This is a genomic window from Bacillus sp. z50, from assembly GCF_058313585.1.
In genome coordinates this window covers 115,344-173,014 of record NZ_JBZFQL010000006.1, presented here as the reverse complement: position 1 = coordinate 173,014, position 57,671 = coordinate 115,344, and the positions used below count along the sequence as shown (strand labels likewise).

General features: G+C 37.6%; 56 protein-coding genes and 1 other annotated feature (2 of these 57 cut by a window edge). Of the genes, 42 read left to right on the top strand and 14 right to left on the bottom strand.

Going from position 1 to position 57,671, the window contains the following annotated elements:
- From acsA to AC4G3N_RS16280, 5 genes are all read left to right on the top strand, one after another.
- Positions 1–312, top strand: partial view of an acetate--CoA ligase gene (gene acsA, locus AC4G3N_RS16300; protein WP_066109033.1) — the final stretch only. 1,407 nt of this gene lie to the left of the window's left edge; the window shows 312 of its 1,719 coding nt (coding positions 1,408–1,719); its start codon lies beyond the left edge, outside the window; its stop codon occupies positions 310–312.
- Between the two features lie 116 nt (positions 313–428).
- Positions 429–914, top strand: a complete 486-nt coding sequence (locus AC4G3N_RS16295; RefSeq protein WP_139892788.1) for a GNAT family N-acetyltransferase — start codon at positions 429–431, stop codon at positions 912–914.
- Positions 915–1,162: 248 nt separating this feature from the next.
- Entirely contained in the window at positions 1,163–1,633 is a 471-nt protein-coding gene (locus AC4G3N_RS16290) for a DUF3267 domain-containing protein (RefSeq protein WP_491090653.1), read from the top strand.
- A gap of 103 nt (positions 1,634–1,736) precedes the next feature.
- Entirely contained in the window at positions 1,737–1,859 is a 123-nt protein-coding gene (locus tag AC4G3N_RS16285; protein ID WP_257469196.1) for a hypothetical protein, read from the top strand.
- On the top strand, positions 1,835–2,137 hold the full coding sequence (locus AC4G3N_RS16280) for an NUDIX domain-containing protein (RefSeq protein ID WP_490558479.1): 303 nt from the start codon (positions 1,835–1,837) through the stop codon (positions 2,135–2,137). Before AC4G3N_RS16285 ends, AC4G3N_RS16280 begins: the two co-directional genes overlap by 25 nt.
- A 115-nt stretch (positions 2,138–2,252) precedes the next feature.
- Here AC4G3N_RS16280 and AC4G3N_RS16275 read toward each other — a convergent pair whose 3' ends face one another.
- A complete protein-coding gene (locus AC4G3N_RS16275; RefSeq protein ID WP_491090651.1) occupies positions 2,253–5,138 on the bottom strand; it encodes a transglycosylase domain-containing protein in 2,886 nt (961 codons plus the stop codon).
- Between the two features lie 150 nt (positions 5,139–5,288).
- Positions 5,289–5,519 (top strand) — a binding site (T-box leader).
- 59 nt (positions 5,520–5,578) lie between these two features.
- Here AC4G3N_RS16275 and tyrS point away from each other — a divergent pair.
- Positions 5,579–6,841: a tyrosine--tRNA ligase gene (tyrS, locus tag AC4G3N_RS16270; RefSeq protein ID WP_139892790.1), complete on the top strand. Its 1,263-nt coding sequence runs from the start codon at positions 5,579–5,581 to the stop codon at positions 6,839–6,841.
- Positions 6,842–6,967: 126 nt separating this feature from the next.
- Here tyrS and AC4G3N_RS16265 read toward each other — a convergent pair whose 3' ends face one another.
- On the bottom strand, positions 6,968–8,062 hold the full coding sequence (locus tag AC4G3N_RS16265) for a CAP domain-containing protein (RefSeq protein ID WP_139892791.1): 1,095 nt from the start codon (positions 8,060–8,062) through the stop codon (positions 6,968–6,970).
- A gap of 768 nt (positions 8,063–8,830) precedes the next feature.
- Positions 8,831–9,433: a 30S ribosomal protein S4 gene (gene rpsD, locus AC4G3N_RS16260; protein ID WP_066109019.1), complete on the bottom strand. Its 603-nt coding sequence runs from the start codon at positions 9,431–9,433 to the stop codon at positions 8,831–8,833.
- Between the two features lie 418 nt (positions 9,434–9,851).
- Between rpsD and AC4G3N_RS16255 the strand changes: the two genes are divergently transcribed.
- Complete coding sequence (locus AC4G3N_RS16255; protein WP_491090718.1) at positions 9,852–11,723, top strand: sensor domain-containing diguanylate cyclase; 1,872 nt, start codon at positions 9,852–9,854, stop codon at positions 11,721–11,723.
- Positions 11,724–11,765: 42 nt separating this feature from the next.
- Here the strand turns inward: AC4G3N_RS16255 and AC4G3N_RS16250 are convergent, their stop codons facing one another.
- Positions 11,766–12,245, bottom strand: coding sequence for a GAF domain-containing protein (locus AC4G3N_RS16250; RefSeq protein WP_066109018.1), 480 nt, complete (start codon positions 12,243–12,245; stop codon positions 11,766–11,768).
- 352 nt (positions 12,246–12,597) lie between these two features.
- On the opposite strand from AC4G3N_RS16250, the gene refZ reads away from it, so the two are divergent.
- Positions 12,598–13,230, top strand: coding sequence for a forespore capture DNA-binding protein RefZ (gene refZ / locus AC4G3N_RS16245; RefSeq protein ID WP_066109013.1), 633 nt, complete (start codon positions 12,598–12,600; stop codon positions 13,228–13,230).
- 15 nt (positions 13,231–13,245) lie between these two features.
- Here the strand turns inward: refZ and hisJ are convergent, their stop codons facing one another.
- A complete protein-coding gene (gene hisJ, locus AC4G3N_RS16240; protein ID WP_139892792.1) occupies positions 13,246–14,058 on the bottom strand; it encodes a histidinol-phosphatase HisJ in 813 nt (270 codons plus the stop codon).
- Between the two features lie 195 nt (positions 14,059–14,253).
- Between hisJ and ezrA the strand changes: the two genes are divergently transcribed.
- The 5 genes from ezrA to mbcS all read left to right on the top strand — a co-directional run bounded on the left by ezrA (position 14,254) and on the right by mbcS (position 20,467).
- Positions 14,254–15,948, top strand: coding sequence for a septation ring formation regulator EzrA (ezrA, locus tag AC4G3N_RS16235; protein WP_066109008.1), 1,695 nt, complete (start codon positions 14,254–14,256; stop codon positions 15,946–15,948).
- Positions 15,949–16,079: 131 nt separating this feature from the next.
- Positions 16,080–17,225, top strand: a complete 1,146-nt coding sequence (locus tag AC4G3N_RS16230) for a cysteine desulfurase family protein (RefSeq protein ID WP_066109005.1) — start codon at positions 16,080–16,082, stop codon at positions 17,223–17,225.
- Positions 17,225–18,427, top strand: a complete 1,203-nt coding sequence (thiI, locus tag AC4G3N_RS16225; protein ID WP_066109256.1) for a tRNA uracil 4-sulfurtransferase ThiI — start codon at positions 17,225–17,227, stop codon at positions 18,425–18,427. The genes AC4G3N_RS16230 and thiI overlap by 1 nt, the downstream gene beginning before the upstream one ends.
- Positions 18,428–18,514: 87 nt before the next feature.
- Positions 18,515–18,715: an alpha/beta-type small acid-soluble spore protein gene (locus AC4G3N_RS16220; protein ID WP_066109002.1), complete on the top strand. Its 201-nt coding sequence runs from the start codon at positions 18,515–18,517 to the stop codon at positions 18,713–18,715.
- Positions 18,716–18,883: 168 nt separating this feature from the next.
- Positions 18,884–20,467, top strand: a complete 1,584-nt coding sequence (mbcS, locus tag AC4G3N_RS16215; protein WP_066108997.1) for an acyl-CoA synthetase MbcS — start codon at positions 18,884–18,886, stop codon at positions 20,465–20,467.
- Positions 20,468–20,542: 75 nt separating this feature from the next.
- Here the strand turns inward: mbcS and AC4G3N_RS16210 are convergent, their stop codons facing one another.
- The gene (locus tag AC4G3N_RS16210) at positions 20,543–21,343 is read right to left on the bottom strand and encodes an NAD kinase (protein WP_491090649.1); all 801 of its coding nucleotides are present in this window, start codon (positions 21,341–21,343) and stop codon (positions 20,543–20,545) included.
- Positions 21,344–21,474: 131 nt separating this feature from the next.
- Here AC4G3N_RS16210 and sppA point away from each other — a divergent pair, with 131 nt between their 5' ends.
- The 9 genes from sppA (at position 21,475) to AC4G3N_RS16165 (ending at position 28,733) form a co-directional block, all read left to right on the top strand.
- A complete protein-coding gene (gene sppA / locus AC4G3N_RS16205; RefSeq protein WP_066108993.1) occupies positions 21,475–22,476 on the top strand; it encodes a signal peptide peptidase SppA in 1,002 nt (333 codons plus the stop codon).
- A gap of 12 nt (positions 22,477–22,488) precedes the next feature.
- The gene (locus AC4G3N_RS16200; protein ID WP_077248180.1) at positions 22,489–22,974 is read left to right on the top strand and encodes an RDD family protein; all 486 of its coding nucleotides are present in this window, start codon (positions 22,489–22,491) and stop codon (positions 22,972–22,974) included.
- 138 nt (positions 22,975–23,112) lie between these two features.
- Positions 23,113–23,751, top strand: coding sequence for a DUF2953 domain-containing protein (locus AC4G3N_RS16195; RefSeq protein ID WP_066108988.1), 639 nt, complete (start codon positions 23,113–23,115; stop codon positions 23,749–23,751).
- Between the two features lie 45 nt (positions 23,752–23,796).
- Positions 23,797–24,270, top strand: a complete 474-nt coding sequence (gene ytfJ / locus AC4G3N_RS16190; protein ID WP_066108985.1) for a GerW family sporulation protein — start codon at positions 23,797–23,799, stop codon at positions 24,268–24,270.
- Between the two features lie 122 nt (positions 24,271–24,392).
- Positions 24,393–24,893, top strand: coding sequence for a thiol peroxidase (gene tpx, locus AC4G3N_RS16185; protein WP_066108980.1), 501 nt, complete (start codon positions 24,393–24,395; stop codon positions 24,891–24,893).
- Between the two features lie 164 nt (positions 24,894–25,057).
- Positions 25,058–26,044, top strand: coding sequence for a class I SAM-dependent methyltransferase (locus tag AC4G3N_RS16180; RefSeq protein WP_139892796.1), 987 nt, complete (start codon positions 25,058–25,060; stop codon positions 26,042–26,044).
- A 203-nt stretch (positions 26,045–26,247) separates the two neighbouring features.
- Positions 26,248–27,435: an acetate kinase gene (locus AC4G3N_RS16175; protein WP_066108974.1), complete on the top strand. Its 1,188-nt coding sequence runs from the start codon at positions 26,248–26,250 to the stop codon at positions 27,433–27,435.
- Between the two features lie 250 nt (positions 27,436–27,685).
- Complete coding sequence (locus AC4G3N_RS16170; protein WP_066108971.1) at positions 27,686–28,519, top strand: EcsC family protein; 834 nt, start codon at positions 27,686–27,688, stop codon at positions 28,517–28,519.
- Between the two features lie 46 nt (positions 28,520–28,565).
- Positions 28,566–28,733: a hypothetical protein gene (locus tag AC4G3N_RS16165; RefSeq protein WP_175354317.1), complete on the top strand. Its 168-nt coding sequence runs from the start codon at positions 28,566–28,568 to the stop codon at positions 28,731–28,733.
- Between the two features lie 54 nt (positions 28,734–28,787).
- On the opposite strand, the gene AC4G3N_RS16160 is transcribed toward AC4G3N_RS16165, so the two are convergent.
- A complete protein-coding gene (locus tag AC4G3N_RS16160) occupies positions 28,788–29,102 on the bottom strand; it encodes a hypothetical protein (protein ID WP_066108968.1) in 315 nt (104 codons plus the stop codon).
- 227 nt (positions 29,103–29,329) lie between these two features.
- Between AC4G3N_RS16160 and AC4G3N_RS16155 the strand changes: the two genes are divergently transcribed.
- Together AC4G3N_RS16155 and argH are read left to right on the top strand one after the other, a co-directional pair.
- Positions 29,330–30,538: an argininosuccinate synthase gene (locus tag AC4G3N_RS16155; RefSeq protein WP_066108966.1), complete on the top strand. Its 1,209-nt coding sequence runs from the start codon at positions 29,330–29,332 to the stop codon at positions 30,536–30,538.
- Entirely contained in the window at positions 30,535–31,908 is a 1,374-nt protein-coding gene (argH, locus tag AC4G3N_RS16150; protein WP_066108964.1) for an argininosuccinate lyase, read from the top strand. The genes AC4G3N_RS16155 and argH overlap by 4 nt, the downstream gene beginning before the upstream one ends.
- A gap of 67 nt (positions 31,909–31,975) precedes the next feature.
- Here the strand turns inward: argH and AC4G3N_RS16145 are convergent, their stop codons facing one another.
- Together AC4G3N_RS16145 and AC4G3N_RS16140 are read right to left on the bottom strand one after the other, a co-directional pair.
- Positions 31,976–32,446 (bottom strand): universal stress protein, encoded by a 471-nt coding sequence (locus tag AC4G3N_RS16145; protein ID WP_066108961.1) that lies wholly within the window; start codon positions 32,444–32,446, stop codon positions 31,976–31,978.
- 260 nt (positions 32,447–32,706) lie between these two features.
- Positions 32,707–33,798 (bottom strand): M24 family metallopeptidase, encoded by a 1,092-nt coding sequence (locus AC4G3N_RS16140; RefSeq protein ID WP_066108958.1) that lies wholly within the window; start codon positions 33,796–33,798, stop codon positions 32,707–32,709.
- Positions 33,799–33,930: 132 nt separating this feature from the next.
- On the opposite strand from AC4G3N_RS16140, the gene AC4G3N_RS16135 reads away from it, so the two are divergent.
- A complete protein-coding gene (locus AC4G3N_RS16135; protein WP_066108955.1) occupies positions 33,931–34,608 on the top strand; it encodes a metal-dependent hydrolase in 678 nt (225 codons plus the stop codon).
- Positions 34,609–34,763: 155 nt separating this feature from the next.
- Here AC4G3N_RS16135 and AC4G3N_RS16130 read toward each other — a convergent pair whose 3' ends face one another.
- Positions 34,764–35,213 (bottom strand): hypothetical protein, encoded by a 450-nt coding sequence (locus AC4G3N_RS16130; RefSeq protein ID WP_066108952.1) that lies wholly within the window; start codon positions 35,211–35,213, stop codon positions 34,764–34,766.
- Positions 35,214–35,464: 251 nt separating this feature from the next.
- On the opposite strand from AC4G3N_RS16130, the gene AC4G3N_RS16125 reads away from it, so the two are divergent.
- Together AC4G3N_RS16125 and AC4G3N_RS16120 are read left to right on the top strand one after the other, a co-directional pair.
- A complete protein-coding gene (locus AC4G3N_RS16125; protein ID WP_066108949.1) occupies positions 35,465–35,713 on the top strand; it encodes a hypothetical protein in 249 nt (82 codons plus the stop codon).
- A gap of 59 nt (positions 35,714–35,772) precedes the next feature.
- Positions 35,773–37,080: a CBS domain-containing protein gene (locus AC4G3N_RS16120; protein WP_066108946.1), complete on the top strand. Its 1,308-nt coding sequence runs from the start codon at positions 35,773–35,775 to the stop codon at positions 37,078–37,080.
- 69 nt (positions 37,081–37,149) lie between these two features.
- Here the strand turns inward: AC4G3N_RS16120 and AC4G3N_RS16115 are convergent, their stop codons facing one another.
- Positions 37,150–37,452, bottom strand: coding sequence for a YtpI family protein (locus tag AC4G3N_RS16115; RefSeq protein ID WP_066108943.1), 303 nt, complete (start codon positions 37,450–37,452; stop codon positions 37,150–37,152).
- A gap of 148 nt (positions 37,453–37,600) precedes the next feature.
- Here AC4G3N_RS16115 and AC4G3N_RS16110 point away from each other — a divergent pair, with 148 nt between their 5' ends.
- Positions 37,601–38,548, top strand: a complete 948-nt coding sequence (locus AC4G3N_RS16110; RefSeq protein ID WP_066108940.1) for a DHH family phosphoesterase — start codon at positions 37,601–37,603, stop codon at positions 38,546–38,548.
- 43 nt (positions 38,549–38,591) lie between these two features.
- Here the strand turns inward: AC4G3N_RS16110 and ytrI are convergent, their stop codons facing one another.
- Both ytrI and ytrH read right to left on the bottom strand, forming a co-directional pair.
- Positions 38,592–39,092 (bottom strand): sporulation membrane protein YtrI, encoded by a 501-nt coding sequence (gene ytrI / locus AC4G3N_RS16105; protein ID WP_066108937.1) that lies wholly within the window; start codon positions 39,090–39,092, stop codon positions 38,592–38,594.
- Complete coding sequence (gene ytrH, locus AC4G3N_RS16100) at positions 39,089–39,424, bottom strand: sporulation membrane protein YtrH (RefSeq protein ID WP_066108934.1); 336 nt, start codon at positions 39,422–39,424, stop codon at positions 39,089–39,091. Before ytrH ends, ytrI begins: the two co-directional genes overlap by 4 nt.
- 182 nt (positions 39,425–39,606) lie before the next feature.
- Between ytrH and dnaE the strand changes: the two genes are divergently transcribed.
- From dnaE to AC4G3N_RS16060, 8 genes are all read left to right on the top strand, one after another.
- Positions 39,607–42,963: a DNA polymerase III subunit alpha gene (gene dnaE, locus AC4G3N_RS16095; protein ID WP_066108931.1), complete on the top strand. Its 3,357-nt coding sequence runs from the start codon at positions 39,607–39,609 to the stop codon at positions 42,961–42,963.
- A gap of 102 nt (positions 42,964–43,065) precedes the next feature.
- On the top strand, positions 43,066–44,304 hold the full coding sequence (ystJ, locus tag AC4G3N_RS16090; RefSeq protein ID WP_066108928.1) for an NADP-dependent malic enzyme: 1,239 nt from the start codon (positions 43,066–43,068) through the stop codon (positions 44,302–44,304).
- A gap of 6 nt (positions 44,305–44,310) precedes the next feature.
- Positions 44,311–44,949: a FadR/GntR family transcriptional regulator gene (locus tag AC4G3N_RS16085; protein WP_066108923.1), complete on the top strand. Its 639-nt coding sequence runs from the start codon at positions 44,311–44,313 to the stop codon at positions 44,947–44,949.
- 373 nt (positions 44,950–45,322) lie between these two features.
- Positions 45,323–46,186: an acetyl-CoA carboxylase, carboxyltransferase subunit beta gene (gene accD / locus AC4G3N_RS16080; RefSeq protein WP_491090638.1), complete on the top strand. Its 864-nt coding sequence runs from the start codon at positions 45,323–45,325 to the stop codon at positions 46,184–46,186.
- Positions 46,186–47,163: an acetyl-CoA carboxylase carboxyl transferase subunit alpha gene (gene accA, locus AC4G3N_RS16075; protein ID WP_066108919.1), complete on the top strand. Its 978-nt coding sequence runs from the start codon at positions 46,186–46,188 to the stop codon at positions 47,161–47,163. Before accD ends, accA begins: the two co-directional genes overlap by 1 nt.
- A gap of 293 nt (positions 47,164–47,456) precedes the next feature.
- Positions 47,457–48,416, top strand: coding sequence for a 6-phosphofructokinase (pfkA, locus tag AC4G3N_RS16070; protein WP_066108917.1), 960 nt, complete (start codon positions 47,457–47,459; stop codon positions 48,414–48,416).
- A 29-nt stretch (positions 48,417–48,445) separates the two neighbouring features.
- Positions 48,446–50,206 (top strand): pyruvate kinase, encoded by a 1,761-nt coding sequence (pyk, locus tag AC4G3N_RS16065; protein ID WP_491090635.1) that lies wholly within the window; start codon positions 48,446–48,448, stop codon positions 50,204–50,206.
- 124 nt (positions 50,207–50,330) lie between these two features.
- Complete coding sequence (locus AC4G3N_RS16060) at positions 50,331–50,723, top strand: FxsA family protein (RefSeq protein ID WP_139892802.1); 393 nt, start codon at positions 50,331–50,333, stop codon at positions 50,721–50,723.
- 52 nt (positions 50,724–50,775) lie between these two features.
- On the opposite strand, the gene ytvI is transcribed toward AC4G3N_RS16060, so the two are convergent.
- Entirely contained in the window at positions 50,776–51,903 is a 1,128-nt protein-coding gene (ytvI, locus tag AC4G3N_RS16055; protein ID WP_140462226.1) for a sporulation integral membrane protein YtvI, read from the bottom strand.
- A 149-nt stretch (positions 51,904–52,052) separates the two neighbouring features.
- Here ytvI and AC4G3N_RS16050 point away from each other — a divergent pair, with 149 nt between their 5' ends.
- From AC4G3N_RS16050 to pnpS, 6 genes are all read left to right on the top strand, one after another.
- Positions 52,053–52,511, top strand: coding sequence for a DUF441 domain-containing protein (locus AC4G3N_RS16050; protein WP_066108905.1), 459 nt, complete (start codon positions 52,053–52,055; stop codon positions 52,509–52,511).
- A 324-nt stretch (positions 52,512–52,835) separates the two neighbouring features.
- Entirely contained in the window at positions 52,836–53,951 is a 1,116-nt protein-coding gene (gene citZ, locus AC4G3N_RS16045) for a citrate synthase (RefSeq protein ID WP_066108903.1), read from the top strand.
- Positions 53,952–54,100: 149 nt separating this feature from the next.
- Positions 54,101–55,372: an NADP-dependent isocitrate dehydrogenase gene (gene icd, locus AC4G3N_RS16040; protein WP_066108900.1), complete on the top strand. Its 1,272-nt coding sequence runs from the start codon at positions 54,101–54,103 to the stop codon at positions 55,370–55,372.
- A 63-nt stretch (positions 55,373–55,435) separates the two neighbouring features.
- Entirely contained in the window at positions 55,436–56,374 is a 939-nt protein-coding gene (mdh, locus tag AC4G3N_RS16035; protein ID WP_066108897.1) for a malate dehydrogenase, read from the top strand.
- A 177-nt stretch (positions 56,375–56,551) separates the two neighbouring features.
- Positions 56,552–57,271, top strand: coding sequence for a response regulator transcription factor (locus AC4G3N_RS16030; RefSeq protein ID WP_491090631.1), 720 nt, complete (start codon positions 56,552–56,554; stop codon positions 57,269–57,271).
- Positions 57,268–57,671: the 5' portion of a two-component system histidine kinase PnpS gene (gene pnpS / locus AC4G3N_RS16025; protein WP_491090629.1), read on the top strand. 1,366 nt of this gene lie beyond the right edge of the window; the window shows 404 of its 1,770 coding nt (coding positions 1–404); the start codon lies at positions 57,268–57,270; its stop codon lies beyond the right edge, outside the window. Before AC4G3N_RS16030 ends, pnpS begins: the two co-directional genes overlap by 4 nt.

The following is a 57,671-nucleotide window of genomic DNA, read 5'->3' as shown; positions in this document are numbered from 1 at the left end:
TTTGAGGTTGAAAGCAAGCTGGTAGAACATCCGGCGGTTGCTGAAGCGGGTGTAATAGGCAAACCGGATCCTGTACGGGGTGAAATCATTAAAGCATTTATTGCCCTCAGGTCTGGATACGAGCCTTCGGATGAGCTGAAAGAGGATATCAGGCTATTTGTTAAACAAGGGCTTGCTGCACATGCTTCACCAAGAGAGATTGAGTTCAAGGATAAACTGCCGAAAACACGCAGTGGTAAAATTATGCGCAGGGTATTAAAAGCTTGGGAGCTTGAATTGCCAACAGGCGACTTATCAACGATGGAAGATTAAAACAGGGGTGTTTATAAGGTGATTTAACCCTTATAAACACCCCTTTTTTTGGTTTTTACAAAGGATATGAGCAAATGGAATACATATCATTCCATTTAGCAGGAAGAGTGGGGGAAATGAAGAATATTAACCTAATGAAGTTTCAAGAAACCGATTTTAAGGATTATTATAGTTTGGTAAGTAATGAGAAGGTTATGGCCCAAATAACAGAACGGGCTCTGCCTTTAGAGGAGGCAAGGTTGAACTATCAAAAGATATTGCAACGTAATAAGAAACATGAAAACTTTGGGACTTTTAAAATTTTTGATGCTTCCGTTCAGAGATTCATTGGACTCGGATCTTTAATTTTAAATGAAAAACTTACTGACGAAGCTGAAATTGGCTATATGATTCTACCTGAACATTGGGGGCAACGGTATGGGACAGATATTGCCGAAGTATTAATTGGAAAAGTGAGGAAATCGGAATTGAAGAAATTAGTGGCGATAATAGACCCTAATAATATTCCTTCGAGAAAAATATTAGCTAATCTTGGATTCAAATCTGAAAAGGTCTGTGCGATAGATGGGTTACCAGGGGAAATTATGAGTAAACTTTTATAAAAAATCATTTACCAATTACATAAGTTTTTTAATTTTAATAGGATAGTAAAAATAGATAAATTGATAATTGATTAGCCAGAAAAGAAATGGAGTGATGCCGATGAAACTATTGAACAAATTACCTAAATTTACATACGGAATTAACGAAGAATAACTGGATTCTTCTGAAAGAACCAAGGAATATAGTCAGTACAATTTTATTCTCTCTACCTTTTATGATTCTTGCAACACTCCTTTCTGGTGCAATTATGAATATCTTTTCAAGCTTTTCTTTTTACGATTTTGGACTGACACCTGATGGAATTAACATCACCATTAACGTAAGTATGAACATAGTTAATTTAGGTATGATTGTTTGTTTAGTCCTATTGGTAGTCATACACGAATTCATTCATTTGTTGTTCATATCCAATTTTATTAAATCAAAAAATACCTATATGGGATTCACATGGGTCGGCGCGTTTGTTATAACAGAAGATGAAATTCCTAAAGCTAGATATATCATCATTACACTTGCTCCTTTTATAATTATTTCAATCGTACTCCCTCTGTTATTAGGTGCATTGGGTATTTTAACCACACCAATAAAATTTTTAATACTATTAAATTCCATGTCATCCTCTGTTGATCTGCTTCTTTTTTTATTTATCCTTACACAGGTCCCAAGAAAAGCCTCTTTAAGAAGTAATGGGACAAATACATACCGGAAATGCATCTAATTGCATAGGAATTGTTGAGTTATTTTTATTAAATGATGAAGAAAAGTAACATCATTTTGCTATATAGAAATTAAAGATTGTAGTTTAAAAGGGGCTTGATAAAGTGAAAGAATGGTTTGGTTCTTCAGGTCTATGTATCAATGACAATGGTCAATTGTTAATGGTTCTGCAGGGGAAACCTGAAGAGAAAAATTATGGTCTATTCCATCGGGCGGTAAAGAAGTAGATGAAAGTTTTGAACAGTGCTGTATTAGAGAGATGGAAGAAGAAACGGGATATTTAACAGAAATTGTTGAAGAAGTTAAGGTAAAAAGGGTAATATATGAAACACACAATATTACTGCTGAAGTTCGCTACTATATAGTGAGGATTATGGGTGGTGAAAGAAATATTCGGGATCCGGACGGTCTTATTTATGATATTGCCTGGAAAGACCTTGAGGAATTAAAAACACTGAAGTTAACATATCCTGAGGACAGAGATTTTCTTATTCAATATATATGAAGGGATTCTAGTAATCCTATATATATCGGGGATTGCAAAAAATAGTTGATTGATAGATATAGAGAAAGGCTGTTCCGATAGTCGAGTGTGATGCCGACCTGGAACAGCCTCTTTTTTATTCCTCTGTATTTTCATCATGCTCTTGTTCTTCGGCATGAACTGGTTTTTCATCTTCTTTTGGATCTTTCTTCTCTTCTTTTGGATCTTTCTTCTCTTCTTTTTTATCTTCTGCCTTCTCTTTTTTTACTTCTTTAGGCTTAGGTTCCGGCTTAGGAACTGGTTTATATTCGATAATAGAGGATGGAGCAGATTCATTACCAGCTATATCCACTGCAGTAATGTAGTACTTTCCATTTCCATCTGTTTTATAGCTGAGTGTATTGTCAGCTTTGATACTGGCTACTTTAGCACCATTTCTATAAACACGATATCCAACTATGTCAGAGTCACCAGAAGATTTCCAGTTGATGACTTTCTCCTTTGAAGTAACTGCCGGTGCTCCAGGTACTTTCCCGTTATCATTCATTTTCGAAGCTCCGATAGCTGCCCCTTCAAATTCAGAGCCTTTTGGCGTAATAGATGATTTATCAATAAGGTATTTTGCTCCTGTAATGTTAGAAAAGTCGGCATTGATCACAAGACCGGTTTCTGTGAATTCCTCTGGAGTAGACCCCAGTGCCACATATTTCTTACCATTTATGAACACATATCTTTCGCTTGATGTTGCCAAATTGCCGTTCTCAGATGAAGGAAGATATTTGGCATTGAAATAATCGGATTTTGCGAGTCCTGCATCTATACATGATTTGGATGCCAGGGAACCGGTCAATGTGCAATAGGATCTGGATACAATTCCACCTGGCATTTGGTGTCGCTTCGAAGTCCCGACTAAGTTTGGTGCAACATCATAAGCTGAATTAATTAATTGTGCCCATAATGTTTGATTTCGCTGTGAATAACTCATTCCATATGTATCCACAGATGCATTTGAATCATATCCCATCCAAACTCCAAATGTGACATTTGGATTGGTCGCGACCATCCAGGCATCATGAAAGTTCTGGCTAGTGCCGGTTTTGCCGGCCCAGTCGGCTGAAAACTTCAATTTATTGTTTAAACCTGCTGCTGTTCCAGAGGTGATGACATCCCTCATCATGTCAATTGTTAAATAAGCTGTTTGTGGACTGAATACATCCGTCTTCGCTTTTTTATGTTGGTAAATGGTCTTTCCATTAGAATCTACTATTTTTTCGATCATATAGCTATCTACGAATTGTCCACCATTTGCAAATGTTGCATAGGCATTCGTATTCTCTTCTACGGTTACGCCTCTGGCTAATGCACCCAAAGACGTGGAAAGGTTTGTATAATCTTGCTTTTCTAAAGAGGTGAAGCCCATTTTTTCAAGATATTTTACTGGGTTGCGATTTATAATTTCCGCATATTGAACCGCTGCCGGTATATTATAGGATCTCTTTAATGCTTCACGTGCAGAGGTTATACCGGTAATTCCGCCGCCAGCATAGTTTCCTGGACTCCAACCGCGAATGTTCACAGGTGCATTGACCAAAGTTTTGCCTGGATAGGAAACTCCGTACTCCATTGCTGGTGCATATACAAGTAGTGGCTTCATTGTTGAACCATTTGAACGTACAGCTGATGTAGCATGATTAAGCTGCTCCCGTTTAAAATCACGGCCTCCAACGAAGCTGAGTATTTTTCCGGTAGAGTTTTCAATTAGCATGGCGCCAACTTCAATTGGTTCATTCTCTATATAGGTTTCTCCTGTATCCGGATTCTTTTTCTCCACCTGGCGGGTACCCTGATAATAAGGGTAATTTTTAGTGACTTTTTGCATATTGTCATACATTTTTTTGTTTATGGTTGTATGAATTTGATAGCCATTTTGTCGGATGGCCTGATCAGCCAGAGTATAGTATTGCTTATATAGGTCATCGTCTTTTTCTAAATCCTTGCTTGAAAGCCCATCGTTCTTTGCCAATATTGGCATCATGATTTCAATTGCTCTTTTTTCTACTTCATATGTTAAGTATGGATACTTTTCAGTAGGATATGTTTGTTTCTTTGCAAGGTCTTTCTTAATATCATATTTTAATGCTTTATCATATTCTTCCTTTGTAATGGCATCGTTGGTATACATTCTTTTAAGAACTGTTTTCATACGATTGATACCTGGGGAAAGGTCCTCCTTCACTTCACCGGATTGTGTAAATGGTGTATAAAGGTATGGATTCTTTGGTAATCCCGCAATAAAGGCAGCCTGTGGCAGAGTTAAATCTTTGGCATCTACCCCGAAAATGCCATCCGCTGCAGCCTGGACACCGGCAATATTACGGCCGGAGGAATTTCTGCCAAACGGTGAGACATTCAGATAAGCTTCTAAAATCTCATCTTTTTTCATGAATTTTTCAAGGCGTAATGCCAGCAGGATTTCCTTCGCCTTACGATCAAAGGAAACCTCATTCGTTAAGATTTGTTGTTTTATTAATTGTTGTGTCAGTGTGCTTCCTCCTGATTGGACAGAAGAATTTGTCACTTCCTGAAGTAAAGCTCGAATGATGGCTTTTGGTACAACACCCTTATGCTCATAAAAATAGGAATCTTCTGTGGAAATTAATGCTGTCTTAACGTAATCCGAAACATTTTCCAGTTTCACTGCTTTACGTTCAAGATCAGAACGCATTTTCCCCATATATACATTGCTTGCAAAATAAATCTCAGATGTTTCTTCATAACTGGACACACTTGATTTAAGCTGTTCCTTGCTCCTGATTGGTTCGTCTTTTACCATAGATGCAAAGTAACCAGCTCCAACTCCGCCAGCAAATGCCATCCCGATGACAGATACAATTAAGAAGATTAATAGATTATTCCAGATAACCTGATAGGAAATACGTGCTCTTCGCTGTACAACGGGTTTGTTTACAAAGTCCCACAATGGCGCAAGCCTTTCTTTAAGTTTTATAAAAATATCTTTCATTCATTCACTCCCCCAACAAATCACATACATTATAGCATAAGCAAGTGTTTCAGGTAGGTATAGTTTCTCTATATTAGCGAAACAATACAATTATTGGGTTTGACAAACAGTTTGTTATTATGGTAAAAAAAGCATAACCAATATTATATATTTGATGCGATAACAGGATTTCAGTAGTTAGTTCGCCAATGTTTAAGAGAGCCGGTGGGTGGTGTAAACCGGTACAAGCGAAATGATGAATTACCTCCTCGAGCAGCATTCGGGAATGCTTTATGTAAAGCTGTGTAGCGAATGCCGGAACCTTTCCGTTAAAAGGATAAGCGGCGAGACAGTTATATGTTTCGCAAGTTGGGTGGTACCGCGATAGTAATCGTCCCTTCATTTAGATGAAGGGGCGTTTTTTATTTTAATCTAATCTAAACAGTAAGAGGTGGAGAAGGATGAATATTTTAGATGATTTACGTTTTAGAGGTCTCGTGAATCAATTTACAGATGAAGAGGGATTGGAAAAATTATTACAGGAAGAAAGCGTGAAACTATATGCTGGCTTCGATCCGACTGCCGATAGCTTGCATATTGGTCACTTGTTACCTATTTTAATCCTGAAACGATTCCAGTTAGCAGGACATCAGCCAATCCCATTAGTCGGCGGAGCGACAGGTATGATAGGAGACCCAAGTGGTAAAAAAGCTGAGCGTACGTTAAATACAGAGGATGTTGTTCACCAATGGACTGCACGTATTAAAGATCAGCTTTCCCGTTTCCTCGACTTCGAAACTGGTGAGAATAAAGCAATCATGGCTAATAACTATGACTGGATTGGCAACATGAACTTAATTACGTTCCTTCGGGATATTGGGAAACATTTTGGACTCAACTACATGCTTGCTAAAGATTCTGTACAATCCCGTATTGAGTCTGGTATCTCGTTTACTGAATTCAGTTACATGATCATGCAATCTCTTGATTTCCTGAAGTTATACGAAACTCAAGGCTGCCGTTTACAAATCGGCGGAAGTGATCAATGGGGAAATATTACCGCAGGTCTGGAATTAATTCGTAAAACGAAGGAAGATGCAAAAGCCTTTGGTTTAACGGTTCCATTAGTTACAAAATCAGATGGAACTAAGTTTGGTAAAACAGAAGGCGGAGCGGTATGGTTAGATCGTGAAAAAACGTCTCCATATGAGTTCTACCAGTTCTGGATTAATACAGATGACCGTGATGTTATTAAATACATTAAATACTTTACATTCTTAAGCAAAGAAGAAATCGAAGCGCTTGAGAAAGAGGTTGCTGAAGCTCCGGAAAAACGGGCAGCTCAGAAGGCGCTTGCTGAGGAAGTAACGAAACTTGTTCATGGTAAAGAAGCTTTACAACAAGCAATCAATATTTCTAAAGCTTTATTTAGCGGTGATATTAAGCAATTATCTGTAGAAGAAATTCGCCAGGGCTTCAAGGATGTACCAAGCTTTGAAGTGGGCAGCAATGAGGAACTGCTCTTGGTAGATTTACTAGTAAATGCAAAAATTTCTCCTTCTAAACGTCAGGCGCGTGAGGATATCACAAATGGTGCGATCTACATCAACGGTGAAAGAGTCACAGACCTCGCTCATACGATGACAGAGGATGATAAGCTAGAAGGACAATTCACGGTAATTCGCCGCGGTAAAAAGAAATACACGCTTATTAAGTACGCATGATAGAAAGAAGAAAGGGCTGTCTCGGTTAGGCAGCCCTTTTAATGTATAGTAAGATATTTTTCTTATTGTGCTTTATTATAAATGGTTGAAAGAAATAAAATTGAAATGAATATTAAGTATTTTTACTTACTGTTTTAAAAATAATTGTGTCCAATAATGTTTCCATGAACCACCTTCGGCATACCCAATTCCGATATGGGTATAACGTGCATCGAGAATATTCGCTTTGTGCCCTGGGCTATTCATCCAACTGTTCACTACAGATGCAGGAGTAATTTGTCCAGCTGCAATATTTTCACCAAGCATCGTGAAAGAAATATTGAATTTTTTTACCATTTCTCCCGGAGACCCGTATGTGGGGCTTGTATGATTGAAATAATTGTTATCACGCATATCTTTTGATTTAACTTCGGCAACTTTCGAAAGACTATTTAAATTTTTCAAAGGTGCTATATTTACTTTTGCGCGTTCTTGGTTAACCAATCGAAGAACCTCGGTTGCATAATTAGATGCTTTAGTTTCTTTAGTACCTACTTTAATAATTTGATTCACTGCTTTTTTTGTTACTTTAGACGATATTTTTTTTGTGCTAATTAGCTTTCCATTTTTTAACGTTTTCTTGTATATGATCGTTTGATTTCCGTTGCTTCCTTTTTGGACGACTTTCGTAGTGCCTTTTGCTAAAGTATTGTCATTTTGTTTAATTGTTTTATATTTTATTGCTGCTTTTGAAGTTGTTGTAACTGTCTTCGAATCTTTCACTTTAGATTTTAAAATCCATCCCGTTTTTCCACCGTACTTTGCTTTGGCATATTTATCGGAAGTAGTTGAATAAACAATTATTGTTGCCTCTTTGTTAATCGTTTTCAGCGTGCCGGAGTTATTTTTTGCTAGCTTTTTCAGGGTTGTTTTTTCAGTAGTGTACATTGTTTTATTTGTTACGGGAGCCTTGGATGTTAAATAATTTATTGATACCCATCCATTTTTTTTGTTAACTTTGACATATCCCCAGTTACCGCTCTTTTTAGTTACAATCAATTTTGTATTTTTCTTTACGGCCGTAATAATTTTTGACGATGATGATGCTTTCTCCCTCACATTTAAATTGTCTGCAGTTACGTACATCGTTTTGGAAGCAGCCTCAACCTGATTACTATTCGTTAAAAATAGTACAGTAAAACTTAAGAAAACAGTTAAAATTCCAGCAATATATTTTTTCATCTTAGTTGTTGGTATTCCTCATTAAAATTAAGAAGCCAACAAATTCCCCTCCTCTTTGTTAGTAATAATTTACACAATTAACTATATTATCACAATTTTTGATTAGTTTGTTAATAAAATATTAAATAAACTATTATATTTTTTCTGATTTTTATTTTTTTCATTTTTCATTTTCTCGCCTACTACAATATGTATAGATTGGTATAAGTATCAGTTACTCTAATAGTTGGGATAGTCTTGAAATGAAGGAGGTAACAAACCGTTATTCTACTGTACTGTCTAATAAGTGAATGATAAATTTGATCCACAATATAGTTCTTTTATAATACATCTGAAGAGGTGACTAATTTCTATTTGTAGATAAAGTTAGAGGGGATTTAATTTCCGATTTTTAGTGAGTTTGATGCTGGCTTTTACTTTATGTGATTGAAAAGTATTCCAAAAGAAATTGATTTAATAGATATGTCCACACCTATGTTAAGTACACCAAAACAGATCTTGTTAGGACTCCAAACCTAAGATCTGTTTTAGGTTTGGAGTCCCGTTTAATGGTGTTTACAGATGATGTCATGGTAAATTTTTAAGGTATTGCCTGGTCTTCGTTTTTCCAAAAACAAAGAGAGAATTAAGTGTCATTTGCTTCATAATTCCTATAAATAATATTTCGAGTCTGATTATAAGTTTAGTAATTATATTTTCTACACAAATAAAAACCCTGGAAACAAGGTTTCCAGGGTTTTTGAATACGCTATTTACAAAGCGTATTAATTAACGAGAGTAGAACTCAACGATAAGAGCTTCGTTAATTTCAGCTGGTAATTCAGAACGCTCAGGTAAGCGAGTGAATGTACCTTCTAACTTGTCAGCATCGAAAGTTAGGTAGTCAGGTACGAAGTTGTTTACTTCCATAGCTTCCTTGATGATATCAAGGTTACGGGATTTTTCACGTACTCCGATTACTTGACCAGGAGCTAAACGGTAAGATGGGATGTCAACGCGACGTCCATCAACCAAGATGTGCCCGTGGTTTACAAGCTGACGAGCTTGACGACGAGTACGAGCTAAACCTAAACGGTAAACAATGTTATCAAGGCGAGAATCAAGAAGAATCATGAAGTTTTCACCTTGTTTACCAGGCATTTTAGCAGCACGATCGAACATTGTGCGGAATTGACGTTCGTTCACACCGTACATGTGACGAAGTTTTTGTTTTTCTTGCAATTGCAAACCGTATTCGGAAAGCTTTTTGCGTTGGTTAGGACCGTGTTGTCCTGGTGCGTAAGGACGCTTTTCTAATTCTTTACCTGTACCGCTTAGGGAAATTCCTAAACGACGGGATAGTTTCCAGCTTGGACCTGTATAACGAGCCATAAGAAGACTCCTCCTTGAATGTTTTTATTTTTGTAAAATAAAAACTGATGTTTACAAACATTACTGCCATTTCATTTTCATGTACCTTCGCCCTAGCAGCAGCGGGTTACAAGATACACCTCATGGTAGAGGAATGAAATGAACGAATAAAGATGTGAACATAAGCTGCGATATTTTACACAAAGAATATTGTATAATTTATTGTTACATAAGTCAAGGGATTCTCTTAAATGGAATCGTTACAATATGATGCTTCCTTCACAGGTTTAAATAAAAAATGTAATTATATTGAAAGAAAGTAATGATTATTTTAGCATATATTGGTAAAATGCAGGTATAAAGTATTATTTTTTTAAAAATCAATCTAAATTTATAAAAAATACGAAATAAAATATGACAACAGGTGTTGATTAATGTGATGGTAGATAATCAATTAAATCTGAGCTGGGAAACAAATTTAAAAAGTCTATTTGTTGAATGTATGATTAAAGATGATAATGAACTCTTTTTAGATAGATTTACAGATAAAATGGTCGACTTCTTATTGGAATTATTAAGGGTGGATGAGATTGCCTGTTATTATAATGATCCTTGGAAACAAAAGCTCTATCTGGAAAAAGCGGCTTCGAAAACAGAACTCCAAAATCAGTTTGCTAGCACCATTTCACTTGATGCTTTACTAAACTCCTCAATGAAAGATTTATGTACGGAAGCCTGTGTATCATTAACTGATACATTATACCCCTTGGGAATTCCTTTATATCATGAAGGAGAATTACTGGGACTATTTGTAGTTCTTTCTGAAAATAAAGAGTTGAAAAATGATAATAGAATTGATTTATCTGAATTGAGGACAGTGATAGGAGAATTACTGCACAAGGCAATTGCAATTTCAGAACGAAAAAAGGAAGAGAAACGATATAAACTATTGCAACGGATTACGACAGAGTTTCATTCCTCTATGAATATGCATTCCGTTTTGGCGGAGGTAATAGAAACCCTGCGTGAAGTATATCCGTCCTTTGTTTACTATTTGCTAATGTCTCAGGATAGCGATAACACATTAAATCTTCCAATTAAAAGTTTGGAAATGGATGGGGAAAATTTATCTGCCATGCAGGCATATGTTTCCGGTCGTGTTCAATTTGAGGATTCAATGGAAGTGAAAAATTCTGTGTTGTATGCGCCTTTATTAGGCAAGCAGGGTGTTTATGGGGTTTTACAAGTTATTGCACCTGAAGCAGTCATATTTCCTGATACGGAAATCGAATTCATCTCTCTCCTCGCGAATACGGCAGGCGGGGCACTGGAGAATGCCCAATTATATGAACAATCCAAACGCTTAATTGCGGATTTACGTCTGATTAATGAAACATCGCATCGTCTAAATTCTACCTTGAGGCTTAGTGAAACAGTTAGTTATATGAAGCAACAAATAAATAAATCATTCCTCGCAGACGAAGTAGGCTTTTTTATGATTAGGAATAGACAGACAAAACTTGTCCCGGGAAGTTCACCTTTTTTCACTGAAGAGACATCTAAACACTACATCCAATATGTCAAAGGCAGCTTAGAGCAGGATCGGGAGGCTTTATATATTGGGGATATGGATTCGGATAAAGTCGGGCAGGATGGCCCTTATAAATCCCTTATGGCTTTCCCTATGATACATAGTGGAAAGATGGATGGTTTTTGTATTGTTCTTCATCGAGTACCGTATCATTTTACATTTGATATGTTTAAATTAATGCAGTCTCTTATTCATCATTCTTCGATGGCATTTGTGAACTCAATATTAAGAGAAGAGCTTGAAAAGATGGTCATAACTGATTATTTAACAGGTCTATATTCGAGAAATTATCTTGAAGGAAGAATGCTTGAACTGATAAATTCTGAAACTGAGGGAACGTTTATATTAATAGATATAGATAATTTCAAGCTGACAAATGATACATATGGGCACCAAAAGGGAGACGAGGTCCTTATTCAGGTAGCTGATTTAATTAAAAATAGTATTAGAGACACCGATATAGGTACAAGGTGGGGCGGGGAAGAACTGGCTATTTTCCTTCCAAAGGCACCGATAGAGGCTGGTAAAGCAGTTGCGGAAAGACTTGTTGAAAAAGTAAGAAAAGAAACAAATCCTCCGGTTACCATTTCTTGCGGTGTATCGTATTGGGAATCCAATCAGAAAAATAACAATACGATTAAAAACCTTTTCAAGCGGGCAGATGATGCCCTGTATACAGCTAAGCGATCAGGTAAAAATCAGATGATTGTATCCTGTTAATACAAAAGGGCTAAGCTCATTTTTGGCTTAGCCTTTTGTTTTTTAAATTGATTGGACAAGTATATCAACAAATTGTTTTAATCCATGTTCATCTTCTTTGTCAAAACGATTCTTTGATGGACTGTCTATATCAAGTACACCAATCAGACGGCCATCCTTCAGAATCGGCAAAACGATTTCTGATTGAGTGGCAGCATCACAGGCGATGTGTCCAGGGAATTGATGTACGTCCATTACCCTGATTATTTCTCTTTTTTCTGCCGCTGTTCCGCATACTCCCTTGCCTAAAGGAATTCGAATGCAGGCTGGGAGACCTTGAAATGGTCCAAGTATCAGTTGCTCCTCTTCATATAGGTAGAATCCTACCCAGTTCACGTCGTCCAAAAATTGATTTAAAAGGGCAGAAGCATTGCTCAAATTGGCAATTAAATTTGTTTCACCATCTATTAGGGCTTCCAGCTGTTTGCTAACCATTTGATAGTTTTCTGGTTTCGTTTTTTTATATTTTCCGACTTGAAACATCATCATTCTCCTTTCATTGTTACCCTCAATAGAGAATAACCTCTAACCATAGTCAGTACTGTCTTTTTTGTCGAGAAGTTATAGAAGGATAAGTCTCTAAAAAGAAGAACTACTTCATGTATAAGAGAAAATCCATGTGAACGCACAGCTTATGCTAGAACGGCTTTTATTCCTTTCAAATTAGCACGAAGACTTCACTTCTATTACGGTTCTGTGTAGGTCTTAGCGCAATATCCCCGATTGGTTCAACGAATACTCGGTGTTGGATGAAAGAACTCCCCGCCGAGCAAGGTTTCACTTTGTCATCTGACATTCCTAGAGAATGTTAATCATAAAGGGGGAAGATAAATTTATGGATAAACTATCGAATAAAAAAGATGATATTTTTGAAGCTGCTGTCTATTTATTCTATATGAAAGGTTATTCAGCAACTTCAATCAGAGATATCGCTGGCCGTGCCGGAGGTAATTCAGCAAATATAGCTTATCACTTTCAGCATAAGCAAGGTCTCCTTGAATATTGTTTTACAGATTTCTTCGAAGGCTATATAAGCGGTATTGAAAATATCGCTGAACAACTCCCACTCATTGGTCCGAAAGAATGTGTCTTAAAGTATACCAAATTTTGCTTGCATTATTACAGAGAAAAGTTCCTATTAACACGTCTTGTATTAAGAGAAATATCAGTAGACTCAAGCCTGAACAGAGAAATCTATACAACCTATTTATCGAAAGAAAAATTTTATATTAATTTATTCCTTGATGCTGGTATGGATTGCGGTGAATTAAAAAAGATTAATCCATCTATGTTTGTCATGAAGCTAAAAGCATTACTGAATGAACCCTTTATTCAGGCCCAATACTTCAGTGAGGTTTGGCAATTATTTACGAACGAATTGTATTTTATAAACAAGTATCAGTTAGAGATTGAACGATTTCTTAATGACTGCTTATTTGAGGAGCGTGTTTGCCCTGTCCCCATCTGACTGGATGCTAAGCGATTATTCGTTTGTTAAGATTTTTGTTTTTAGTACATCTAATCCTCTTCCAAGATCTTCCGGATGGTGAGCGTCAGATCCATAACAGAGAGGGATCCCCATTTTTATGGCTGCCTGAATAAAGGGGATGGGAGGGTACGTCTCACCGCACAAGGGTTTAAAAAGGCCGGCCGTGTTTAAATCCAGTTCATACCCACGTTCTTTTATTAATGAAAGTATTGGTAGTAAATAGGATTCTAATGGGGCATTGCTTGGATACTTTTTCTGGAATTTTGTAATTAGAGAAATATGGCCTACCCGTTTGGGCTTAAATGTCCCCAAATCACTTATAATCGATTTTTGAAGGGTATGGTAATAAGCCTTATATAGTTGATCAACAGATTGGTATTGTTCTATCATATGACCGAATTCTGTTTCACTATAATCCAGGCAATACCAGTCGTTTTGATTCTTTAAAAAGTGAACCGACAGAATCGAGTCATCCAAATAAGGGCCAATTTCATTCAGGAATTCTGTTGTTTCCTGTTCCCAGCCATCTATATAATCCACTTCCAAACCAATATTAATAGCAACCTTCGCCTTATACTTCTCTTTACAACGCCTTATTTCCTCTATATATGTGAATAACTGATCCATTTGTATGGAACTATCCCGTGTTGGAGCCGGATCAATAAACCCTTTTGGTAAAGGAGCGTGTTCGGTAAAGGTGATTTCTTCGTACCCCAGCGCTATCGCTTTTTCAATATAAGCAAAAACGGGTTCATCTGTTCCGTGCGGACAATATGGGGTATGTACATGTCCGTCCTTAAATTTCATCGAGAAAGCCTCCTTTTCGACAAATATTTTAAATAAAATATATTTTCTGGACATTAAAAGAGGGCATTGAATAATTTTTTGTAGAAAAAGTAGATTTTATTAGTTAAAAATACTTTATACCATGTTATCATTAAATCATTGATATTGAACTTATTTATATATATTATCTGTCTCGTTTTGAATAGGAGGCTTCATATGGAGTATGTAATAGGGATATTGGTGATTATCTTTATTGCCTTTATTATTGGAATATTGGCAAGGAAGAAACACTACAAAGAAATAGATAGACTTGCAGAGAAAAAAATTGACATCATGAACAGGCCGATAGCAGAAGAATTAGCCAGGGTAAAAAGTTTGAATATGACTGGTCAAACAGAGAGAATGTTTGAAAGATGGCGTAACGAATGGGATACAATCCAAACGGATCGCCTTGCCGATGTTGAGACCCTGCTGTTTGATGCAGAAGAATATGCTGACAAGTACCGATTTAATAAATCAGTGCAGGTTCAAAAGAAGATTGAGCATATTATTGAAGAAATCGAAATTACACTTTCAGCAATGCTTCATGAATTAAATGAATTGGTGGGCAGCGAGGAGCAAAATAAAAAATTAGTTGAAGAGCTTTTATTAGCTTATCGTGAACAGAAGAAACGTTTATTGGCACACCGTCATTCATTTGGTGAAGCTGCGGGTAAATTGGAAGAGGAATTTGATAAGCTTGCTCTGGATTTTGACACATTCAATAACCAAACAGAATCAGGTGATTACTTAGAGGCTAGAGAGCAAGTACTGGGCATCCAGGCTAAATTGCAAAACCTGAAAGAAAAATTGGATTTGATTCCTGATTTAATTGGGCATTGCCAAATACATATACCGGGACTTTTGCATGAACTTAAAATGGGATATGCGGAAATGTGTGAGCAAGGATATCCGTTAAGTCATATGTTTTTTGAAAATGAAATTGAAAAAATGGAAGAAAATTTAGAAAAATATAAGGAATATATTGTTGAGATAAACACCGAAGAAGCTGCAAAAGGAATCGAGGAATTAAACGAATCCATTCAATCCTATTATGATTTGTTGGAAAAAGAGGTTGTGGCACGTCAGTATGTTTTATCAGTTAAGGATTTGTATCAGCAAAAGCTAGATAAATCAATTGATCAGCTTGAGAGACTTGATGAAGAGACAGAATTGGTGAAACAAATCTATCAAATGCCGGAGAAGGAACTTGATGCACGTTCTAATCTTGATAAAACACTGATTACATTGAAATCAAAATGGGAAATGCTTAAAGAGAAAATATACGAAAGAGAGACAGCTTATACGGTATTAAAAGAGGACATCGTTGAGCTTGAATCCAAATTGGATGAACTGAAAGACTTACAAAAAGAATTTGAAGAGAAATTAAATACTCTGCGTAAGGATGAATTGGAATCAAGAGAAACGATAAGGAAGTTGCATCAAAGCATGACGGAATCCTTACGAATCATCAAAGGAAGCAATTTACCGGGTCTTCCAACTTCTTATGAATTAATGGTTATACAAGCAAAAGAAAGCATTGAAGAAGTAAAAGAGAAATTGGAAGAAAAACCATTGAATATGAATGCAGTCATGCACCATCTGGATATTGCAAGTGTTGCGGTTAGTCGTGTTCAGGAGGCTACTGTTGAATTGACTGAACAAGTAATGATGGCCGAGAAGGTTATTCAATACGGCAATCGATATAGAAGCAAATTCCCTTCAGTTGCTATTGCCCTGACCGAAGCAGAAAAGCAATTCCGCAATTATCAATACCAAGATGCTTTAGAGCATGCAGCTGAGGCAATTGAAAAAGTTGAACCGGGTTCGTTAAAAAAAATCCAAGAGTATCTTGAACATAGCAATGTATAGACCAGTCTGGACTTACCAGTCTGGTTTTTTTCTTTGTTTAATCCAGCATAAGATAGAGGCATAAGAGAAAATTACTTTATAAACAGGACAGGATATGCTACATTTTCTTATTGATAGGAAGGGGAAAAAGCATGATTTATTTAGATAATAGCGCGACAACAAAACCCTATAAGGAAGTGATTGATTCCTTCGCAAAGGTTACTGCCGATTTCTGGGGGAATCCATCCTCTTTACATGGCTTCGGAGGGAAGTCAGAAAAACTGTTAGCACAGGCTAGAGAACAGGTCGCGGGTCTTCTGGGAGTAAAGGCTACAGAGATTATCTTTACTTCAGGAGGGTCTGAAAGCAATAATCTGGCCATAAAAGGAATAGCAGAAAATTATCGAAACAGAGGGAAGCATATTATTACCACCTCAATCGAGCATCCTTCCGTAAAAAGACCGTTTGAACAGCTAAAGGAACTTGGCTATGACGTAACCTACTTGCCTGTTAATCAAGATGGCAGAGTTGAAATTGAGCAAGTTAAGGAAGCAATCCGAGAAGATACAATATTGGTGTCAGTTATGCATGTTAATAACGAAGTGGGAACTGTACAACCAATTTATGAAATAGGACATTTTTTGAAGAGTTATCCTAAAATACATTTTCATGTAGATGGGGTTCAGGGCTTTGGTAAAGTCGAACTCTCTTTACGTGATGCTCATATCGATTTATATTCTTTATCAGGACATAAATTCCATGGATTAAAAGGCACCGGAATTCTATTTGCCAGAGAGGGAATTACACTTTCACCGTTAATTGCCGGGGGGAACCAAGAAAGAGGCATGCGCAGTGGGACGGAAAGCTTGGCTGGGGCCGTATCTTTGGCAAAAGCAATGAGATTGGCAATCGAAAAGAGCAGGGACGGCAGTAGAAGAATGAACGAGTACCGTACTCTGATACTTCAAGAGCTATCCAAAATGGAGAATGTTGTCATCAATTCACCTATAGAACATGCAGCTCCACATATTATTAATTTTTCAATTCCGGGACTTAAATCAGAAACATTCGTTCATACTTTGGGTGAGTTTGGAATCTATGTCTCAACAAACAGTGCTTGTTCATCAAAGAAAAAAACGGTTAGCCAAACACTTCTCGCTATGGGAAAAAATGAGCAAATAGCCGGCAGTTCCATACGAATAAGCTTAGATTATGATCATTCGAAGGAAGAAATAGAGCAGGCACTTAAGGAAATTGAAAGAGCAATCCAAATGTTAAGTGAGGTAAGAAAGAAATGATAAGATTTGATCATATCGTAATCCGCTATGGTGAGATTACATTGAAGAAAAGGAATCGTAAAGGCTTTATTGTTCAATTACGTAAAAATATAAAAAAAGCATTGTCAGATTATCCGGAGGTTCGTATTGAGGCGCAGCACGAGAGAATGTATGTTCACTTACAAGGTGCAGATTACAAGCCGATTATGGATATTCTCAAAAAAATATATGGCATTTCTTCGATAAGTCCGGCTTTAAAGGTTGATAAAGAAATCTCAGCCATTCAGGAATCAGCTTTGTTTTATATAAATCATCTAACAACAAAAATTCGTACGTTTAAAATTGATGCTAAGCGTGCTGATAAAACCTATCCCTATTCAACATATGATTTAAATGGCTTGGTAGGGGGATATTGCTTGCAGCATGTAGACGGTTTAACGGTCGATGTTCACAATCCAGATTTGAAATTGAGAGTCGAAGTACGCCAGGATGCTGCTTATATTACGGGTGAAAAAATTATTGGAGCTGGCGGATTGCCAATAGGAAGCAGCGGCTCAGCAATGCTCATGCTTTCTGGAGGGATTGATAGCCCGGTTGCGGGATATTTAACGATGAAAAGGGGAGTAGAGATTGAATGTGTACATTTCTACAGTCCTCCCTTCACAAGCGAACGCTCGAAACAAAAGGTAATTGATTTAGCGAATAAGCTGGCAGAAGTCAATGGACGTATGGTACTGCATGTTGTGCCATTTACCGAAATTCAAAAATTGATTCAAAAGCAAATACCTGATAACTACACAATGACAACCACACGCAGATTGATGCTGCGAATTACTGATGCAATCAGAGAAAAACAAAATGCGCTCGCGATTGTGACTGGTGAAAGTTTAGGCCAAGTAGCCAGCCAGACGATGGAAAGCATGTTTACAATTAATGAGGTTACAAATACACCAATTCTGAGGCCGCTTATAGCAATGGATAAAACAGATATTATTGAAATTGCAGAGAAAATTGATACTCATGAGATATCCATACGTCCTTTTGAGGATTGCTGTACGGTGTTTACACCAGCTAATCCCAAAACTAAGCCAAAAAGAGAAAAAGTCGGTCATTATGAGAGCTATGTCGATTTTGAACCTTTAATTAAAGAGGCATTGGATAAAACAGAAATGTTAGTTTTCACAGGTAAGGAGAAAGAATCGGAAACAGAGGATTTATTCTAAATTTATTTGTGAACAATTACCATTTTAAATCCGGAATGAAGATATGTGTTTTTACACACTCTATTATCACAAGGAGGTGAAAAACACATGTCAAATAACTCAAACAATCTTTTGGTACCAGGAGTTGAACAAGCTCTTGACCAAATGAAATATGAAATCGCTTCTGAGTTCGGTGTACAACTTGGAGCAGAAACAACTTCTCGTGCTAACGGTTCTGTTGGAGGAGAGATTACTAAGCGTCTTGTTCAAATGGCTGAACAACAATTGGGTGGAGGATTCTCCAGATAATTAAATAACATGGCTACAAGAAAGCGGATTTTTAGTCCGCTTTCTTTTTTTTGTATGTTGAAAGCCATTGTAAGAGCCAATCTTTTTCCACTCTCTTAATCCATTATTTGTAAAACAATGTATAATAGAGTTTGATTAACATTATTTGTTTTAAGGGAGGAGAAGGATATGAATCAACAGAACCTGATCGCACCAGAACAATATAATCTAGTCAGCGAGGTAGAAAATAACAGTAAGAACGAAACCAAAATCGCTTTGATTTGGGAAAATGAATACGGGGAAACACAAAAAATTACGTATGGAGAATTGATTAAAAGGGTGAATAGAGTTGGCAATATTTTGTTAGAGGAAGGGTTGAGGGAGGGGGATAAAATTCTCGTCATGATTCCTCGCTTTATTGAAGCGTATGTGATTTACTTAGCTGCTTTAAAAATAGGTACAGTGGTCATACCATGTTCTGAAATGCTTCGAGAAAAAGATCTTGTTTATCGAAGCAAGCATGCAGAAGCAAAAGCGGTAATTGTTCATAAGCCTCATACCTCTTTATTTACAGAAATTATATCGGAGGATTCACTGAAATCATTTGTTATAAATGGAAATGAAGATGGGTGGATTCAACTGGATGAACGAATGAAAGACGCTTCAGAAGAGTTACAAATGGTGAAAACCATGGGAGATGATATGGCCTTTTTATCCTATACTTCAGGTACAACAGGGCAACCAAAGGGAGTTGTCCACACTCATAGCTGGGCCTATGCACATCTCAGAACAGCTGCCTCAAACTGGTTATCAATAGGTGAAGATGATGTTGTATGGGCTACAGCCGGACCTGGATGGCAAAAGTGGATTTGGAGTCCCTTTTTATCTGTTCTTGGATCGGGAGCTACTGGGTTTGTATATCACGGAAAGTTTGAAGCAGAGAAATATTTAAAATTAATTGATCAGCATTCAATTACTGTTTTATGCTGTACCCCTACGGAATATCGATTGATGGCGAAGGTAGACAGCCTCGATCAATATAGCCTGGGAAGCCTACATAGTGCCGTTTCAGCAGGTGAGCCGCTTAATAGAGAAGTGATCGATACGTTTCAAAACTATTTCGGGGTCACCGTTCGTGATGGATACGGGCAAACAGAAAATACCCTTCTGGTCGGTATCATGAAGGGGATGGATGTGAAGCCGGGTTCCATGGGGAAACCAACCCCTGGAAATAACGTAGAAATTATTAATGAGGAGGGGCAGATTTGCCAACCTGGCGAAGTAGGCGATATAGCTGTCCACATTAAAACTCCCGCGTTGTTTAAAAATTACTATAAGGATCCGGAACGGACAGCAATGCAGTTTAGAGGCGATTTTTATATTACAGGAGATAAAGCTAAAAAAGATGAGGACGGGTATTTTTGGTTTGAAGGACGCGGTGACGATATTATTATCAGTTCGGGTTATACCATTGGGCCATTTGAAGTGGAGGATGCACTTGTTAAACATCCATATGTGAAGGAGTGCGCTGTAGTAGGGAGTCCGGATGAGGTAAGAGGGCAAATCGTAAAAGCGTTCGTAGTCTTACAAGATAGCGTTGATGTCAATGATCCTCAATTGGTGCAAACCTTGCAGAACCATGTTAAAGAGCTTACAGCCCCATATAAATATCCAAGAAAAATTACTTTTGTGGAAGATTTGCCGAAAACAATCAGCGGCAAAATAATGCGTGTCGAATTAAGAAATAAGGAGAAAGAAGTATATAAGGCGTAAACAAAATCCTCTTTCGTCAAAAAAAGATGATTCCGACCAGCGGAATCATCTTTTTTGTTTCCTTCGTATGAAAATTTAAAGGAATGTCCTGTGGACTTTTTCCCAAAAAGAATTATTACGTAACTTTACCGTCTTGATATATCTTCCGCTCAGTTTAATATCCAATCGTTCGGTAAGATGAATACTCATCGCTTCATTATCCATCCCGATAATCGGGTAATCGTTTTCATTATCTAATACTTGAAGAGAAAGAGTACGATCTGGAGCCAAAATAAATGAAGCACCAAGCGTACGATAATGATTATTATTCATCGATGCTATTTCGCTCACCTGCATACAGTCAAGCAAAGGGTCTACAACTGCACCGTTGACCGATTTGTTGTAGGCAGTACTTCCAGTAGGTGTAGAAATTATCATCCCATCCCCACGGAATGTTTCAAATAATATGTCATCAATGTAAACATCGATAGCCATTGTTTTAATTAAAGCAGAACGGAATGTGCATTCATTTAAGCAATCAAAACTTATTTGGTTATCAACCGTTACTTCAATTGTAGGATATTTTCTTACTTCAATGACGGGCTTTGTGACTGCTTCCACCATATTTTCCGTATCATTTATGTAGAAATCACAATACATATTTAATTGCTTGTTTAATGAAATGCCTGCATACAGGCAATCCTCTCTGAAGCCTGTCTTACGTACTGCCTGAAGAAATGTTCCGTCATCTCCTACACTAACGATAATATTAGCATCTTTATGTTCATCTACAAGTTCGAATCCGTAGTTGCTTGCATTATCCTTTAATTTATTGACCTGATCCACCATTTCTTGACCTTGCTTGTAATAAAAAAAGATATTTCTGCGTTCCCCCATTTTGTTCCCTCCTTGTAGGTTAGTATTGGTACTCCTGATTATAGGTTTACCAAAATAAGGTGCTATAATAATTCTATCATGAATAATAAGAACATTAAAACTACTTAAAGCGTGATTGGGGGACAATTTGTATGAGTAAAAAAAGATGGTTGGCACTTGGAATAGCAGCGGTGATATTTTTTGTATCCGTTCTTATGAATGCTATCTCAACATTTTCAAGTGAAGAGTCTGCTATGACAAATTTGTTTGAGGATACATTATTTGAGGAGGATATCATTGAAGAAGGGGATGTGAACAGTCAAATTGTTGTCATGGATGTAGAAGGAGTCATTCAGGACACAGGTGAGGAAGAAAGTTATTTTACGGCTGAAGCCTATAATCACCGATCCTTTATGGAAAGATTGAATGCCATTAAGGACAATGATACGGTCAAAGGAATTATTTTACGCGTCAACAGCCCAGGTGGCGGTGTCGTAGAAAGTGCGGAAATACATAATAAGTTAATGCAAATTAAAAAGGAAACAAAGAAACCAATATATGTATCAATGGGTTCACAGGCTGCATCTGGAGGTTATTATATTTCAACACCGGCCGACAAGATATTTGCCAGTCCGGAAACAATGACAGGGTCACTCGGAGTCATTATGCAAAGCTATAACTTTGAAGGGTTAGCTGAAAAGTATGGAATCGACATGGTCACTATTAAAAGCGGTAAATTTAAGGATCTTATGAATCCATTTAGAGAAGTGACAGAGGATGAAAAGGAAATTCTTCAATCGATGGTTACCAGCTCCTATGATCAATTCGTGAAGGTCATTGCGGAAGGGCGCAGTATGCCTGAGGATGAAGTAAGAAAAATTGCTGATGGGCGTATCTACGATGGCCGTCAAGCAAAGGAGATTAATTTAATTGATGAGCTTGGTTATTTAGAGGATGTAATTGCCGATATGAAAAAAAGTGAAAATCTAAAAGGTGCACAAGTGGTTCGTTTAGTTGGATCAGATAGCCTAAGCTCATTATTTTCGATGAAAATGCAGCAATGGGCAGGCGTGAATGATGAGGTAAGCACGATCAAAAGCCTAATGACTGAAAATCAATCGCCACGGATGATGTATCTATATTCTGCGAATTAAGGAGGGTGGAAAATGGAAGATTATCAAGAAGAACTGACTTTAGACGAACAGATACAGCCTCCTGACTCTATTCCAAACCATCTGCGTGCAGGATTTTGGATGAGATTCTGGGCTTATCTCATCGATCTTATAGTAATTGGCAGCATAAGTCGATTATTTATCAATCCGATATTCAGACTGTTTGATATTTCTATGGATAATACGGGTATCTTCTCAGCTTATACCATAGTTGATTCGATAGTATTTTTCGGGTATTTCATTCTTACTTCCAAATTTTTAGCCCAATCTCTAGGAAAAATGATTATGGGTCTTAGAGTGGTATCATTGGATGGAACGCCTTTGGATTGGAAAACAGTAATTTTTAGAGAATGGATTGGCCGATATATCTCCGCTGTACTTATGCTCGGTTATATCGTTATTGCATTTAATCCAAAGAAACAGGGCTTTCATGATATGTTCAGTGATACAGTTGTTGTGTTGGAAGAGCGCGGTAAATAAATACAGGTTATAAAGGACTCCTTCTGTTAGAAGGGGTCTTTTTGCTATCTCGACGTTAAAAAAGTCAATGAGAAGTTTAGATTCAGTTATGATTGACCATACTGTTTGTTTGATGACGTACTCGGGAGGATATAAACGATGAAGCTTTTATTACTGATTTGTATAGTTGTGCTAATCCTTATATCCGTCTTTTTGCTTTCGAAAGTAACGATACATATTGAATATCATCACACTCAGGAAAAGAATAAGGCAATTATAAAGGTTCAATTATGGAGGGGCCTTATCCACTATTCTAAAGTAGTACAGCTGTCTGACGAAAAATATCAGCCTTCTTCTTATCGAGAAAGTACTTATCGGCAACAAAATCAATCAAACCAAAGTGAATCCTCTGCTGATGAATCTTTATCTATGGATGGTGTTCAAGCTGCCTTTCAGAATCTGAAGGAAATGCTTTCACAATTGAGGAGTTATCAAGAAACTGTAAAAAAATTCACCTCTAAAATACAAATGACAGATTTGCAAATGGAAATTCATTACGGTACAGGTGAAGCATCAACAACAGCAGTGGCAACCGGAGCATTATGGGGTTTAACTGGCGGAGCTATTGGTATCATCAGTCAGTATTTTTCATTAATGATACCTCCTAAAATCGATATTATCCCATATTTCTCAGTCAAGAAACCATTTGAAACGAAAATCGAATGCATAGCCCGTGTCCGAATGGCAAAAACTATAGTTGCAGGTTGGAAGCTGGCACGTTTAATGCTAAGGGAATAGGAAATGAAAATTTGAATAAAGCAAAACTATGCAGGAGGTTATAAAATGTCCAATCATCCAATTGAAGGTCTTATGAATTCAGCAATGGAAAACTTAAAAAGTATGATTGATGTTAATACGATTATTGGTGATCCCGTAGAAACTCCTGATGGCAGTGTGATAATGACTGTGTCAAAGGTTGGATTTGGCTATGCAGCTGGAGGCAGTGACTATCAAATTAGCCGTGGAGGAAGCCAGGGTACTGGCGAGGAGAAGCGTCATCCATTCGGCGGAGGAGCTGCAGGTGGTGTTTCAATCACACCGATTGCGTTTCTAATTGTTAATGCACATGGTGTAAAAATGCTTCATCTTAATGAGAGTACACATCTAATCGAAAAAATTCTTGATTCAGCTCCGATTGCTATGGATAAGGTAGAATCAATGATTTCGAAGGTAGGGAAAAACAATAAAAAAAATAACTCTAATTCTCAGGATGCTTCAGATTCCTCTTCCAATGAATCAGGGAATAGCTTTATGTGATTGTTAGTAAAGTTTTATCATAACCACATTCCATGCGAATGTGGTTATTTTTTTACAAAGAGTATGTATATCTCTATACTTAAGAATGTAGAGAATATATCGGAATATAAGGAGGAATTGGTGTGGCAACAGTAACATTTAAAGGTAATCCGGTTACATTGATTGGTAAGGAAGTAAAAGTAGGTGACACTGCACCTGATTTTACAGTGTTGGCTAATGATTTATCCCCAGTAACATTGAAAGATACAGATGGAAAAGTAAGAATTATTAGTGTCGTACCTTCTTTGGATACAGGCGTTTGTGATACTCAAACAAGAAAATTCAATGAAGAGGCAGCAAAAGCAGGGGATGTTGTTGTAATGACAGTAAGTATGGATCTTCCTTTTGCTCAAAAACGCTGGTGTGCAGCAGCAGGTTTAGAAAACGTCATAACGGTTTCTGATCACCGAGACGCTTCTTTTGGAGAGGCTTACGGAGTACTAATGAAAGAATTACGTTTATTGGCACGTGCTGTTTTTGTAGTTGACAGCAATAATAAAGTGACATATGTGGAATATGTACCGGAAGGCACTACGCATCCGCAATATGAAGCAGCGCTTGAAGCAGCAAAAGCTGCAAAGTAAAAAGCTCTATATAAAGTTTCTGCCCCTTAAAGTTAGACAGGCTTTTCTAACGTTTAAGGGGCGTTTTTAATGAACGTATTTTTTTGAATGATTAGACTTGTCCTTTATGAAACGTAATACTACAATGGGGAAAGTAAAATGCATAAAAGCTGGAGGAACTTAAAATGATCACAACAAATGTTGAATCTATATACGAATTGATAACATCTACCGCAACTATAATACAGGACGAACTAGGGATTACAGAGTTGGAAGCCATCGCTGAAACAGGAGAAAATTGGTTCCATAATGCCGTTCTTCAGGAAGAATTGAGTGAACTGGCAGTCAAACGTTTAAAAAATAGCTATCAGGATAAACCTTTGGAGCAGTTTAGTAAAGAAGATATCCGTAAAGGTTGGCAATTGGCAGTATTGAAATCCAGCAGATCTAATGTTCAGGCAAATCATCAAATGACTCCGGATGCCTTGGGATTTCTATTTGCTTATCTGCTCGAAAAATTCACCAAAAATCAAGATACGTTAACGATTACTGATTTGGCAGTCGGAACAGGTAACCTTCTGTTTTCTATTTTAAATTCACTGGATAAAAAGGAGCTAGATGCTACAGGTGTTGAGGTCGATGAAACTTTAATTCGACTCGCCTATTGTGGAGCTAATCTCATCGGCCATCCTATCCAATTTTTACATCAGGATAGCCTGCAGCCGTTGTTTATTAACCCTGCAGATGCAGTAGTTTGTGATTTACCGGTAGGCTATTATCCAAACGATCAGAGAGCGGCCGATTTTAAAGTGAAATCTGAAAATGGTATGTCATATGCCCATCATTTATTAATTGAACAAAGCTTCACGTATTCAAAAGAAGGGGCATATCTATTTTTCCTGATTCCTAATGATCTTTTCAACACAGTTGAAGCAAAGGCTCTTCATCAATTTATTAACGAAGAGGGATATATTCAGGGGATGATTCAGCTGCCTGAAAGTTTATTCCAATCGAAGCAATCGGCTAAAAGTATTCTTATCCTGCAGAAAAAAGGGAAAGATATAAAAGCACCAAAGCAGGTTTTGCTCGTCAATATGCCGAAGCTATCTGACAGGGCAGCTACAGCTTCCATGTTAAGTAAAATTGATGCATGGATAGAAGAAGAAAAGTAAAAGATAGTTTTATTACCGTTATATAAATTTTTTGACAAGTTAGAATTGTTTAAATAAAATAATATTATTGTGAAAACGGTAACAAAGTAATTTCGGCTTGCGAGAACGCTTGTTCAATGTTTTAATTGGAATCGAGAACATATAAAATAAGCAGTTACCGTGTAACATCGATGCTATTCATAAATGTAAGGAGCAGAGAATATATGTCAAAAATAATCGCGATTAATGCTGGGAGTTCCTCTTTGAAATTTCAATTATTTGAGATGCCTGAGGAAACTGTAATCACTAAAGGGATTGTAGAAAGAATCGGACTTCAAGACTCCATTTTTACAATTACAGTAAATGGAGAAAAGAAAACGATGGTTACAGAAATACCTGACCATTCCGTTGCTGTAAAGCTTTTGCTTGAAAAGCTTACTGAATATAAAATCATCAATTCCCTTGAAGAAATTGAAGGAATTGGACACAGAATCGTACATGGCGGAGAAATCTTTAAGGATTCTGCTGTTATTACGGATGAAGTATTGGAGCAAATTGAAGACTTGGCTGAATTAGCGCCGCTTCACAATCGTGCGAACGCAACTGGTATCAGAGCTTTCCGTGAAGTATTGCCAAACGTACCAGCGGTTGCTGTTTTCGATACAGCATTCCACCAAACAATGCCTGAAAGCTCTTATCTGTACAGCTTGCCATACGACTATTATAAAGAATACGGAATCCGTAAATATGGTTTCCACGGAACTTCTCATAAATATGTATCCGAACGTGCAGCTGAGCTATTAAAACGTCCTCTTGAGCAATTGCGTTTAATCTCCTGCCACTTAGGTAATGGAGCAAGTATTACCGCAATTGAAGGCGGAAAATCTATCGATACAACTATGGGATTCACTCCATTGGAAGGTTTAACAATGGGAACAAGATCCGGAAGCTTAGACCCTGCCTTAATCCCATTCTTAATGGCTAAAACAGGTAAAACAGCTGATGATGTAATCAATATTCTTAATAAAAAATCCGGTATGCTTGGTGTTTCCGGTTTCTCCAGCGACTTACGTGATATTGAACAAGCGGCTGAAGAAGGTAACGAGCGCGCTGAATTGGCTATCTCTAAATTTGCTGATGGTATTCACAAATATATTGGATCCTACGCAGCGAAAATGAACGGGGTAGATGCAATTATCTTCACAGCTGGTATTGGTGAAAATAGTTCTGAAATCCGTGCGCGTGTATTAAAAGGTTTAGAATTCATGGGCGTATATTGGGATCCAGCTTTAAACAATGTACGTGGAAAAGAGCAATTTGTGAACCATCCATATTCACCAGTTAAAGTTATCATTATCCCAACTGATGAAGAAGTAATGATTGCCCGTGATGTGGTACGTTTAACACATTAATAACTTGCATAATTTTAGTTTAATGATAAAAGGAATTCGGACTAGAGCTTTATAGCTCCTAGTCTGAATTCCTTTTTTGTGTTTAGTGCTATTAAATTCACAGGAGTATTCTAATGGATGATGTTATCTTGCGTTATTCTTATATCTGTTCATTGATAGGACTTCAGTACAGCTATTTTCGAGAATATAGGAATTGGTACGATATGTGATATACTTTTTGTATCAGACCATTTAAAGAGGTGATCATTATATGGCGTTGACTAAACGGGATCAGGAAATTTGGATGGAAATAAAAGAGTGGGAAGCGGAGATGAAGGCAAGTGAGCCAACCGATTTTGAAACATATTATGATCGGTGGATAGAGAATATGTTCACGCTGTTGCCGGAGAGTACACAACAGGAGTTTTTCTCAAAAATGGATAATTGGTTATTTCACCTGCACTCCATGATTCATGAGTCTCAATTCCAACTTGATGCAAGGAATCGTATACTAACAAATGCCCGCGTTTTTGATGAAAATATATCAACACTAAAAGACTTAAAAGAGCTTTCCATTGATCAGTTGGCCTATATCGCTGAACAGCAAGTGGCCAGACATCGGATGTATTCTCTCGTTCAGGGAGGTATTTCGGCTGTAAATGGAGGGGTGGCTTTAGCCGCGGATTTGCCGGCTCAAATGGTGATCAATTTAAGGAGCATTCAGCTGATTGGAATTTCATATGGTTTTGAAATGAACACCCCATATGAAATTATGCTTTCACTAAAGGTATTCCATGCTGGTACAATGCCAGAACGTATGCAAAAGTATTTCTGGGAGACCTTAATGGAGGATTTGGATCATTCACCTTCTTATTTCTATGAAGGGGAAGATGAGTTGAGCAATGTTTTTTGGTTTGATCAGCCTATTAAACAAATGATGAAGGTGATGGCTATATATTTCTTTAGGAAAAAGGTATTTAAGGGAATACCAATTCTAAGCATGGCTATCGGTTCAGGTGCTAATTATCGTCTAACAAAAAAAGTTACGGATTTTGCAGATAAATTTTATAAATATCGTTACTTAAGTGAAAAAGAGAACCTTTGATAGATGTATCACCGTGTGTAGCTACATATAGGGAGTAAGCTCTCGAATGGATATGGTTGTAACTGATATAGGTCTTCAGCAGATTTCAACTGATTTATTTAAAATACCCGGTTCTAAAAAAGTTTGTAAATTAGTATTGGAGAAATTAACTTTCCAGAGCATGTACATTTCATCGGGAAGTAAGGGAAGATTAAATTGCATAATTTATGAATAATATAGAATGAACCGCCCTCAATAATGGGCGGTTTTTTTGATAATAGACCACAAATTATAAATGTTTTTTTCCTGTTAAATCCTGTTCAGTTCTGTACCAAATCCATAAATCATTTATGATTGAGGCATGTTCAGCAATTTCGTAATTTAGAGTACATGAAACCTCAAAATCATCTTCATCATTTAACTGATTTAATTTATGATTAATAATCCGTTCAATATCCTGTATACGCTCTGGGATCTCCCCTCTAATTTGTTCCCAACGGTTTAGGATGGCTTTTTGTACAATAGGAGGGTAGACAGCAAAGTCCAATTTCAGGTGAGGAATCGGTATACCCAGACGTTCATCGTATATGAAAAAATCCTCCATTTTAGTTCACTCCCAATGTTCATTCATACAAATAGTTTACACAATCTGGCTAATATATACGAATTTCTTTTGTAATTTATAATAGCGGAAAGTTACAATGATTCAGCATAAAATAAATTTTCAGGAAATACTTGAAAAAGTCACATAATGTTGGTAAAGTGAATAACATATTCTAATTGCATAAAAACATTTTTATTTGAATAAATATACATCGGAGGGGAACGTTCATGAATAAAAATAAAGTAGTACTTGCCTATTCAGGAGGATTAGATACATCAGTTGCTATTTCCTGGTTAAAACAAAAGGGGTATGACGTGGTAGCATGCTGCCTGGATGTAGGCGAAGGCAAAGATTTAGATTTTATAAAAGAGAAGGCTATTAAGGTTGGTGCCTGTTCTTCCTATGTAATAGATGCCAGAGAAGAATTTGCTAATGATTATGCGTTAGTTGCTCTTCAGGCGCATGCAATGTATGAGGGGAAATATCCATTGATTTCTGCTTTATCCCGACCATTGATTGCAAAAAAACTTGTTGAAGTAGCGGAAAAAGAAAATGCTGTTGCTGTGGCACATGGCTGTACAGGAAAAGGGAATGATCAAGTACGTTTTGAAGTATCAATTCAAGCTTTGAACCCTAACTTGAAGGTACTTGCACCGGTTAGAGACTGGAGCTGGTCTCGCGAGGAAGAGATTGAATATGCAAAACAAAATAATATTCCTGTACCGATTAATTTAGATAGCCCATACTCAATTGACCAAAATTTATGGGGACGCAGTAATGAATGCGGAGTTCTTGAGGATCCCTGGGCAGCCCCTCCGGAGGGAGCGTATGATTTAACAACAGCTCTTGAACATACTCCTGATACACCAGATATTATTGAGATTACGTTTAAAGAAGGAGTACCTGTTGCATTAAATGGAGTTGAATCTCCTTTAGCCGCATTAATCCAGAATCTTAATAATCTTGCTGGTAAACATGGTGTTGGCAGAATTGATCATGTGGAGAACCGTTTGGTTGGAATTAAGTCAAGGGAAGTATACGAGTGTCCTGGTGCATTAACTTTAATTAAAGCGCACAAAGAACTGGAAGACCTAACAATGGTTAAAGAATTGGCACATTTTAAGCCTGTAATTGAGAAGAAATTAACTGAACTCATTTATGAGGGCCTATGGTTTTCACCGCTGAAAGATGCTTTGATTGCCTTTTTGAAACAATCTCAAAGCTTCGTGACTGGCGTAGTACGTGTGAAATTATTTAAAGGTCATGCTATTGTGGAAGGTAGAAAGTCTGAATACTCTCTTTATAATGAAAACCTGGCAACCTATACTTCAGCTGACGAATTTGACCATGCGAGTGCGGTTGGATTTATCAATCTATGGGGACTGCCTACAAAAGTAAACAGTCAGGTTCACAATCAAAAGAAGGTGACAGTGTGAAAAAACTGTGGGGAGGCAGATTTACGAAAACTGCCGAAGAATGGATTGATTCCTTTGGCGCCTCCATCGCGTTTGATCAAGAATTAGTGATGGAAGACCTCGAAGGAAGCCTTGCTCATGTGACAATGCTTGGAGCCTGTGAGATTCTCTCGAAAGAGGAAGTCGAGTTAATTAAGAATGGATTGTACTCTTTAAAAGAAAAGGCGGAAAAAAGAGAGCTCTCTTTTTCTGTAGATTTTGAAGATATCCATTTAAATTTGGAAAAATTACTTATTGATGAAATTGGGCCGGTTGGAGGTAAATTGCATACTGCCAGAAGCCGTAATGATCAGGTGGCAACGGACATGCATTTATATTTACGTTCCCAGGTCAATGAAATCATCGGCGGAATTACAGAATTCCAAAACACGCTGATTCAGGTGGCCGAAAGGCATATCGAGACAGTTGTTCCGGGATATACTCATTTACAAAGAGCCCAGCCTATTTCATTAGGGCATCACTTTATGGCCTATTTTTGGATGCTTCAGCGAGATAAAGAACGTTTACAGGACAGCCTGAAAAGGATTAATCTCTCGCCTCTTGGAGCAGGCGCGTTGGCTGGTACAACATTCCCAATTAATCGGGAATTGACTGCTCAGCTGATGGGGTTTGATGGAATCTATGAAAATAGCTTAGATGCTGTAAGTGATCGTGACTTCATCGCAGAGTTTTTGAATAATGCATCATTGATCATGATGCATCTATCCAGATTCAGTGAAGAAATTATTTTGTGGTCCAGCCAAGAGTATCGGTTTATCGAATTGGATGATACGTTTTCAACAGGATCAAGTATTATGCCACAAAAGAAAAATCCGGATATGGCAGAGTTGATTCGCGGTAAAACCGGACGTGTGTATGGAAATGCCTTTGGGTTATTAACTCTCTTAAAGGGCTTGCCACTGGCTTACAATAAAGACATGCAAGAGGACAAAGAAGGCATGTTTGACACGGTTATGACACTAAAAGGATCTTTGAAAATTTTTAATGGAATGATAGAGACTATGAAGGTTCATACAAATGTGATGAAGGAAGCAGTTTATAACGATTTTTCAAATGCGACCGAGTTGGCTGATTACTTGGCAGCTAAGGGAATCCCTTTTCGTGAAGCGCATGAAATTGTCGGTAAATTAGTTCTATATTGTATACAAAAGGGGTACTATCTACTCGATCTTCCATTAGAAAAATTAAAAGAAGCATCCAATCTAATTGAGGAAGATATCTATGAAGCTTTGAAACCGGAAGAGGCTGTGAGAAGAAGAAACAGCTCTGGTGGTACTGGCTTTAATCAGGTAAGACTGGCTATTGATAAAGCAAAGAGTTTAGTGGAATAAGAGCCTCATACAATAAAAATCCCATGTGCGCGGCGCATGGGATTTTTATTGTTAATTACGTGTATACTTACTTTGCTGCAGCTTGATCCACAGGTTTATCATCGGAACGAATAACCATTACGTCGCATTTTGCATAACGAATAATATGTTCAGATACGCTTCCGATAAAGAAACGCTCAACAGCATTTAAACCGGTTGCGCCACAAATAATTAAGTCAACATTAAAAGATTTAGCGATATCTTTAGGAATTTTTACTTTTGGAGATCCAAACTCAATAGATAGAGCTACATCTCTAACACCAGCATCAAGAGCAATTTGTTTATATTCCTCTAAAAGGTCTTTTGCATATTGCTCAGCGCTCTCAGAAATAGAAATGCTGTATGCCTCAACTGCAGCAAATGTACGGTTGTCGACAACATGAGCTAAAACTAACCTAGCGTCATTTCTTTTTGCTACGTCAATTGCTTTTTTGAAGGCCCATTCTGCCTCCTGTGAACCGTCAACTGCCACAAGGATATTATTATAGGTTAATGCCATATTAATCTCCTCCTTTAAGTATATTTATATTATACTATAAATTACACAAAAAGTCGGAATATTATATGAACATATTTTGAAATGAATTATAAATATTATAAATAATACAATAACGAATATCTTAATTTATTGAATATTATTTTGAAATACTTAATGATTCAAGAAAGATAATGTCTCTCAATCCGATTAGTATTCTTTTTTAATACATAATAAAAACAGCGAGTTATCCCCGCTGTCTGTTGGTTTATTATATAGTGCTCTTAAATAGTTACTAGTTCTTTCGGGAATTTAGTAAGAATTTCTACCCCGTTTTCAGTCACATATAGATCATCCTCTATGCGAACGCCGGCTTTGCCAGGAACATAAATACCCGGCTCAATCGTAAAGACCATTCCTTCCTGAAGAGACAGTGTATTGATTTCGGTCAAGGAAGGATATTCGTGAACGCTAATTCCAAGGCCATGACCAAGACGATGAGGGAAATAGTCACCATATCCCTTATTTCTAATAATATTACGTGCTGTTAAATCTATTTCGGCACAAGTTTTTCCAGGTCGGCATGCTTCAACTGCAGCAATTTGAGCCTCAAGAACAGTGTTGTAAATTTCCCTTTGTTCTTCATTAATTTGTCCGAAAGCAACTGTACGTGTAATATCAGAACAATATCCATCTACCACAACACCTAAGTCGAATAGAACCAGGTCACCTTTTTTGACTTTCGTTTGTCCAGGAACTCCATGAGGGGAAGCGGCGTTTTCACCAGTTAGCACCATTGTTGCAAAGGACATTTCGGATACGCCTTCTCTTTTCAATTGATACTCCAAAGCAGCCAGGATTTCCATTTCTGTTTTACCCTCTGCAATTTCTTCAGTTCCGATTTTTATGGCATAGTCAGCAAGACGGCAAGCTTCTTTAATGATTTTTAATTCAGATGGACTTTTAATCATACGCAGTTGACGCATTTTTTCTTCCGCCGATATATATGTCGGCTGGTTTAAAATTGAATTAAGTCCTTCAAGTCGTTCCATAGTTAAATGTTCTTTTTCCACTGCCAGAGTTTGAATAGAAATGTTTCTTTTTTTCAGTGTTTCTTTAATAACTTCCCATGGATTTTGGGTATCAGAAATGCCAAGCACTTCATACCCCCAGCCAGCCTGTTTTGCGTCTGAAACCTCCATTTGCGGGCAAATTAAAATAGGTTCTTCAGTAGGGAAAGTAATTACTGCCAATAAGCGTTCATGAGGATCGCTATAGAACCCACTTAGGTAAAAAACATTTTCTGTAGACGTGATAAAAGCAGCATCAGCCTGTTTTTCGGTAAGCCAATTTGCCAAGTGATTTAAGTTACTCATATTGGACCTCCATAATATTTTATGTAAATGTTACTATGAAAGTAGAGTATCAATTATGCAGGATAATGTAAATTGTTAGAAAACTTAATTTAACGGGTATTTATTGAAAAAACAATGAAAGGACTGAAGGAGATGAAAGTATCTTTTCATGGCCATTCCGTAGTGAAAATCGAAACAGAGGGAAAACAATTGCTGATTGATCCATTTATTACGGGAAATGAATTGACAGATTTAACAGTGGAGGATGTAAATCCGGATTATATTTTAATTACACATGGACATGATGATCATTTGGGTGATACGGTTCAGTTGGCCAAAAAACATGATGCGCTGGTAATCTGTAATTTTGAATTAAGTACATACTTGGGATGGAAAGGTGTAAAAACACATGGCATGTCCATCGGTGGAGCTTATGAGTTTGATTTTGGAAAAGTGAAATTAACCCAAGCTTTTCACGGAACGGGGTTTGAGGATAATGGCCAATTAATTTATGGAGGGATGCCTGCAGGGTTGTTGATTACAGCGGAAGGTAAAACGATTTACCATGCCGGAGATACAGGCTTATTCTCAGATATGAAGTTGATTGGTGACCGTCATCCGATTGATTTAGCATTCCTGCCGATTGGAGATAATTTCACGATGGGGCCAGAAGATGCTGCGCTGGCTGCAGAATTCCTGCACCCTAAACAAGTTGTTCCAATTCACTATAATACGTTCCCACCGATTAAGCAGGATCCATATTATTTTGCTTCCTTATGTGATTCAGAACTCGTTCGGGTTCTGAAACCGGGAGAATCTATTGAATTATAAAAATAGAGTTTTATGTGAACGGATTGGTTTTTAGAAAATGCTAAATATCAGAATAATTAATACTAGAATTAGCATTAAAATCTAACCATTTTTCATAGTGTAACCAAGAAAAGCATCGGTACTATGCCGATGCTTTTTAACGTGATTTATTTTAACTAGCGGATTTCTATTACAAAAGCATAACTTGAGTCGCCCTTTTCCCATCTTGCCGATACGTCGTAAACATATATCCCTTTTTCTTTTGGCAATACGATCTTATTATCCCGAATATGTACATTCGCTGTTTTTTCATTGGTAAGCCATTGATTTACATTTAATGTATTTTCTTGCGGTGTGTTTTTGAATTCTATGTTCAATTCGGATTCAGGTGATGCAACCACAGGTTTGAATTCGTGATCTTTAATAATTTCTGGAGGAGAAGGCATATCAACACAACCAGCATTTATGAGTCCATTCCAGCAATATGAGCCTTGCGCGGTCTCTACATTTTTATCTTCAACAGTTATGGTTGGTGAAGGTGGTGTTACGTTTAATAGTCCAATAAGAAAATAGCCACCCATACTTAAAGTAATCAATACAATCAATGTAACCAAGTACTTTTTCATACGCTTCCCTCTTAATGGAATAATTTACTAATCAATCACTAAAATAGTTTAACATAAATTTCTAAAACACTTAGAATTCAACTGAAAAAATCCTTTATTGCACGCAAAAATGAGCAAATTCAATGTGAATTGAATTAACTTCTGCATGTATCCATAATTAATTTTGTTCTTAAAACCGAACCTGTTAGTTTTATGTGTACTTCTTTTTTTTTCGTTTATTCATATATTTATCTTATAGGAGGGATAAATCTATGAAAATTCGTTGTGGTATCAGTTTGGTAATTGGCCTGGCGATGTTATTATGGGCACTTCCATATCTATCATTTGAAGGTAATATGGAAGAAACCATTTTTTCATTCGCATGGCTTGCGCTCGCATTTAGTGTTTTGGGAGGGAACCTTTCAGCTATTTTGTACAGTGTGGGTAATAAACGAACAATTGCGCAGTCAAAAGGTACAAAAAATCCCCATATTTCCAGACAATATAAAAGGTCACATTGATTGATTGGAACGTTTCCCATTATAATAGTAATAATGGATAACGAAAAAGGGTGAATAGTTTGGCTACTAAGCATGAACAAATATTGGCATATATTGATGAACTACCGATTGGCCAAAAAATCTCTGTACGGCAAATTGCAAAAGCACTGACCGTCAGTGAGGGAACCGCCTATCGAGCAATTAAAGAAGCTGAAAATAAAGGGTATGTCAGTACGATTGAAAGAGTTGGAACCATTCGTATTGAACGGAAGAAAAAAGAAAACATAGAAAAACTGACATTTGCTGAGGTTGTTAATATCGTTGATGGACAGGTCCTCGGTGGTAGATCAGGGCTTCATAAAACTCTGAATAAATTTGTCATAGGGGCTATGGAGCTTGAGGCGATGATGCGTTACACAGAGGCAGGCAATCTTTTGATTGTCGGGAACCGTGTGAAAGCACATGAACTTGCATTAACCACAGGGGCAGCTGTGCTCATCACCGGTGGATTTGATACAGCGGATTCAGTTAAAAAACTTGCGGATGAATTGCAAATGCCTGTGATCTCTACGTCTTACGATACCTTTACTGTTGCAACAATGATTAATAGAGCAATCTATGATCAGCTGATTAAAAAAGAGATTTTACTTGTCGAAGATATTCTTATTCCAATTGAGAAAACAGAAGTACTGAAAGCAGGAAATACAGTTGAACGTTGGACTGAACTGAATAAAGCGACAAAGCATAGCCGTTTTCCGGTGGTAGATGATAATTTGCGCCTGCAGGGAATGGTTACATCTAGGGATATTCTTGGGGTTGATGCTTCCGTACAGATTGATAAAGTTATGACTAAAAATCCTATCTTTGTAGGTGAAAAGACGAGTGTAGCATCTGCCGCTCATATGATGGTTTGGGAGGGTATTGAGCTCTTGCCAGTCATTGATAACCGCAATCTTTTAATCGGAATTATAAGCAGACAAGATGTTTTAAAGGCATTGCAAATGAGCCAGCGGCAACCACAGGTCGGTGAGACGATTGATGATGTCATCGCCAATCAAATGACGGCTGTTCAGGGTAATGATAGTTATCAGTGTGAGGTGACACCTCAGATGACTAATTACTTGGGAACGATCTCGTATGGTGTATTTACAGCTATGGTAATTGAAGCAACGAATAGAGTGCTGCGAGGATATAAACGCGGTGATTTAGTTGTAGAGAATATGACGATCTATTTCTTAAAGCCTGTTCAGCTTGAGAGCAAACTCGAAATTGTACCAAAGGTACTGGAAATTGGACGGAAGTTTGGAAAAGTAGATATAGAAGTCTTTAATGAAGGAAAATTGGTCGGTAAGGCCATGATGACCTGCCAGTTATTGGAGCGTAGTTAACGATAAAAAATTGCCTTTATAGGAGCTATAAAGGCAATTTTGCATATTCACGTAATGATTATGATACGATTATTTTAGTGCCGCCTGATATTCTTCCTCAGCAAGGGGAGCATAATATTTATACATTCTTACACCGCCATATATACTCCATCCGCCAACTATGATAAAAATAGCAGCGACGATATAGGTGACAGTTGTATGAAAAAGGAATAGCTGATTAAGACCGAAAAGAGCAACAAATACACCTAAAGAGATGGATGATTTACCGGACAGATATGCTCTTTGCATAGGTAACTTGGTTCTGAAGTATTTTGTCTTATAGTAAATAAAAAACGAAAAAGACATTACAATTAAAAATACAAATATTATCATGCACTGTGCCTCCAATTGGGTTGTATGCCTATATTGTACAAGATATTGAAATATTGTACCAATTTGGAATTCGATTCCTTATCCTTGGTTGCGGGTATCATATGCATGACCATACATAAAAAATACAAAAGATAAAGGGAGAAAAGTGATGAAGGAACAGATTATAGATGCAATCAAAAAATACAATACGATTATTCTGCACAGACATGTTCGGCCAGACCCTGATGCATATGGATCACAATGTGGATTGGGAGAAATCATTAAATATTCCTTTCCAGAAAAACAAGTATTCATGGTTGGTCAAGAAGAGGAATCTTTACATTTTCTAAAGCGACTTGATGTGATTCCGGATGAAGCATATGAAGGAGCATTAGTGATTGTTTGTGATACAGCCAATCAGGAAAGGGTCTGTGATCAACGGTATACGAGGGGGGATCTTTTGATTAAAATAGATCATCATCCAAATGAGGATCCTTACGGAGATTTTTTGTGGGTTGATACATCAGCAAGCTCTTGCAGTGAAATGATTTATGAATTATATGAGTACGGTAAGGATAAAGGATTACGAATGAATCAGGAGGCAGCGCGATTATTATATGCAGGAATCGTAGGTGATACGGGTAGATTTTTATATCCAAGTACTACCGATAAAACATTTCTGTATGCCGGCGAGCTTATTCAGTACGGATTTAATCGCACGGATATATACGATGGTATGTATGATGTTGATGAAGCGGTCGTTCGTTTGAATGGCTATGTTTTTGAAAACTTTAAAATAATTGATTCAGGAGTTGGGGTAGTCGTAATTACGAAGGAAGTCATGGAACGATTTGGTGTAAAATCCTCCGGAGCATCTTCACTTGTCAGTACTTTGGGATCTGTAAAGGGAATCAAGGCATGGGTATTTTTCATTGAAGAAAATGATGAAATTCGAGTTCGTCTCAGATCAAAAGGCCCTGTTATTAATGGTGTAGCTATGAAATATAATGGAGGCGGGCATCCCTTAGCATCTGGCGCAACCATTTACAATTGGGAGGACATGAATAATGTCCTTGCAGATCTCGTACAGGTTTGTTCCAACTATGGATCCAAATAATTAAGTGGAACAGCCAGGTACCCAGAGGAGTACCCGGCTGTTCTTAAATTTGTTTGAGCGACAATGAAATTTCGATATGCGTGTATAGAATTAATTCCTGGACTTCCAATTGATAGTGCCTGCCGTTTAATTTGATATTCTTATTAATAATTGCTCTTTTAAGGAGTTCTTTTCCATGACTCACACTTTCCAAATCCTTACCTAATAAGCTTTCGAAATCTTTCTTAATACTTTGCTCTACCTCAAAAATACTGAGTGGATCCAATCTGTATTTTTTATAGTTTGTAATATGAACGGTTACTTCCTGTACGAGTAATTTACTCTCATTTTTTTTATTTAAAATTTCGTATTCATTTTGCCATATTTCAAGCTCATCGTGTAAATCTTTAATAGCATCCTGCTGTGTTTCTATTAACTGAATTTGCTTTTCCTGCAGATCACCGAACATATACAAAAAAAGCCCCCAGCTTATGATCGCCCCTATAATAACTCCTGCGAAAAAGCGTTGCCATAAGGGATTTCGATAATATGGAGGGATTCTCATGGATTTAACTGCTCCTGTGTCAGCCATTGGATAATGAGAGCACCGGCTTGAGCTCCTCCAAGGGCTGAAATAATAATCAGGATTTGTTTGAATAAATCTTTTGTCGCACCATGAAAGATTCCTCGTTCAAATGAATAGACCGCATCGAAAGTTCCGCCAATAGCTGCCACAATAGCCCAAATTCTTAAACCCTCGGATAGGCGAAACACTTGAGTTAATGGGGGTTGACCTGTTATGAAAGCAGCCAGTCCACCGATCAAAGATCCGCCAAGCAGTACGCCAAATGAAATGAAGAAACTGTTTATAAATGCTGGTAAGAAAGCCTGGTTCATTTACCTCGTCCTTTTTGTTTTTTACATATATATGAGGGAGGGATGAGTAATATGTAATTAGGCTAAAAAGTTTTTCAACTTGCATCGAACATATTTTCTTTTTGAGCATTGGACTTCTATAATAGAGAATAAGAGAGAATTTCTCCTAAATACAAAAATGATAACAAGGATGTGACGAAAGAATGTCATTAATCCATCTTCATGTATATAGCGCGTATAGTCTTCTGGAGAGTACGTTATCAATCAGGGATATCGTTACCTCGGCAAAGAATAATGGTTTCAGCAGTATCGCATTAACAGATCGAAATGTTATGTATGGGGCTGTGTCTTTTTACAAGGAATGCATGGAACAGGGAATCAAGCCAATCATAGGTTTGACTGCAGATATATTTGATGATGAAGAGCATAAAAGTTATCCTCTTATTTTGCTGGCTAAAAATAATGAAGGATATCATAACCTAATGAAGATATCGAGTGCAATTCAAACGAAGTCTCCTGATGGTTTGCCATTCAGATGGTTGAAAGGATATGCAAGAGGCCTCATTGCCATTACACCGGGAATAGAAGGTGAAATTGAAAGTACACTTTTCCACAATGAGCAAGCTGCAGAAAAAGTCCTCTTGAAATATAAAACCTTGTTTGGTAATCAATCTTTTTATCTTTCATTGCCTAAACCGTCTACGGAAGGAATGGAGAGGGCGAAGATCAAACAACTGGCTGACAAAACGAACACCCAGCTTGTTGCAGCTCACCATATTTGTTATTTGAAGCCAGAAGATTCACTGGCTTATCAAGCATTGACTTGTTTAAAAGATAATATAAAGATAGAAGAATTGGATAAAATCGAGTTGTCTGAGAATGAAAGGAAGCATTTTGCGAGCCGTTCTGAAATGATGGAGTGGTACTCATCCGATGTGGCTGCTCTTGAAAATACGATTCAAATAGCCAAAGAATGCTGTGTAAACTTAGAGTTTAATCAAAAATTACTTCCAAAGTATCCCGTTCCTAATGATTTGTCCGCACATCAATATTTGATAGAGATTTGCAAAAAAGGATTTGCCAAGCGTTATCCAACTCCCGATAAAAAGCACTTTGAACGATTGGAATATGAATTAACTGTAATTGCTGATATGGGGTTCAGTGACTATTTCCTGATTGTCTGGGACTTTATGAATCATGCTAATAAACAAGGGATATTAACAGGTCCTGGACGTGGATCTGCTGCAGGTTCGATGGTTGCTTATGTGCTTGGAATTACCAATGTCGATCCTATTGAATACAATCTATTGTTTGAAAGGTTTCTGAATCCGGAAAGGATTACGATGCCTGATATAGATATCGACTTTCCAGACAATCGCAGAGAAGAAATGATACGGTACGTAGCAAAGAAATATGGACCCATTCATGTGGCACAAATTATAACCTTTGGTACATTTGGAGCAAAGGCCGCTTTGCGGGATGCGGGCAGAGTTTGTGGATTGAACACGAAGGAGTTGGACCAGCTATCTCGTTCGCTTCCTCCTATTAACGGACTGACCATACAATTGGCGCATTCTGAATCCAGCCGTTTCCGTACATGGATTGCAGAATCTGCACTTCATAAGCGGATTTTTGAAATCGCCAAGAAGTGGGAAGGGCTTCCAAGACATACATCCATACATGCCGCAGGGGTAATTATTACCGATCAACCGCTGACCGATTTAATTCCGATTCAGGAAGGGCATGAGGGTGTTTATTTGACCCAGTTCCCGATGGAAATTTTAGAAGAAATTGGTCTTTTGAAAATGGATTTTCTCGGACTCCGAAATTTAACTTTGCTTGATCAGATTGTGAGACAGGTAAATCGTTCATCGGGTAAGAAGATTCAGTTAAGTCAGATTCCATTGGATGACACGGCCACATTTGAGTTATTAAGTAAGGGACTAACATCAGGGATTTTTCAGTTTGAATCAGCTGGCATGCAAAATGTCCTTAAAAAGCTAAAACCCACTGTTTTTGAGGATTTGGTAGCGGTCAATGCCCTGTATAGGCCGGGCCCTATGGATAATATCCCGACATTCATAAATCGTAAACATGGAATTGAACCTATTACTTTTCCTATTACTGAATTGGAAACAATTCTGAAGCCTACCTACGGGATCATTGTGTATCAGGAACAAATAATCCAGATTGCTTCGACAATGGCCGGTTTCAGCTTAGGAGAAGCTGATTTGCTGAGAAGAGCTGTAAGTAAGAAGAAAAAAGACGTTCTCGATGAACAAAGAGCTCATTTTGTAAAAGGGGCTATGGCTAGAGGGCACGAACAGCATACGGCAAATGAAGTATATGACTTAATCGTCCGGTTCGCAAATTATGGGTTTAATAGGAGTCATGCAGTCGCTTACAGCCTAATTGCATATCAGTTAGCCTATTTAAAGGCAAATTATTTGCGCAGCTTTATGGCAGGGTTGATGACATCTGTAATTGGAAACGATGATAAAATAGCTCAATACGTTCAGGAATTAAAGTCAAAAGATTATATAGTCTATCCGCCATCAATCAATAAAAGTCATTTCCCGTTTATTCTTGAAGGAGATAAAGGGGTGCGTTACAGTCTGGCAGCTGTGAAGGGCATTGGAGCTTCCGTCTTAAAAGAACTGGTTGCAGCTCGTAAAAATGGCCCATTTGAAGATCTATTTGATGTTTGTATACGTATTCCTTCCCGTATCATAAACAGAAAAGTATTGGAAAATTTATGTTACGCGGGTGCATTTGACGAGTTTAAAATGGATCGTGCAAGTATTTTGGCAAGCATAGATGTGGCACTGGAGCATGCTGAATTGGTTCGTCCTGATTCAGGAGAAGTTGGTTTTTTTGATGCTGATGATATGTTCATTAAACCGAAATATGTAGTAGTCGACCCGATGCCAACGGACAAAAAGTTACAAAAAGAAAAAGAAGTTCTCGGCTTATATTTATCCGACCACCCAATCAGCGGTTCAAGACCTTTATTAAAACATGCAGGAGCACTTCCTCTGTCCAATTTTCCACTGAATTCAACAGGATTTGTTGGTGCTTATATTCAATCTGTTAAACTGATCCGTACAAAGAAAGGCGAAAATATGGCTTTTCTGCTTCTAAGTGATGAAACGGGTGATATGGAAGGGGTTACTTTTCCAAATGTGTACAAGCAATATTCATCCATTTTAAAAGAAGGAAATTTAGTTTTAATAGAAGGAAAGCTGGAGGAGCGCAATGGGAAGAAACAATTTATCACACAAAATCTTTATGATTTAGAGAATGATATACCGAAAATAAAGGAACTTTTTAAATCCGTCTATATTAAGGTTGCTCCAAATGTTCAAACCAATAAAACCTTAACAGCTATTCGTAATGTTTTGATTCAATATCGTGGGAACACAAAGGTGTATATATATTACGAAAAAGATACAAAAACTATTCAATTATCCAAGGAAAACTGGGTGAACCCTACTCCCGCCCTACTGAAAGATTTAGAAAGAATTATAGGAGAAGGAAATGTCCTGATTAAAGAAGATTAACTATGTACAAGACAGAATATTGTGATATATTTACAGTATAATTTTGGTCATACCAGAAGTGGGATAAAATGTATCGTATGATAAAAAGTGGGGTGTGGGTAATTGACTTTAAGAGAAGAAGCGTTGCATATGCACCGTTTAAATAAGGGGAAATTGGAAACAGTGGCCAAGGTACCTCTGCGGAATGCACACGATTTAAGCCTGGCATATTCTCCAGGTGTAGCTGAACCGTGTAAAGCTATACATGATAAACCGGAAACAGTATATGAATATACTTTCAAGGGCAATATGGTAGCCGTAGTATCAGATGGTACAGCAGTGCTTGGACTCGGCAATATTGGTCCGGAAGCTGCCCTCCCTGTGATGGAAGGAAAAGCATTATTATTTAAGGGGTTTGCAGGAGTCGATGCTTTTCCAATCTGTCTAAATACGAACGACGTAGATAAAATTGTGGAGACAGTAAAATTACTTGAACCAACTTTTGGCGGAATTAATTTAGAAGATATTGCGGCTCCAAATTGTTTTGTCATTGAAGAAAGATTGAAAAAAGAAACGAATATCCCTGTTTTCCATGACGATCAGCACGGTACAGCAATTGTAACGGTTGCAGGTCTTGTTAATGCCTTGAAGCTTTCCAATAAGAAAATGTCTGAGATTAAAGTGGTTGCAAATGGCGCTGGTGCTGCCGGTATTGCCATTATTAAGCTACTATATCACTTTGGTGTACGCGATTTAATTATGTGTGATAGCAAGGGTGCGATTTATGAAGAACGCCCATATGGTATGAATGCTGTAAAAGCAGAGGTGGCTAAATATACAAATCGTGATCATTTGGAAGGCAGTCTTGAGGACGTCATTAAAGATGCAGATGTTTTTATCGGTGTTTCGGTTGCAGGCGCGCTAACTCCTGAAATGATTAAATCAATGGCCTCAGATCCAGTCATTTTTGCGATGGCCAATCCAGTTCCCGAAATTATGCCGGAATTGGCTAAAGAAGCAGGTGCGGCAGTCGTAGGAACTGGTAGATCCGATTTCCCCAACCAGGTAAACAATGTTTTAGCCTTTCCGGGAATTTTTCGAGGGGCTCTGGATGTAAGAGCAACTCATATTAATGAGAAAATGAAAGTTGCAGCCGTTGAGGCGATTGCAAATCTAATTACAGATGAAGAGCTGCAAACGGATTATGTAATCCCTGCTCCTTTTGACCCGCGAGTTGCTCCGGCAGTAGCTGCTGCAGTAGCAAAAGCGGCGATGGAAACAGGGGTTGCAAGATTAAAAGTTGATCCGGAAGAAATCAGAAAGAAGACAGAATTACTATCATCCATTGGAAAAAGTGAGTGATGACAGATGGAATTACAAACTGAAGGACAGCCAAAAGTATATTTAGAAATAGTTCGCAAGCTGCAAAGAATGATTGAAGAGGATCATCTTGTTCCAGGTGATAAAATCCCCTCTGAACGGGAGCTGTCTGACCGCTTAAATGTTGGCCGTTCCTCAGTCAGAGAAGCTTTAAGAGCGTTGGAGCTTTTGGGATTGATTGAAACAAGAAGAGGAGAAGGAACATTCATTCATGATTTTCAAGAGCATAAGCTTGTTGAATTACTTGGCTCATTTTTCATTTTAGAAGGTAAAACAAAAGAAGATTTGATTGAAGTGAAATTGTTGTTAGAAAAAGATTGTATACGTATAATGTCCGAATACAACCGTAAAAATCCTGAGACTATTAAAGATCTCTATAATTGGGCTAGAACCAACTCATTTACGGACGAGGCTTACTTCTCTCAATTAGCCAGTTTGACTGACAATCGATTGATGGAAAGAATTTGGAAAACGGTAAACAGTTACTGTAAAGCATCTGGCTATGAATTCTCCATTCAAGACCGAAAGCAATATATTATTTTAGCTGCTTTAATGGAAAACGGGGAAAAAGATCAAGCACTTGAAATATATGATACAAAAATCAGAGCTACTGCGAAAAGTGAATAATAGATATCTGTAGTATATTGGCCTTATATAGGTACGTTTTGTAAACTATATAAGGCCAATTTTATAAACTTTCCATTGCTTGCAATTAAGGTTTATAGATTTACTAAGACATAAGGGTTAATGAAGATGCATATGATTTGTCCTATTGGTCGGTAAGGATATGATTTTTCAAAGATGTGTTTCTTGTATGTAGATAAGATAGGACTTCAATAATGTGCAAGTAGTTTGTCCTATTACCATAGTCTGTATATATCTGATGGGATGGCAGGTATAATGGACAAGGTGGTTTCAGTAATCACTGGCTGATGAGAAAATCAGTAAGGTTTATTTATGAACCATTGATGTACTGTATTACGAAAGGGGATCGAGAGTTTTGTTGAAAGACATGTTTTCTCGTACAAAAAAGAAAAAGTATGCAACCATTCCTTCTGATAAAGCAAATCAAGATGTGCCTGAAGGAATTATGATGAAATGTCCGTCTTGTAAAACTATTAAATACTCTAAAGAAATATTAAAAAATGATAAAGTTTGTCCTAAATGTGGTTATCACCACCCGATGAGTGCAGTTGAACGTTTAAGCAATTTAATGGATAAAGGGTCTTTTGAGGAGTACGATCGGGGGATGATATCGGAAAATCCACTGAACTTTCCCGATTATACAGAAAAGCTCGATAGAGATCGAAATAAGACAAAACAAAATGAAGCTGTAGCAACAGGAATAGGTCGAATTAGTGGTCATACCACTGTGATTGCTGTAATGGATTCTACATTTCGTATGGGCAGTATGGGCTCTGTAGTTGGTGAAAAGATAACCCGGGCCATTGAAAAAGCTGATGAATTAAAGGTACCTTTTATTATATTTACCGCATCCGGAGGAGCCAGAATGCAAGAGGGAGTTATAAGTCTCATGCAAATGGCAAAAACAAGTGCAGCCTTAAAACGTTTCAGTGAGCATAGCGGTTTGATTATATCGGTTATGACTCATCCAACTACCGGTGGGGTATCAGCGAGTTTTGCTTCTCTCGGAGATTATAACCTTGCAGAACCTAAAGCTTTAATTGGATTTGCCGGCCGTCGAATAATCGAGCAAACAATCCATGAAAAGTTACCGGAAGATTTTCAAACTGCTGAATTCCTTCTAAAACATGGTCAACTGGATGCAGTAGTGCCGAGAAATAAAATGAAAGATACACTGGCTGCAATTATCGATATTCATACATCAGGGGGGAGTAAATAATGCCGGGTGAATTGTCATTTGAAAAACCAATACAGGATTTACAAAAAAAAATAGATGAATTAAAGAAAATGACTTCACACTCTGATGGAGAGTTTACAGAGGAAATTAATAAGCTGGAGGAACGCTTGGGCCAATTGGAAAAAGAGCTGTATCTAGATATTAAGCCTTGGGATCGAGTTGAAATAGCCCGGCACTCATTACGCCCTACAACCTGCGATTACATAGAACACTTATTTACATCGTTCTTTGAATGTCATGGGGATCGACTTTTTGGTGATGATGAAGCAATAGTGGGCGGCATAGCTAAGTATCATGGGATGCCGGTGACTGTTATTGGTCATCAGCGAGGTAAGGATACAAAGGATAATATACGACGGAATTTTGGCATGCCTCATCCAGAAGGATATAGAAAAGCTTTACGACTCATGAAGCAAGCGGAAAAATTCAGGAGGCCAATTATTTGTTTTATTGATACAAAGGGAGCCTATCCTGGTAAAGCGGCAGAAGAAAGAGGTCAAAGTGAAGCTATTGCTAGAAATTTATTCGAAATGGCCGGTTTAAAGGTGCCAATCGTTTGTATAGTAATTGGAGAAGGAGGAAGTGGCGGAGCTTTAGCACTTGGTGTGGGAGACCATATTCATATGCTTGAAAATTCAACTTACTCAGTTATTTCTCCTGAAGGAGCTGCATCCATCCTCTGGAAAGATGCATCCATGGCAAAGAAGGCAGCGGAATCCATGAAAATTACGGCACCAGATTTAAAAGAGTTAGGCATTATAGATCAAATTATTCCTGAAGTACTTGGCGGTGCTCATCGCTCGGTTAAAGATCAGGCTGAAGAGATTGATAAAATATTAAAAAATTCGCTTGATACATTAAAAAATATGAGTGAGGAAGAGCTAGTCAATAAAAGATATGAAAAATATAAAAATATTGGCAAGTACGGATTTTCGACTCAATTTGTAAAGAATCATTAAACGTACATGAAAATGTACGTTTCTTTTTTGTTCAATAGGGAAAAATACACACGATGTACAATTTTTTTTAATCCCTTGATAATAATGAGAATCTCTCAATGTGATAGCGTTTTCATATAAAATTCCTTGGTACAAAGGGCTTTACGAAAGGATTTTGTTATCATAGAATAAGGATGCGATTATGAATAAACGGAAACAACTATATTTCGTGATTGTGTTTCTGTCTGTCTATATACAGATGCTATAAACAGATGTGTACTCAATGAAGATAATACTAAACTTGGGGTGATATCATGAAAAGAATAGGTGTATTAACAAGTGGGGGAGATTCACCAGGCATGAATGCCGCAGTACGTGCCGTTGTAAGAAAAGCGATTTACCATAATATTGAGGTTTATGGGATTTACAACGGATACCAAGGTCTTTTAAATGGGAACATAAAAAAGCTTGAGATCGGATCTGTAGGAGATATTATACATAGAGGCGGAACGATGCTGTATACGGCTCGTTGTCCGGAATTCAAGGAAAGAGATGTTCAATTGCAAGGTATAGAACAATTGAAGAAATTTGGAATTGAAGGACTTGTTGTTATAGGTGGAGATGGTTCTTATCGTGGAGCCAAAGCTTTAACAGAACATGGATTTCCATGTATAGGTGTACCGGGCACGATTGATAATGATATTCCAGGAACCGAATTCACAATTGGATTCGATACTGCCTTGAATACCGTTATTGATTCTATTGATAAAATCAGAGATACAGCTACTTCACACGAAAGAACATACGTTATTGAGGTAATGGGAAGAAATGCCGGAGATCTTGCACTATGGGCAGGACTTGCAGGCGGAGCGGAATCTATTCTTATCCCCGAAGAAAACTATGATATGAATGATATCATTAATAAGCTGAAGCGTGGGCATGATAGAGGAAAGAAACATAGTATTATTATTGTTGCTGAAGGTGTTGGCAGTGGTATGGAAATCGGTGAAGATATCCAGAAACGCACTGGCTTCGAAACGCGTGTGACAGTTCTAGGACATGTTCAGCGCGGTGGATCACCAACAGCGACAGATCGCGTATTAGCCAGTCGATTGGCTGCTAATGCAGTTGAATTGCTCCTTGATGGAAAAGGCGGCCGCGCAGTAGGGATCGTTAACAATAAATTGGTTGATTATGACATTATTGAGGCATTAAAGATACCTCATGTGGTTGACAAAAAAATGTATGAATTATCTCAGGAGCTTTCAATTTAATTAAGAAATAGTAAATAGGAGGATACAACGTGCGTAAAACAAAAATCGTATGTACAATTGGACCAGCCAGTGAATCATTAGAAAAGTTAAAAGCATTAATGGAAGCAGGAATGAATGTTGCCCGTCTAAACTTTTCTCATGGTAGCCATGAAGAGCACCGTGCAAGAATTCAAACTATTCGCCAGGCTGCAGAAGAAACTGGTAAAACAGTTGGGATTTTACTTGATACAAAAGGACCGGAAATTCGCACTCACAACATGGAAAATGGTGGGTTCGAATTAGTAGCAGGTCAAGATGTTACCATTTCTATGACTGAAGTACTTGGTACTCCGGAGAAATTCTCAATCACTTATGAAGGCTTAATTGATGATGTTCATGAAGGATCCAGAATCCTTGTTGATGATGGTTTAATTGGTCTTGAAGTAACTGGTTTAGATAAAGATAAAAAAGAAATCTATACAAAAGTTCTTAACACAGGAATGATTAAGAATAAAAAAGGTGTTAACGTACCAGGAGTTTCTGTGAAATTACCAGGAATTACACAAAAAGATGCGGAAGATATCGTATTCGGTATTCAAGAAGATGTTGATTTCATTGCAGCTTCCTTTGTAAGAAGAGGAGCGGACGTTCTTGAAATCAGAGAATTGCTTGAAAATCATAATGCAGGTCATATCCAAATCATCCCGAAAATCGAAAACCACGAAGGTGTAGAAAATATTGAAGAGATCTTAGCGGTTTCTGATGGTTTAATGGTTGCGCGTGGGGACCTTGGCGTTGAAATTCCTGCCGAAGATGTACCTCTTGTTCAAAAAGATTTAATTAAACGCTGCAATACAGTGGGTAAACCGGTTATTACAGCAACGCAAATGTTAGATTCAATGCAACGTAATCCTCGTCCAACTCGTGCGGAAGCAAGTGACGTAGCGAATGCAATTTTTGATGGAACAGATGCAATCATGCTTTCAGGTGAAACAGCAGCTGGCCAATATCCAGTTGAAGCTGTTCAAACTATGCACAACATTGCTAGTAAAGCAGAAACAGCTTTAAATTATAAAGCAATTCTTTCTGCCCGCAGTAAAGATCATGATTATAATGTAACTGATGCAATTGGGCAATCTGTAGCACATACAGCATTAAACTTAAATGTTTCAGCTATTATTACACCGACACAAAGTGGATCAACAGCACGTGTAATTTCCCGTTACCGTCCTAAAACACCTATCATCGCAATCACATCTGATGAAAGAGTGATGAGAAGATTAGCGTTGGTATCTGGTGTATATCCAATTCTAGGAACTGGTACTACTACTACAGATGATATGCTTGAAAATGCAGTTCAAGCAGCAACTGAGAAAAACTTAGTAAAACCTGGTGAATTGGTTATTATCACAGCGGGTGTACCAGTGAATGAATCAGGCACAACTAATATTATGAAAATCCACTTGATCGGTTCTGTTTTAGCAAGTGCTCAAGGAATTGGAAGAAAGTCTGCTTCAGGCCGTGTAGTTATTGCTAACAACGCTGAAGAAGCGATTGCTAAAGCAAAAGAAGGTTGTATTTTAGTTACAAATGCAACGGACAAAGATATGATGCCAGCGATTGAAAAATGCGCAGCATTGGTAACTGTAGAAGGCGGTTTAACAAGCCATGCTGCAGTAGTTGGTTTAAGCCAGGGTATTCCGGTTATTGTTGGATTTGAAAATGCTACAACAGTGTTACAGGACAACCAGGTTATTACTGTAGATAGCCGAAGCGGCCGTATTTACGAAGGTAATACAGGAATTCTGTAATAAACATGATGGAGCTGTTTGCTTAGCTGTTTGCTAATTTAAACAGCTCTTTTTTCTATCCACTTCTATCAATTATGCTAAACTAAAGGAAAATGCCAGACACTTTGCAATAAGGAGGTTCCTAATGAAGCTCTCAACCATATTTTTCATTCTGATACCAATTATTGAAATTATTGTTTTGTTGGTGTCGGGTTCTTATTTGGGTATTGGCTGGACGGTTTTCCTCATCTTTTTTACTGGGATCATCGGAGTATTCTTGGCCAAGAAACAAGGCTTGCAGGTCATCCAGCGCGCAAAGGACCAGATGAGTAAAGGATTTATGCCCGGTGAAGAAGTATACAGCGGGATCTGTATTCTAATTGGAGGCTTCCTGTTATTACTGCCTGGTTTTATCAGTGATATAGTGGGGTTCCTGCTGCTAATGCCATTTACAAGGAAAGCCTTTAAGCCAATCCTCTATGCACTGCTTACAAAGTATATGAGTAAATCACGCAAAACGATTACGATTATTCGATAAATGAGGGGCTGCTTCTGACGATGGAAAAATCGTTGGATGCAGCCTCCTCCTTTTATTTAGGAGGAGGGGGCTGAACTCCCATAATATAATCTTTTAAATCATGAAGGATATGCAATTTATATAATGTACTCAATATCACTAAGATAATGGGACCTAAAATAAAACCTAAAAACCCAATTAGCTTAAATCCGACAAAGATAGCAACTAAAGTAGCCAATGGATCCAGACCGATGCTTGAGGAAAGGATTTTCGGTTCCATGAATTGCCTTTGAACAATCACTACCGTATATAAAATACCAAGACCAAGTGCAAATCCGAAGTTGCCGATAATCAACTCGTATATAATCCATGGAACGAAAACTAAACCTGTACCCAGATAGGGCAATAAATCAACAAATCCAATTATAAGGGCGATTGTAATGGCATAATCAACCCGCAGAATTAATAAACCAACCAGAACAATTAAGGCTGTTATTGATATTAACGTCAGCTGTGCTCTTATAAAACCGAATAATGCTTTCTCCAACTCTTTCATGACGTTCTTAAGATTGTACATGGTTTTATTCGGTAGCATTTTTTTACTGTAATTAATAAATCTATCCCATTCCTTCGCAATAAAAAATGTGGCCAGTAAAGTAAAGATAGCCCCTGTTCCTACACTTGGAAGCCAGCCAATAACAACAGGCAAAAAAGCTAAAAACGATTGTAGAATCGACACAATGGTATTACCAGCTTCTTTCCCTAGCTGTTCTATATTTGACAAAATGGTATCCTGTTGCCCTGTATCAAGAGTATTAAAGAAGGATATGATTTTCTCGTAGAATGGGATGAAGTGATTTGTAATGTAATTTTGTGTATATACTACCATCGTATTTAAATGTTCAGGCAATGCTTCTGACAGATAGGTTATCCCGGCAACCATTTCAGCTACAAGAAAGGTAATCAAACCAGCAATAAGCGCAACCGTAACAAGCATAGAGAGAATAACAGATAAACTTTTTGGTATTTTAAGTTTATTCGTTAAGAACGTAACAAAAGGTTTAAGCAAGTAGGCAAACGAAAAACCTATGATAAATGGGTATGTATATTTAGCTATGATAAGCAGTAAATAAACGGATAGATAAATCCCGATAATAACGACTAAGAAGCGTAAAACTCTATAAAGGTGTTCAAGGTTCATATAAGCCTCCTTTATTTGGCTTTCTGAATTTAATTATATTCTTTAAGATCATTAAAAGAAAGTTCATATATTAACCACAAGTGGTATTTTTTGAAATTATCAGTCTTTTTATACTTGATATACATTTTCAACAGGAAGGATGAAACATCATGTATGGTCCATACATATTTTTAGTTATTCTTTTGGCGATAGGGATATTTGCGAAAAACAGTTCCCTTACATTTGCAGTTCTTTTTTTGCTTGTATTTAAAATTGTCGGTTTAGATGGAAAAATGTTCAGTTATATTCAGTCTAAGGGGATTAATTGGGGTGTTACGATTATTACCATTGCTGTATTAGTGCCGATTGCCACAGGCCATATAGGGTTTAAGCAACTGACGGAAGCAATGAAATCGCCGTATGCCTGGATTGCTATGTTATCTGGAATAGCCGTTGCATTAATTGCGAAGAATGGTGTGCAGCTTTTGGTAAGTGATCCTCATATTACGGTGGCACTCGTTTTTGGAACGATCCTAGCTGTCGGTCTTTTTAATGGGGTAGCAGTAGGTCCATTAATCGGAGCTGGGATTGCATATCTTGCCATGCAGCTTATTGATTTTTTCAGATAATTATTAAGATAAAATACTTTTGGATTTTTATAAGGTGTTTTTGTTTCACAAATTTTAAATAATTGTTTATAATTGAAAACAGGGCATAGATTTCACAGATTTGTAAAAAAATTCTTGTGAAATCTATTGTTATTCTGAGCAATCGTTCAACGAGGGAGATGCTGGGTGAAATTTACGCTCTTATGATAACGCTTACTTACAAGTAAGAGATATAAATGTGATGAAAGCATATAGGCAATACATACATTACAGTGAAGCGGTAACCCAATTCGTCAACCAAAATCAGGAACATAGGGGAGATTTCTAGCAAAGGAGAGAAAAACCATGTCTGTTACAAAGGGTCTTGAAGGAGTAGTGGCTACATCATCTTCAATCAGTTCTATTATCGATGACACATTGACATATGTCGGTTATGATATCGATGATTTGGCTGAAAACGCAAGTTTCGAAGAGGTTATTTATTTGTTATGGCATCGCAGATTACCCAACAAGCTAGAATTGGAAGATTTGAAGAATCAACTTGCTGCAAATGCAGGACTTCCTAATGAAATGATTGAACATTTCAAAATGTATCCGATTGATACGATTCATCCAATGGGAGCATTAAGAACAGCTGTATCTTTATTGGGGTTATATGATGAGGAAGCCGATATTATGGATGAAGAAGCAAATTTCAGAAAAGCAATACGTTTGCAAGCTAAAATCCTATCCATTGTGACGGCTTTTTCACGCATTCGTAAAGGCGAAGAACCTATTGCGCCACGTAAAGATTTTGGCTATGCACAGAATTTTCTTTATATGCTGAATGGCAAAGAACCTGAACAGATTGAAATTGAGGCATTTAACAAAGCATTAGTTTTACATGCGGACCATGAATTAAATGCATCTACATTTACTGCGCGTGTATGTGTAGCTACATTGTCGGATATTTATTCGGGTGTCACAGCAGCAATTGGTGCCTTAAAGGGACCATTGCATGGCGGGGCTAATGAAGCAGTTATGAAAATGCTATCTGAAATAGGCTCTGTTGAAAATGTTGATAGCTATATAAGTAATAAATTAGCAAATAAAGAAAAGATAATGGGCTTTGGACATCGTGTCTACAGAAAAGGAGATCCACGTGCAAAGCATCTTCGTGAAATGTCCCAAAGACTCACGAACTTAACGGGTGAACCGAAGTGGTATGAAATATCTTCCAAAATTGAAGAGCTAGTTACTTCAAAAAAACCGCTTCCTCCAAATGTAGATTTTTATTCTGCTTCTGTATACCACAGTCTGGGGATTGATCATGATTTATTTACACCTATCTTTGCGGTTAGCCGTATGTCAGGATGGATTGCCCATATTCTGGAGCAATATGAAAACAACCGATTGATTCGCCCGCGTGCTGAATATGTGGGACCAGGAATGCAAAAATATATACCAGTTAATAATCGTTAATAAGAGGCCAAATTATCTGAAAATTAATAGTAGGATGATTTGTTAATTAACTTCTGGATAGTTATACTTAAATTTATAGATTTAGAGAAAAGGTTAGCTGAAACGGACTGTTTCACTAACCTTGTATATTGATGTTGGAGGGGATTTGAATGAGTATGGGAGAAAAAATCACAGTTGTCGATGGAGTACTGCAAGTGCCAAACCAGGCGATTATACCATTTATTGAAGGGGATGGAACAGGTCCTGATATTTGGGCAGCTGCATCAAGAGTGTTGGAAGCGGCAGTAAACAAAGCATACAATGGGGAAAAAGAAATAGTTTGGAAAGAAGTACTTGCTGGTGAGAAAGCATTTAATCAAACAGGAGAATGGCTTCCTAAAGAAACGCTTGACGTTATTAAAGAATATTTAATCGCGATTAAAGGACCGCTTACAACACCGGTTGGCGGAGGTATTCGTTCTTTAAATGTAGCTTTGCGCCAAGAACTTGATTTATATACTTGCTTGCGCCCGGTTCGTTATTTTAATGGAGTTCCATCACCGGTTAAAAGACCACAGGACACGGATATGGTTATCTTCCGTGAAAATACAGAAGACATTTATGCAGGAATTGAATATGCAAAAGGATCTGATGACGTTAAAAAATTATTAACCTTCCTGCGTGAAGAAATGGGTGTTTCCAAAATCCGTTTCCCTGAGACTTCCGGACTTGGAATCAAGCCGATTTCTGAAGAAGGCACAAAACGTCTTGTCAGAGCTGCACTTAATTATATAATTAAAGAAGGACGTAAATCCCTCACGCTTGTTCATAAAGGAAATATCATGAAGTTTACAGAGGGAGCCTTCAAAAACTGGGGTTATGAAGTTGCTGAAGAAGAATTCGGTGATCAAGTATTCACTTGGGCACAGTATGACCGCATTAAAGAAGCAGAAGGTACAGAGGCTGCAAACAAAGCACAGGCAGATGCAGAGGCAGCTGGTAAAATTATTGTTAAAGATTCCATAGCAGATATCTTCCTGCAGCAAATCTTAACAAGACCAAGAGAATTTGATGTAGTTGCAACCATGAATCTAAATGGAGATTATATCTCTGACGCTCTTGCAGCACAGGTTGGTGGAATAGGTATTGCGCCTGGTGCCAATATCAACTATGTTACAGGCCATGCAATTTTTGAAGCAACACACGGAACAGCACCTAAATATGCTGGTCTTGATAAGGTGAATCCTTCATCAGTAATCCTATCAGGTGTATTGATGCTTGAGCATCTGGGCTGGACTGAAGCTGCTAATTTGATTACACAATCAATGGAAAAAACGATAGAAACAAAAGTGGTTACATATGACTTCGCCCGTTTAATGGATGGAGCGAGTGAAGTGAAATGTTCTGAATTTGCTGATGAGCTCATAAAAAATATGGATTAATAATTCACGAAAGGGGTAATCTCGAAAAAGGTTACCCCTTTTAAAAACTGGGGGTAAATTCGAATGGTATTTAACCGAAAAAAAATATCTGTCATTGGCAGTGGTTTTACAGGAGCAACGACCGCGTTTCTTTTAGCTCAAAAAGAACTTGGGGATGTAGTGTTGGTTGATATTCCGCAATTGGAAAATCCCACAAAGGGCAAAGCTTTAGATATGGCAGAAGCAGGCCCTGTAATGGGATTTGATGCATCCATTACTGGAACATCAAATTACGAGGATACAAAGGATTCTGATCTGGTTATTATTACTGCAGGAATTGCGCGTAAGCCAGGGATGAGCCGGGATGATCTAGTTCAAACGAACCAAAACATTATGCGCTCAGTAGCTAAAGAGATTGTAAAATATTCTCCTGACAGTTATATTATTGTTCTTACTAATCCAGTTGATGCAATGACCTATACGGTATTTAAGGAAACCGGATTCCCCAAAAATCGTGTGATCGGTCAATCGGGTGTATTGGATACGGCTAGATTCCGTACATTTATCGCTCAGGAATTAAATTTGTCAGTTAAGGATATAACAGGTTTTGTGTTGGGTGGACACGGCGATGATATGGTACCACTTGTTCGATATTCATATGCTGGCGGCATTCCTTTAGAAGCTCTTCTGCCAAAGGAACGTCTAGAGCAAATAGTCGAACGGACGAGAAAAGGCGGCGGAGAAATTGTTAGTCTTCTTGGTAATGGAAGTGCATATTATGCCCCTGCTGCTTCACTTGTAGAAATGGCAGAAGCTGTATTAAAGGATCAGCGGAGAGTGATTCCTGCAATAGCCTATTTGGAAGGTGAATATGGATATAGCGGAATATACTTAGGTGTTCCAACTATTTTGGGGGCAAATGGCATAGAGAAAGTAATTGAGCTTGAATTACTTGATGAAGAAAAAGCAGCATTGGATCAATCTGCTGAAGCAGTTCGAAACGTTATGTCTGTACTTGCTTAATAGTCTTATTATATAAATCGGAGAGTATTACTTTCCGATTTTTTTTTGCATTTTCCAGGAGAGACTATATGGGGGTATCCCAAATAATGCAATCGGTTAGCGACGTATCCTAGACTACCCAAAAGCGTATGTTCATATATAATGGTTAGTATAGTGAAAAAATAGCAGGAGGGGCCAATGAGTAAAAAAGTCCTTGTAGTGGAAGATGAACAATCAATTATTACCTTACTAACCTATAATCTGGAACAAGCCGGCTATCAGGTTATTAAAGCAATGGATGGTGAGACAGGTAAAAGAATGGCTATAGCTGAGTCACCAGATATCATTATTCTAGATTTGATGCTGCCTAAACTGGATGGCATTGAGGTATGTAAAATCTTGAGACAAAATAAAAATATGACTCCAATTCTTATGTTAACAGCAAAGGATGAGGAATTTGATAAAGTGCTTGGGCTAGAATTGGGAGCAGATGATTATATGACAAAGCCATTTAGCCCGAGAGAAGTTGTGGCGAGAGTGAAGGCTCTTCTTAGGAGAGCTGGGATGGGAAATTTCGGGCAGGATACTTCTTTAGAAAAACAAGAAACAAGCAATTTGAGAATTGGAGAGTTACAAATATATCCGGACAGATATGAAGCATATATGAGAGAGGAGTTACTTGAGCTAACTCCGAAGGAATTTGAGCTGTTAGAGTATCTTGCGAGGAATAAATCCAGAGTTCTGACAAGAGATCAGCTCCTTAATGTGATATGGAACTATGATTTTGCCGGAGATACTCGAATTGTCGATGTCCATATTAGTCACTTGCGTGAAAAAATTGAACAAGATACGAAAAAGCCTGATTATATTAAAACCGTACGCGGGTTGGGATATAAACTTGAGGAACCAAGGCAATGAAAAAGTTCAAGCTTAAATTAACTGCAGAGATAGCAGCCATCACTATTATTATACTTCTATGCTTTGGTTTGTTAATTGGGAAATTACTTCTTTATTATTATGATAAGTCTGTAATGAATCACCTTAAGGAAGAAGGGCAATTGGTAACTCTATACCTGGGTGATGCTGATAACGGCAATGATTTAGAGATGAAGTCTAATAAGTTGAACAATCATTTGCGCTCATCCTTTCTAATCATGAATAAGGAAGGGCGTATCCTGTATAAAACAGACAAGCCTTCGGGCTGGAAAAACTGGGATGATTCAGCATCCCTTACAGAATATATGGGAGATATAAGAACGGACAAGCAAATAGGAAAGAAATCCGATATCAGAACAGGGCCATCCTATTACTATATGGA

Bases quoted from the DNA above. Each gene is read 5' to 3' on its own strand.
- AC4G3N_RS16295 (WP_139892788.1), top strand. From the start codon at position 429: ATGAAGAATATTAACCTAATGAAGTTTCAAGAAACCGATTTTAAGGAT.
- AC4G3N_RS16290 (WP_491090653.1), top strand. From the start codon at position 1,163: ATGAATATCTTTTCAAGCTTTTCTTTTTACGATTTTGGACTGACACCT.
- AC4G3N_RS16275 (WP_491090651.1), bottom strand. From the start codon at position 5,138: ATGAAAGATATTTTTATAAAACTTAAAGAAAGGCTTGCGCCATTGTGG.
- tyrS (WP_139892790.1), top strand. From the start codon at position 5,579: ATGAATATTTTAGATGATTTACGTTTTAGAGGTCTCGTGAATCAATTT.
- AC4G3N_RS16265 (WP_139892791.1), bottom strand. From the start codon at position 8,062: ATGAAAAAATATATTGCTGGAATTTTAACTGTTTTCTTAAGTTTTACT.
- rpsD (WP_066109019.1), bottom strand. From the start codon at position 9,433: ATGGCTCGTTATACAGGTCCAAGCTGGAAACTATCCCGTCGTTTAGGA.
- AC4G3N_RS16255 (WP_491090718.1), top strand. From the start codon at position 9,852: ATGGTAGATAATCAATTAAATCTGAGCTGGGAAACAAATTTAAAAAGT.
- AC4G3N_RS16250 (WP_066109018.1), bottom strand. From the start codon at position 12,245: ATGTTTCAAGTCGGAAAATATAAAAAAACGAAACCAGAAAACTATCAA.
- refZ (WP_066109013.1), top strand. From the start codon at position 12,598: ATGGATAAACTATCGAATAAAAAAGATGATATTTTTGAAGCTGCTGTC.
- hisJ (WP_139892792.1), bottom strand. From the start codon at position 14,058: ATGAAATTTAAGGACGGACATGTACATACCCCATATTGTCCGCACGGA.
- ezrA (WP_066109008.1), top strand. From the start codon at position 14,254: ATGGAGTATGTAATAGGGATATTGGTGATTATCTTTATTGCCTTTATT.
- AC4G3N_RS16230 (WP_066109005.1), top strand. From the start codon at position 16,080: ATGATTTATTTAGATAATAGCGCGACAACAAAACCCTATAAGGAAGTG.
- AC4G3N_RS16220 (WP_066109002.1), top strand. From the start codon at position 18,515: ATGTCAAATAACTCAAACAATCTTTTGGTACCAGGAGTTGAACAAGCT.
- mbcS (WP_066108997.1), top strand. From the start codon at position 18,884: ATGAATCAACAGAACCTGATCGCACCAGAACAATATAATCTAGTCAGC.
- AC4G3N_RS16210 (WP_491090649.1), bottom strand. From the start codon at position 21,343: ATGGGGGAACGCAGAAATATCTTTTTTTATTACAAGCAAGGTCAAGAA.
- sppA (WP_066108993.1), top strand. From the start codon at position 21,475: ATGAGTAAAAAAAGATGGTTGGCACTTGGAATAGCAGCGGTGATATTT.
- AC4G3N_RS16200 (WP_077248180.1), top strand. From the start codon at position 22,489: ATGGAAGATTATCAAGAAGAACTGACTTTAGACGAACAGATACAGCCT.
- AC4G3N_RS16195 (WP_066108988.1), top strand. From the start codon at position 23,113: ATGAAGCTTTTATTACTGATTTGTATAGTTGTGCTAATCCTTATATCC.
- ytfJ (WP_066108985.1), top strand. From the start codon at position 23,797: ATGTCCAATCATCCAATTGAAGGTCTTATGAATTCAGCAATGGAAAAC.
- AC4G3N_RS16180 (WP_139892796.1), top strand. From the start codon at position 25,058: ATGATCACAACAAATGTTGAATCTATATACGAATTGATAACATCTACC.
- AC4G3N_RS16175 (WP_066108974.1), top strand. From the start codon at position 26,248: ATGTCAAAAATAATCGCGATTAATGCTGGGAGTTCCTCTTTGAAATTT.
- AC4G3N_RS16170 (WP_066108971.1), top strand. From the start codon at position 27,686: ATGGCGTTGACTAAACGGGATCAGGAAATTTGGATGGAAATAAAAGAG.
- AC4G3N_RS16165 (WP_175354317.1), top strand. From the start codon at position 28,566: ATGGATATGGTTGTAACTGATATAGGTCTTCAGCAGATTTCAACTGAT.
- AC4G3N_RS16160 (WP_066108968.1), bottom strand. From the start codon at position 29,102: ATGGAGGATTTTTTCATATACGATGAACGTCTGGGTATACCGATTCCT.
- AC4G3N_RS16155 (WP_066108966.1), top strand. From the start codon at position 29,330: ATGAATAAAAATAAAGTAGTACTTGCCTATTCAGGAGGATTAGATACA.
- AC4G3N_RS16145 (WP_066108961.1), bottom strand. From the start codon at position 32,446: ATGGCATTAACCTATAATAATATCCTTGTGGCAGTTGACGGTTCACAG.
- AC4G3N_RS16140 (WP_066108958.1), bottom strand. From the start codon at position 33,798: ATGAGTAACTTAAATCACTTGGCAAATTGGCTTACCGAAAAACAGGCT.
- AC4G3N_RS16135 (WP_066108955.1), top strand. From the start codon at position 33,931: ATGAAAGTATCTTTTCATGGCCATTCCGTAGTGAAAATCGAAACAGAG.
- AC4G3N_RS16130 (WP_066108952.1), bottom strand. From the start codon at position 35,213: ATGAAAAAGTACTTGGTTACATTGATTGTATTGATTACTTTAAGTATG.
- AC4G3N_RS16125 (WP_066108949.1), top strand. From the start codon at position 35,465: ATGAAAATTCGTTGTGGTATCAGTTTGGTAATTGGCCTGGCGATGTTA.
- AC4G3N_RS16115 (WP_066108943.1), bottom strand. From the start codon at position 37,452: ATGATAATATTTGTATTTTTAATTGTAATGTCTTTTTCGTTTTTTATT.
- AC4G3N_RS16110 (WP_066108940.1), top strand. From the start codon at position 37,601: ATGAAGGAACAGATTATAGATGCAATCAAAAAATACAATACGATTATT.
- ytrI (WP_066108937.1), bottom strand. From the start codon at position 39,092: ATGAGAATCCCTCCATATTATCGAAATCCCTTATGGCAACGCTTTTTC.
- ytrH (WP_066108934.1), bottom strand. From the start codon at position 39,424: ATGAACCAGGCTTTCTTACCAGCATTTATAAACAGTTTCTTCATTTCA.
- dnaE (WP_066108931.1), top strand. From the start codon at position 39,607: ATGTCATTAATCCATCTTCATGTATATAGCGCGTATAGTCTTCTGGAG.
- AC4G3N_RS16085 (WP_066108923.1), top strand. From the start codon at position 44,311: ATGGAATTACAAACTGAAGGACAGCCAAAAGTATATTTAGAAATAGTT.
- accA (WP_066108919.1), top strand. From the start codon at position 46,186: ATGCCGGGTGAATTGTCATTTGAAAAACCAATACAGGATTTACAAAAA.
- pfkA (WP_066108917.1), top strand. From the start codon at position 47,457: ATGAAAAGAATAGGTGTATTAACAAGTGGGGGAGATTCACCAGGCATG.
- AC4G3N_RS16060 (WP_139892802.1), top strand. From the start codon at position 50,331: ATGAAGCTCTCAACCATATTTTTCATTCTGATACCAATTATTGAAATT.
- ytvI (WP_140462226.1), bottom strand. From the start codon at position 51,903: ATGAACCTTGAACACCTTTATAGAGTTTTACGCTTCTTAGTCGTTATT.
- AC4G3N_RS16050 (WP_066108905.1), top strand. From the start codon at position 52,053: ATGTATGGTCCATACATATTTTTAGTTATTCTTTTGGCGATAGGGATA.
- citZ (WP_066108903.1), top strand. From the start codon at position 52,836: ATGTCTGTTACAAAGGGTCTTGAAGGAGTAGTGGCTACATCATCTTCA.
- icd (WP_066108900.1), top strand. From the start codon at position 54,101: ATGAGTATGGGAGAAAAAATCACAGTTGTCGATGGAGTACTGCAAGTG.
- mdh (WP_066108897.1), top strand. From the start codon at position 55,436: ATGGTATTTAACCGAAAAAAAATATCTGTCATTGGCAGTGGTTTTACA.
- AC4G3N_RS16030 (WP_491090631.1), top strand. From the start codon at position 56,552: ATGAGTAAAAAAGTCCTTGTAGTGGAAGATGAACAATCAATTATTACC.